The following is a 57671-nucleotide window of genomic DNA, read 5'->3' on the forward strand; positions in this document are numbered from 1 at the left end:
AACGTTTAGGCAGGACACTATGGAAAAAATGGTCAGGCTATCATCGGCGAAGTTTGGTTGAAACTAAGATGCATTGCATCAAATTATTAGGAGATAAACTCAGTGCAAGGAGTTTTGATAGCCAAGTGAATGAGATCCATGCACGTGTAGCAGTCCTTAACAGATTTACGGAATTAGGTCGACCACTTACCCAAGTTACGCCTTAAATTTGGCTCAATTAGGGGCGCTTTGCATTTCAAATCTTTGTGCAACAAAGCCGAGCATGTGCTGTTTGTGATAAATTGAGATTATGTTGAGTGAGTTCTCTAATAATTCTAAGTTGTTGAAAGTTCATAATTTGGATATAGAATATAAAAATAAGAGCAAATATATAAATAAATGCTCTTTTAGATGATCAATGATTAACGCATTGTGACGAATTCTTCAGCAGAAGTCGGATGAATTGCTAAAGTGTTATCGAAGTCTTTTTTAGTTGCTCCCATTTTTAAAGCAACAGCAAAGCCTTGCAGAATTTCATCCATACCGTATCCAATACCATGAATTCCGACCACTTTCTCATCAGTTCCTACACAAATTAATTTCATTTTTGTGAGTTGTCGATGTTCTGTTATCGCTGTATACATGGATGTAAAGGAAGAACTATAAATTTTGATGGCATCTTTACCAAATTTTTCTATGGCTTGATCTTCGGTTAATCCAACTGTTCCAATAGGTGGGTGACTAAACACCACAGTCGGAATATTTTCATAATCTAAATGTTCATTTGGCTTATTGTTAAATAAACGTTCAGACAGTCTTCGACCCGCTGCCACAGCAACAGGTGTTAACTCGACTTTACCTGTAATATCACCCACTGCATAAATGCCAGACTGTGTTGTATTTTGATATGCATCAACATGAATAAAGCGATTCTCGTTCAATTGAACTTGAGTCTTATTAAGATTGATCGCTTCAGTTGCAGGTTTTCTACCAATTGCCCAAATCAAGCAATCTACACTATGTTCTGTACCATCTTCTAGGTGTAATACAAGTGAGTTATCTTGAACTTTAGTCACTTTGTTAATCTGACTATGAGTATGCACGTTAATATTTTCACTGCGCATATTCTCTAATAGTGTTTTACCAAGGAAATGATCTAATCCACGCAAAGGCTGATGTTTACGAATAAATAATTGTACATTCGAACCCAATGCATTAAGAACACCTGCCAATTCCACAGCAATATAGCCAGAACCAACAATAGCAGTCCGCTTCGGTAAGTGTTCTAATCCGAAGAAACCATTGGAATCAATACCATATTCAGCACCTTCAATTTCAGGTTTGAATGCTTGAGTCCCCGTAGCAATTAAAATATGGTCAGCTGTGTACGTTTTACCATTTACTTCAATTGTTTGAGCATCTAAAAATTTTGCAAAACCTCGAATGACATCAACATTATTTTTAGCTAGTCCTGTGTCATACGATGTATGTATTCGGCTGATATAGGCTTGTCTGTTTTCAACTAATTTCTTCCAGTTAAAGGATTTCAATTCTGTATTAAAGCCATAGTCAGGACCATATTTATGAATCGCATCGGCAATTTGAGCTGAATACCACATCACTTTTTTAGGAACACATCCTACGTTGACACAGGTTCCACCAATATCACCCATTTCTATCAGTGCACATTTCTTACCATACATGGCAGCACGATTGACTGATGCAATACCGCCACTGCCTCCGCCAATCGCAATATAATCATAGTGTTTAGACATAAATGAAATTCCTGTTTTTTAGATTTAAAAAGTTAATGATATACGCTGAATTATCAGGAGACTTTCCCTTGGGAGATTCTAGGCAGCCAACTTATAAAAGTCTTCGGCCATTTGATTTGGTGTCTTAAAACCCAAACCCTTTTGAATTCTTCGATGATTATAAAATAATTCAATGTATTTTATAATATCTGCTTTGGCTTCTTCTCTGGTTTGATAGTTGTAATGATGCACTAACTCATTTTTCAGTATTCCCCAAAAGCTTTCAATCGGTGCATTATCGTAACAGTCTCCGCGCTTGCTCATTGAACCTTGAAAACCATATTGCTCAAGTATATTTCGATATTCATGGCTGCAATATTGACTTCCTCTGTCTGAATGCACAATCAGTTCTTTGGTTGGTTTTTGATTGTGAATAGCCATATTTAGCGCATTACAAACAAGCTGTGCTGTCATGCGCTCATTTAAGCTATAGCCAACCACTTGTTTCGTGTAAAGGTCTTTTACCGCTGCTAAGTACAGCCATCCTTCAACAGTCCATATGTACGTAATATCACTTGACCATGCTTGATTTGGTCTAGTCATTGAGAATTGTTGCTCCAGCAGGTTTTCATAGATCGCTCGATTATGGTCACTATTCGTAGTCCTTTTAAAACGCTTGTGTCGCTTACAATACAGGTGGTTCAGCGCTTTTATCTGACGTACAGCGTACATACTCATTTTTATGCCCTGAGCTTGTAAGTATTTGGTTAATCGAATATAACCATAGCTCTGCCTTGTCTCCTCATGGGCTATTTTCACCAATATCGTCTGTTGATTTCGTTGAATCGTTCTTTTGCTCACGCCTCTCTTGAGCCAATCATAAAAACATGAAACTGAAACATGAAGTAATCGAGCCATTAAGGTAATTGGAAAAGAATATCTTTTTTGTTTCATATAGGCGTACCTTACTGACTTTCTTTGGCAAAGTACGCTGCTGCCTTTTTTAAAAATTCACGTTCCATTTCAGCTATTTTGAGCTGTTGTTTGAGTTTTTTATTTTCTTCGAGTAGAGCGTTTAGATCAGGTGAATACTGTTTTGTACCTGCTAAAGTTCCAGCCTTTGCTTTGGTATTCCAATTTGAAAGAGTTTGCATTGAAATGCTAAGTTGTCTAGCTGTTTCCGAGACATTGCCTTGATTGGCTTCAATTAATTTGATGGCTTCAGCTTTAAATTCTGTGGTGTAAGTCTTGTGTTTCTTGCTCATGGTAAACTCCTGATGAGTGTGTTTAGTTTACCAAGTTAAAACCTCCTGTTTTTTCAGCACACATCACTCAAGGAGCTGCGCCTGCACGGCATGGCCACGGCCTGGGCGGAGTTGACTGCGCAGGGTGAGTCGAACACAGCCTCGTCCAAGTGGCTGCTCGAACACCTGCTGGAACAAGAGCACACAGATCGCGCCATGCGCTCGGTGAGCCACCAGATGAACATGGCCAAGCTGCCGATGCACCGCGACCTGGCCGGCTTCGACTTCAGCGCCTCCAGCGCAGACGCTCGTTTGATCAGCGAACTGGCCAGTCTGGCCTTTACCGACACCGCGCAGAACGTGGTGCTGATCGGTGGGCCTGGCACCGGTAAAACCCACCTGGCCACTGCGCTGGCCGTGTCCGGCATCACCCGGCACGGCAAGCGCGTGCGCTTCTACTCCACGGTCGATCTGGTCAATCTGCTGGAGCGCGAAAAGCACGACGGCAAAGCCGGGCGGATCGCCCAAGCTCTGCTGCGCATGGATCTGGTCATCCTCGACGAACTGGGTTATCTGCCCTTCAGCCAGGCCGGCGGTGCGTTGCTGTTTCACCTGCTATCCAAGCTGTACGAACACACCAGCGTGGTGATCACCACCAACCTGAGCTTCGCCGAATGGTCGAGCGTGTTCGGCGACGCCAAGATGACCACCGCCCTGCTGGATCGGCTGACCCACCACTGCCACATCGTCGAAACCGGTAACGAGTCCTATCGCCTGCAACACAGTAGCTTGGCGGCCCAGGCCAAGATCAAATCACGGGAGCGAAAGCGTAAGGGCGGCCAGGAACCGGAGGACGATGAGCCGTTCTGATTTCATGGCGACGACGGCCTGCTACATGGCTGCGTGTGGCAGGTCTTAAACAACTGAACTGGGCTAGCGAAGGAGTGGGGGCAACAGCAGCTGCGCTGGTAGACTTATCCACAGTTGCTGGTAACAAAATCAGCAATCCGCCCTGGGTCAAATTTCAATCGGCAGGGTGGGTCAATTTTCCATCAGCGCCAACACACTAAGCAACCATCAGAAAATTTTGACTGTACGCCAAAAAATTCGCATCTACCAGCATCTAAACAGGCGTTGTTGATTATCATAAAACACTGACACTGTATTATATAATCGTGCTTTTGTGTTATTTTTTTAATATTTACTGATTACGTACTTGCTTAACCACTCAGTTGCGCTAGAATTAATAGACGCGAAATTTAAATCTCTAATTTTCCAACACTTAGTAAAACCTCGTTTGCCATCCCACTACCATTGTAGGAGCAAATCAGGAGACATAAAAAATTAGCGGTAGCGTGCCTGGCCCTCTAGATAAGTATTGGAGACTGTAATGAAGTTTGAAAAGTCACAGACAGCAATCGACCACCTGACTCCCGAGCAACACCGAATTACCCAGGAGGCGGGCACCGAAAGGCCCTTCACGGGCGAGTACAACGACAACAAGGAGCCTGGCATCTACGTCGACATAGTGTCGGGAGAGCCACTGTTCGCTTCGACGGACAAGTTCGATTCGGGTACTGGCTGGCCCAGCTTCACCAAGCCGATCGTTTCGGCAAACGTGAACGAGGTGCGGGACAGCGCACACGGCATGGTCCGGACGGAGGTCAGGTCAGTACACGCAGACAGTCATCTCGGCCATGTGTTCCCCGATGGTCCTTCCGACCGCGGCGGTCTGCGGTACTGCATCAACTCAGCGTCCCTTCGCTTCATCCCGCGCGACGAGATGGAGTCCGAGGGATACGGTGAATATCTCGATCAAGTAGAGGAGGCTTAACATGCATCAGCGCGCTGTTCTCGCAGGAGGATGTTTCTGGGGCATGCAGGATCTGATCCGCAAGCGGCCCGGCATCATCTCGACCCGTGTGGGTTACACGGGCGGCGATATTCCGAACGCCACGTATCGTAATCACGGCACGCATGCCGAGGGGATCGAGATTGTCTTCGACCCGACAGTGACGAGCTACCGGAACATCCTGGAATTCTTCTTCCAGATCCACGATCCGACGACGCTGAACCGCCAGGGCAATGATCGTGGGCTCTCCTACCGGTCGGGCATCTATTATGTCGACGAGGAGCAGAAGCGCGTCGCCGAGGATACGATCGCCGATGTGGATGCCTCGGGGCTGTGGGATGGCAAAGTGGTGACCGAGGTCCAGCCGGTCGGCGAGTTCTGGGAGGCCGAGCCCGATCACCAGGATTATCTGGAGAAGCGCCCGGGCGGCTACACCTGCCACTTCGTCCGTCCCGGCTGGGTGCTTCCGAAGCGCCAAAAGGTTGACGACGTACAGCCAGCGGCCGGGACCGCGGCGGAATAGGCTTCACTGCCGTTGCCACTGCGCCGGTCCGGTCCGCAATCTTCGTGACCGCGTCGTTCAGCGACGCGGTCATCGAACCCTACTTCAGAGTGACGGCTCGTTCCAGTCAGTCGCCATCGCAACACCAGGATCGCAGATTTATGCCAGACCTCTCGTCCTTTCCGATCACGCAGCGCTGGCCGGCATCTCATCCCGATCGCCTGCAACTCTACGCAGCCCCTACGCCCAATGGCGTCAAGGTCTCGATCATGCTTGAGGAGACTGGCCTGGCGTACGAGCCCCACCTGATCGACATCTCGAACAACGAGTCGAAGGATCCGGCGTTCGTGTCGCTGAACCCGAACGGACGCATACCGGCGATCATCGATCCGGCTGGCCCTGACGGTAGACCCATCGCCTTATGGGAATCCGGTGCGATCCTCCTCTATCTGGCCGACAAGACGGGTCAGTTCATCTCCACCGAACCAGGCCAGCGTTACGAGACCCTAGCGTGGGTGTTCTTTCAGATGTCGGCCATCGGGCCGATGTTCGGACAGCTAGGCTTTTTCCTGCGATTTGCCGGCAAGGACTATGAGGACAAGCGACCTCGGCAGCGCTTTGTTGATGAATCCAGGCGTCTTCTCGGGGTCCTGGATCACCGGCTGGAGGGCCGCGAATGGATTGTCGATGATTACTCGATCGCGGACATTGCGACGTTTGGCTGGGTGAATGCGCTGGTCGAATTCTACGCAGCGGGCGACATCCTCGGCCTAAGCAGCTATTCGAACGTGCAGGCATGGCTCGAACGCGGGCTGGCGCGACCGGCTGTACAGCGTGGCCTGCGAATTCCTGCGAGGCCTGCATGACCATTATCGCCGCATATTATTACAACGAAGGTAAGCGAGTCCGTGAAATCAGGCTCGATGAGCACGTCGAACTAAACGAGAATCGCTCGGGCTTCTGCTGGATCGCGCTTAGCGAGCCCACCGCAGACGAACTCAGCGCGATCCAGACGACGTATAACCTCCATCCTTTGGCGATCGACAACGCCATGCACCCGCTGTGCCCGCCCAAGCTCGAGGTCTACAACGATGAGTTGTACGTCGTCGCCCAGACCGCCGAGCTGGTCGGCGACCGGATCAGCTACGGCAAGATGGCGATCTTCACCGGTCACAATCACCTTATCACCGTGCGGCACGGCAATGCCGGAGCGCTGGGCAAACTTCGGGAGCAACTCGAGGCATCGCCGACGCAGTTCGGCAAGGGTGTCGACTATGTGCTGCACGCGATCTTGCACCGAGTGGTCGACCAGTATCTGCCCATCTTCGAAATGATCGAGGACGACGTCCTGGCGATGGAGCGACGGTCGCTGCACGATTTCCTCGGGCCAGAAGAGGTGGCGCGAATCTTCGAACTAAGGTCCGAACTCACGCGGTTCCAGCGCACGCTCGGGGCTATGGCCGAGCTGGTGCGAAAGCTCGTTCGCGGCCACTTTCCCTGCATCAGCGCCGAAATGACACCATATTTCCACGACGTCGCGGACCATGTCCACCGCGTGCAGTCCATGGTCGACGGCCTCCTGCTTGTCCTGTCCACGGTCTTCGAGGCCAGCAGCCTTCTGGAAGCGCAAAGGATCGGTGTGGTCACTCGCCAGCTCGCGGCCTGGGCGGCGATCTTGACGGTCCCGACGGCGATCGCCGGAATATATGGCATGAACTTCAAGCACATGCCGGAACTGGACACGCCATATGGCTACTTCGTCGTGCTCGGAGTGATAGCGGTGTTCTGCCTTCTCCTGTTCATGCGCTTCAAGAAGGCCAAGTGGCTATGAGTAACGCACTTCGCGAGCTTCTCCGTCCGCCGAGTCACAGCGCGCTTTGTGCGCGAGCGTGTCCAATCCAGTTCAAGATGAAGGTGCTTCCATGACCTCCCAGGTGACCGACGTTCTAGAAGCAGTCCAGTCATTCATCGCCAACGGCTATGACCGCGAATACCGCGTCAAGGACGGCAATCTCGTCGATCTCGAACTAGGGTCAACCCTCGATGCATGCAGCATTCGCGTCGATGCGGCGTTGCGCCTCGAGAGCGGGGACGACGGCGAAGATGCCTCCAACATCTACGCGATCACCGATCCGGCGACAGAGCATAAAGGCCTGTTGATCGACGTGTTCGATGAAATCTGCTACCGCGACCCAGTTCAAGAGTCGGGACCTCAATGTAGAAGAAGTTGACTAACGAGCATTCGCGTCATCCGATCAAGCAAGCTGGAGACATTTATGAAAGCCATTGGTTACAAGGTTCCGGGACCCATCGCCGCGGATGCCGCGCTGGTCGACATCAATCTGCCTCGGCCTGTCGCTGCAGGATACGATATCCTGGTTGAGGTGAAGGCCGTCTCGGTCAACCCGGTCGACTACAAGGTCCGCAACAGCACGCCGCCGGCAGATGGCGATTGGAAGGTGCTGGGATGGGATGCCGCCGGGATTGTGCGCGAGGTCGGCCCCGACGTCACGCAGTTCGAGTTAGGCGACGAGGTCTATTATGCCGGATCGATCACACGGCCCGGTACCAATGCGGAGTTCCATCTCGTCGACGCCCGGATTGTCGGTCACAAACCTGCGTCGCTCTCCTGGGCGGAAGCGGCGGCGCTGCCGCTGACGACGTTGACGGCCTGGGAGGCGATGTTCGACCGCCTGGACGTGGCGAAGCCCGTACCCGGTGCGGCGGAGGCGATCCTCATCATCGGTGGCGCGGGCGGGGTTGGGTCGATCGCCGTCCAGATCGCGCGACAGCGCACGGACCTCACCGTCATCGCCACAGCCTCTCGACCGGAAACCCAAGAGTGGGTAAGAGGGCTTGGTGCTCACCACGTCATCGACCATTCTCGTCCGCTCGCGCCACAGATCGCCGAACTCGGCATCGGTGCTCCCGCTTTCGTCTTTTCGACCACACATACCGAGCAACATGTCGCCGACATCGCCGAACTGATCGCCCCACAAGGACGGTTCGGACTGATCGACGATCCCAAGGCATTCGATATCATGGTTTTCAAGCGCAAGGCGGTGTCGATCCACCACGAGCTGATGTTCACGCGGTCGATCTACGGCACGCCCGACATGAATGAGCAGGGCGAGATTCTGGATGCGATGGCAGCGCTGGTTGACGACGGCAAAATCCGCACGACGCTGACCCGGCGACTGTCGCCGATCAATGCCGCCAATCTGAAGACGGTGCATGCACTGATCGAAAGTGGCGCGGCTAAAGGCAAGATCGTCCTCGAAGGCTTCTAACGACCGCGATCGCCAAACATCTTGTCCAACCTCAAAAAGCCGAACGGGTTATGCCCCAGCGATGAGAATCCCATGACCAAATCTATTGCCACCGCCTCGATCAACCGCGAAACCGCAGTCGCCCTCATCGACGCGGCGCTCGCTGCGGCCCGTGCCATCGGCATCCCGGCTGCCGTCGCCGTCGTCGACGCCACCGGTAACCTGCGCGCGTTCGAGCGCACCGACGATGCGCCGTTCCTTACCGTCGATGTTGCCATCGACAAGGCCTGGAGTTCCGCCTCGTTTGGGTTCCCGACCCATGTCTGGAACGACTATGTGACCAACGATCCAAAAGTGGCGCCGCTAGCCTATCGCCCTCGGATGGTCGCTGTCGGCGGCGGTTATCCGATTCTGGAGGATGGGAAGTTGATCGGCGGCATAGGCATCTCCGGAGGCAACTATCAGCAGGATCAGGATGCGTGCGTCGAGGCACTCATGAAAATCGGGTTCCAGTTGCCAGCCTGACGACTGTGAGGCCATCACCGGTGGTAATGGCCAACAGATCCAACCTTTGAGAGGCCTAATGATGGAAGCGTTCGTCGTCTTTACGCGGGAAGAAACCAGCGACCCACATGCACTCGCAACCTATTCTGCAGGCGTCGGACCATCGTTCGATGGTCACAACGTTACCTTTCTCGCCGCTTATGGCGCGATCCAGCATTTGGAGGGGCCGCCCATCGAAGGGGCCGTAATCTTGCGTTTCCCGACGATGCAGGCCGCTCGCGACTGGTATGACAGTCCCGCCTACCAAACCATCGCTGCTCAACGCTTTGCCGGTTCCCGTTACCGCGCCTTTATCATTGAAGGGCGGCGGTGACATACCGACAGAAGCACTTCGGCGCTGACCACGAGGTATCGGCGTGTGAACTCGCATCTTGGGAATCTGTGGGGGGGACCAAGACAGCGGCGCTAGGGGCTCATATCGTCGATCGGATCAGAGAGTTGCTCGGCGAGAATGGGTTATCTATTGCCGAGCTGACGGAGCGGAGCCGCCCTCTCCCAACGGATTGATTCAATCGTTGACGCTCCTCCTATCCGGATCCGGGTTTTCGCACGCTGATCAACAGAGTTACAGCGCGCAACGCCTGTAGTGGGCATCAGGGGATGGGTGGCAATCAGGATGATTGCCCACCTTCCAACGATTAACCTTGCTCAAGTTGCTTCACTAGTCGCTCCGCGTCGAGATGGAAGTCCGAGAAAACAATGCTACCGCCAGCGTCGATAACCGTAAACCACGGAGTTCCTCGTGTGCGGTAGTCTTCCATGAAGGTTGGAAACGGCGAGCCGGTCGGTTGCTCGTCGTGACCGAAAACGATAGGAAGCTCATACTTGAGCTGGTTCACGCGCAACTTCTCGAAGGTATTCTCATGCGTTCCTTCGAAGACGGTCTGGATCACTGCGAACCCCACGTCTTTTGAGCTCAACGCTGCATGCAACTTTTGTAGCGTCGGAAACCCATGCAAATGGCAACCTTGGCACCAATGCTGTAAGGCAAACAAGATTTTCGGGCCGGGCCCGATATCTGACAGTTTGAACGGCGCGATACTTTCCCCATCTTTGCCAATCCATTTTTGCACCCGCAGCTCAGGCGCTTGTCGTTCGATCTCGTTCATCTGATCCTCCAACCCCGATACAGAAGCTTAGTGGATGATCGCGCGTCGCGACGGTGCGCGAACGTCCGACCTTATTTTCCCTATTTCCTGAAGCCAGAATAGATCAGATCGACATTTCGTCCTTAATATACTCAAGCTGCCGGCGAGCGCGAACTGGGCAACCATGCGCTGGTGAGCCTTGAGCTTTGCACGCTGCCCATCCGTTTGAGAGCGAACCTGCAACTTCCGCTCCGCATACCGCAGATCAGCGTACGCAGCCTTGGGGTTATCTACCCTATAGCCATTGGGTATTGGGAATCATGCTGGCCTGACGCTATGTTCGATACGCGATTTTTTACGATGATAGAGCATCTGTATCTGATTTTTAGTCGATTGGCTTATTCGGCGGATGTGCGGGCAAATGCTTTACGCAGAGTACTGAAATGAAGGCCGGCTTCGGTCTGCCGTATCGAGCAAGAGGGGTCACTATGGTCACCAGAGGTTTCACCGGTCGCGGTTCAGGCGACCAGTCCGATCGGATTCCGCCAGGTCAGCATCTGGTGGAGGATTTCCCTGTTCTGTCGGCCGGCCCTACGCCGAGGGTAGAGCCCTCCGACTGGAAATTCACAGTCAAAATTGGTCCGAAGCCCGTCAAAACGTGGAATTGGGGCGAATTCAACACTCTACCAAAGACCCAGGTGACAAAGGATATTCACTGCGTCACCTCTTGGTCCAAACTGGATACCGTTTGGGAGGGTGTACTCATTGAAGACATCCTTGCAGATGCAGAGCTTGATCGGCCTACCGATTTCGTCTTGGCGCACTGCTACGATAATTATTCGACAAACGTCCCTCTGACGGATCTGCTTTCCGGGAAAGCGATGGTCGCCCTCAGTTATGCGGGCAAGCCACTTTCCCGCGATCATGGGGGGCCGGCGCGTCTTCTAGTGCCGCACCTTTACTTCTGGAAATCCGCCAAATGGGTGAATGCGCTGCAATTCACGACGCGTGACGAGGCCGGCTTTTGGGAGCTGCACGGCTATCACATCTACGGCGATCCGTGGCGCGAACAACGATACACCCATGACTGAAAACGAAGCGCAAGTCCGTTCGTGGCAATCATGCGTGATCGACGACATCATCCAGCAAACACCGAGTATCAAGAGCTTCTTCCTTCGGTTGAGCAAGCCGTTCGCGCACACCGCAGGTCAGCACGTCGATATCCGGCTGACCGCGCCCGACGGCTACAGTGCAATGCGCAGCTACTCGATCGCGTCATCGGCAGTTTCGACCCCGATCGTCGAGATAGCTATCGAGCGCATGCCGGATGCCGAAGTTTCGCCGTTTTTTCACGACATCGCGGCGATTGGTGACGAAATCGAAGTTCGCGGTCCGCTCGGTGGCCATTTCCTTTGGCCTGAGCCTGCCATAGATCCGGTTCTGTTGATCGGGGGAGGCTCCGGCCTCGTGCCGTTGATGGCAATGATCCGGCAGCGCCGCGCATTGGCCCAAGCCGTTCCGACAGCGTTGCTCCTGTCCGCACGAACCGCCGAGGACGTTCTCTTCTCAGAAGAACTTCATTGCATCGAAATCAGCGATCCGGCGTTCGTCCTGGCGCTCGCGATTACGCGCGAGAAACCGGTTCGCGCATCGGACTTTGCGCGACGGATCGACGGCATGATGGTCCAAGAAATTCTAACCAGGCTTCAGGGAAAGCCGACGCAAGTGTTCGTCTGCGGGTCTAACGGATTCGTCAACATCGCAACCGATAGCGCGCTGCTGGCGGGCTTGGACGCCTCCATCATCAAGACGGAGCGCTACGGGGGCTAGCGGCGCGAGCTATCTCACGTCGCGCCGATCGTAGACGTGCGCCCTGGGAAGCTTTGGCGATCAACGTGAACCGTTTTGCCGAACACAGTCTTCGTACCCCCCGGCCTCTAGAACGCCTTCGCTCGCGATACCTGGCTCGACATCAAGCTCAATTTGAAAGTTCCTGCACTATCCGTCGTCCTGATATGCTCGACCAGCATGATGGGCGATTCGAGCGGGACCGCTTCCGTCCCAATCGAGGCTCGGTTACCTTAGAGCATCGGCTCGGCGCTACAGGAGGCGCGTGCGGCCTCTGCCTGGCGGTGAAAGCACTTTGGGCCATGTCGCCTGGATAGCGGCCAATCGTCAGCATCTGCTCCGATGTCGGCCAAGGTGCAGTCGCCATCTTTGAACGCCGCGAATTGGAGATCAACGCCATGACAGCGATCCGCGTGCAACTGCCGGAGATGCAATATGACAACTGATGTATTGCTGTACACCACGAATTGGTGCCCGTTCTGCCGCCGAGCGAAGGCGCTCCTCAAGGAAAAGGGCGTGCGATGGAAGGAGCTCGATATTGAGGCGGATCCGGCTCACCGGCAGGCCATGGCGGAAGCGTCGGGGCGAAGCTCCGTGCCGCAGATCTTCATCAATGGCACCCTTATCGGTGGCTCCGATGAGCTATTCGCGCTCGATGTCAGAGGCGAGCTCGACAAACTTCTCGGGCGCAACCCGCCTGCCACCTGAGGAGGTGCGGCTTGGGGCAGCCAGCCCGCGAGCCTTCGCCGGTTGATGAATACAAAAGGAGAGTCCGTTGGTCTCAGCCATCTGGAAAGACACTACTATCGCCACAAGCGACGAAACAGTCATCGTCGAGGGAAATCACTACTTCCCACCGTCAGGAGTCGACCTGAGCCTGCTTGAGATGAGCCCGCACACATCTGTCTGTCCGATCAAAGGCGCCGCGCGCTTCTTTCATGTTCGCGCGGGTGACGCGCTCAACGTGAACGCCGCTTGGACCTATCCCGCCCCCACTCCGGATGCCGAGGGTATCCGGGATTACATCGCTTTCTGGAAAGGCGTGGACGTTGCCTAGCAGACTGGACGGACGACTTCGCTGATAGCCATGCGGGCGCCGACATCTCAATTATCCTGCCCACCCCGGGCCTCGTCGGCTGCAGGAATCTGCCCGGCACCTTAGCGCGACCCGGCACTGGCGGTCTCGCACCCGCCGCGCCTCTGTTCTATCAATAAGGATGGATGACATGGAGCATTCCGAGTTCGATGCCGCTTTCGCGAAGCTTGCGGAGGGATACAGAGAAGGGACTTATGAAGGCCGGCGTTTCAGCTTGATCGTCCGGCGATCTGGGGACGGACGTCGCAACAGTCTGTTCGCCAGGGAGTTGGACGGGACTGACATTGTCAGCTTCAACCTCTTCCGCGTTACATCAGATAGGACATTGTTGAAGCCGTGCGAAATGTCCGCCGAAAAGGTCGTAGCGTTCGTGCTGGAGTTCCGACCGGACACCTGACGGGCAGAAGAAGATCCCGGCCAACCGGCGCGCCTGCGACGGCCGGCTATCTAAGGCTGCGCAAGCCTATAGCCGCAGCTCATTGCACTTCGTCTGGCGAGGAATTCAACATCGATACGTCGCCATCCGCGGGGATATCGGTACAGGCGCCCGTGTAAGCCAGATTGAGAAATCCTAAGCGATGACTAACACCAATGACGCCACCCTTCCGACACATTCTATTCTTGAGGAATGCACAGCGATGGCTGTCGTCAACGCTCTGAAGATTATTCTGAAGAACAGCTACGCGATCTACCTTAAGACAAAAAATGCCACTCGGGCGCATCCCGCCCCTACTTCAGGGACTTTCACTTGCTTCTCGCTCTGTCACTCACAGCATCGGCACGCCCATGACGCATGGTATCCAGGCCTCATAATTTTCCCATATAACCTTCTTGTCTTTTGCGCACCCAGAAAGACTCGAGGCTTTAACTGGACAGATGAGCCCTCGAGGGTAGTGTTCACCTGATTGGCTTTCTCATATCTGATGTTGATTCGCACAGTGTGCCAACCAGGTGATAGTTTCAAAAAACCTGCGCTTCAGAGCGAATTAGACGATCTTCGATAAGAGCGATCCGCCTCAAAATCCAAAACATCTAACATTGTCCTAGAGCCATATTTGTACCTAGTACTATGGCGCTCCCATTAACACATTTGATGATGCACAGAAAACTTAGCTCATGATAGCTTTCAGCTAACAGCTATTCGGAAGCCCGAAAGGATTCAACCGTTTAAGCGTGAACCGTCGATTATAAATACTTTCGTAAGTTAGCTTTAAAGGACGCTTTTAGTCCTTGTAAATACGCATTACGACTCCACAGCTACCAAATCCATACGGCGCCAGCAACCATTAAAACACCCGACACTACTAAAACAATAGTAGAGGCGCGATTGCTGCCTTTCAAAGTATGACCAACACCCACATCCATAACTAGGTGTCGAATTCCGGCTACGAGATGATAAATAAATGAAGAGTATACCAACCAGAAACTAACTTTGCCGAAAGGTGAAGAAAAAATCTCCTTGACTTCATTAAAACCCTTTTCTGACTCCAACGATTTGCTCAGCATATACAGTATCAGTCCCAGAAAAATAAAGAGCATAATTCCTGAAATCCGGTGCAGAATCGATGTAAGCGCCGTGAGAGGAAGCTGAATGGTTCGAATATCAAGATTAACCGGCCGCTTTTTATTCATTTTGACTCCAGTCAACAATTCTAGTGGGGGATTTCAGTTTTCGATCTCATTCATCATAGCAGCTGTAACAAAAATAAAGAAGCATGGACGACTCTCAATGAGTTTATTTCGCTATGGTTTAGACTATGTTCAAATGGCGATTCAGCGTTTAATTGGTTTTGGGAAAAAAGAAGAGTTTAAGGAAATTTTGGCAATTTTAAGAAGGCAGAAGCCTGATAGGATAAGGGTTCTGTGAAATTTGTCGTGTACAGAGCTCTTTTTTATATAGACTACCTTCCAGCGATAGAATTTCTATTTTTCTGACCAAATCAAACCAGACGCTATTATCTGAGTTTTGATAACAATCACTAATAATTTTTACTAGTGCGAGTGGACCATCACTTCTGATGAGTACAACATCACCTACTCTTATCTCCTTTTGAAATTTTTGAGGTTGACCTCCGTCATTAGGCCATTGATCTCCTAAACCAATAACCCCTTTTTCTTTAAGGATTTTTTTTACTTCATTACGGTTAACAGCTTCTCTATCACCAGGGTGAAGCTGCATATGCCAAAAGTTCATTATATTTTCCAATATTCAATATTTATTCTTAAACCGATTTATTCTGCTGACTCACAAACACATCATAAACAATATGTGCAAACTGCCTCATCTTGGCAGGATCGCTGAGTAACTGATTGGTTTGCTCTGTATTGGCTTCATGGCTATCTAGTACGGCATCATAAAGCGCCGTATCAAACTCACCCAGCATCGCTTGTTCACGTGTGTTGTTACGAATCTGTTTTTCAATACGTGTATTCTCAGACATCTTATCTACTACGGTATGCACATAGTTGATCATGTCCTTATCGGTCAGGTTATCCGTCACAAACAAGTCATTCACACGATTCAAAATGACAGACAAGAAATCCTCTTTCTTCTCTTTTGCCTTCGCCGTCCCAATATCATTGCCCGGCTCAATCTTGTGCTCTGTGCTATTAGCTTGTAGCTGAATATCCTGCTGACGCAGCTTCGATAGACGGTAATGGGTCATAGTCACATTACTTAAATCAACCTCATCATCTTGCATGGCTTGCTCACGCAGTAATGGTCTTAAATTACGTGCGAACAAACTCAGCTTTTCAAGGTCCTTGTCATCAAAGGCAACGATCTGAGAAATAAACTCATAGAAACGTGTAAAACTGCCCAAATCCTTTTTAAAGATTTCTAAGACTTCACGTTCTTTCTTGGCTTCAGCAAACTCTTTTTCTGCATTGGCAATCAATACAGGCTCATTGGTACGCTGAGTAATCTCTAGACGCTGTTTAGTGACCTCATAGTCCACTACGGCGCTGTTATAACGAAGTTGCCAACGTTGCATGGCAGGCTTACAGATATTCGCCACGGCGGCAGGTGATTTATTCTTGGCATAGAAAGCCTCAACAAACTGCTCGACTTCACTTGTGGTAAATATCCCTGCCAATTTCAGCTTTTCAGATAAGTCATACACTTGATCTGGGTTGGATACATCCGCCAGTTCAGCCGTTTGATAATACGGTTGGAAAGCATCTAAGATATCTTGTGGCTCGTTAAAGAAATCTAAAACAAACGTGCCTGACTCCGCCTTAGCAGGATAAGTACGGTTTAAGCGTGATAGCGTTTGTACGCACTCTACACCACCAAGCTTTTTATCCACGTACATGGCACACAATTTCGGTTGGTCAAAGCCCGTCTGATACTTATTCGCCACAATCATTACTTGGTAATCATCACTGTCAAAGGCTTTACGCATTTCACGCCCTTTGAGGTTTGGATTCATATTGCTTTCAGTGAACTTCTGACCAATCAAATGGCTGCTATCGGTGTCATTCTCGTTAAACTCAACTTCACCCGAAAATGCCACCATTGCTTGGATATTGGTGTACTTCTGTTCTGCCACGTATTTATCAAAGGCTTGCTTATAACGCACCGCTTCTTTACGTGAACTAGTGACGACCATAGCCTTAGCTTGACCACCGAGTAAGCCCATGACATTGGCTTTAAAGTGCTCAATGATAATGCGTACCTTTTGCGAGATATTATGATCGTGCAAGCGTACCCATTGATTCAGCTTGATTTTGGCTTTCTTGGCATCGACAGTATCGTCTTTTTCTTCGATCTTCTGTTTGAGCTTATAAATCACTTTATAGTTGGTGTAGTTTTTCAGTACATCCAAAATAAAGCCTTCTTCAATCGCCTGACGCATCGAATAAACATGATAGGCTTCAGGCTTATTGGTCTTGGATGCTGGCATGCTTGGATCAGGTAAACGACCAAACAATTGCAAGGTTTTATCTTTCGGCGTTGCTGTAAAGGCATAGAAGCTTAAATTTTCACTGCCCTTACGTGATGCCATCACCGCATCTAGAATATCCTCAGAAGAGAGTTCTTCATCGTCCTGACGCTCTTCAAACATCAAGGTTTCTTTCAATTGACGTGCGGTAGAACCACTTTGCGATGAATGCGCTTCATCAGCAATCACAGCATATTTACGCTGTTTCAGATTCGCGCTGTTTTCAATCGCACGCAGTACAAATGGGAAAGTCTGAATGGTGACAATAATAATCGGCTGCGCCATTTCCAAGGCTTTTGCCAATTTCTCTGATTTTGAGCCTTCACCTTCTTTATTGTTAATCCGACCAACCACACCATCAGCATGTTCAAACTGGTAAATCGTATCTTGAAGCTGTGCATCTAAGATGGTGCGATCCGTCACCACAATCACCGAATCAAACATCTTTTTATTGTTGTGATCGTATAAGGTCGAAAGCTGATGCGCCGTCCATGCAATCGAGTTGGATTTACCCGAACCTGCACTATGTTGAATCAGGTATTTTTGTCCTGTGCCTTCCTCTACGGCGGCATCAATCAGTTTGGTGACCACATCCCACTGATGATAACGAGGGAAGATTAAAGCTTCTTTCTTAAATTTCTTGCCTTCCCAATCTTCTTTTTCATCAATTTGTAGATGGATAAAGTTGCCAATGATATTAAGTAAATGGTCAGGGCTTAAAACTTCATTCCACAGATATTGAGTGGCGTATTGATTGACATCATCAGGTACATCATTGCCTGCACCTTGTTCCTTTGTGCCTTTGTTAAATGGTAGGAAGTAAGTACTGTCACCCTGCAAATGCGTGGTCATATAGACTTCAAACTGACTCACGGCAAAATGTACCAATGCACCACGCTTAAAGGTCAGCAAGGGTTCAGGTTTATTGGTTTCAGGGTCTTTGGCTAATCGAGTTTTACGGTATTGGCTCATTGCCTGTTGTACCGCTTGCTTAAACTCTGACTTAAGCTCCATAGTGACCACAGGAAAGCCATTAATAAACAGCACTAAGTCAATCCGCCATTTTTTGGCTTGTTTGCCTGTGCTCTCGAGTTCTTGTTTATTGGCATATGGGCTATAGACCAATTCAGGCACTAAGCGGAAAATGTTCTTTTTGTAGTTGTCATTCAGTTCAGGGTTTAAACCATGTTCGGGTTTAAATTGGCAAAATGAAAAACGTGTACCACGGGTACGCAGTCCATGACGGAGTACACCTAATGTCCCAAAACGGCGTGAGTCGGCATCGGTGGCATTGATGTCGGCTTTTTTGAGTTGAGCTAAGACAGCATCTAAAAAATGTCGTTCGGTGTCATTGGGGAAAATACCCTTAAACTTGTTCCACTGCGCCTCTTGGGTACTTTGCACAAACTGTAAGAGGTCGGCTTCATATAAGGCATGTTCACGGTGATAGTCTTTGCCTGAACCGAGTTTCCAACCCTGCGTCTGCATTTGGGCAATGATGTCTTGTTGGAAGATGGTTTCTAACGTTACATCCGTTCTCATATTTTCCCTATTCCCCTAAACCTTAAATTCTCTTAATCTTTAAACTATCTATTTAATCTATTTGCCAAATTGGATAGCTTTGCCAATCGGTAGGAAAGCCCATCCATGTTTTTGAAATATTTGGATGCGTCTTCAGTAGCTCAATCAATCGTTTACGCCATGTATGCTGTGGCGCGATCTTATCCATAAAGTGCAATAAAAACAACAAGCTATTATAGATTTTACGGTCTGCTGAAATGATTGGATCAAAGTTGCATTGCTGTGCTAAGCCAAAAGGCTTATTACGCGGTTTAGCAATGGTTTTGGTAAACTTACGATTCCACAAACGTGAATGATGCGCACAGGTATTTCTTAAATAGACAAAGTGCTGTAACAGTCCTTCAAACTGTTTTTCGTCACACTCGAAATGCTGTGAAATTTCGGCACGGGTTTTCTTCGGTGCAAGTAATTGATACCACTTGGACAGTTGTCCAAAGCTCATCACTTCACAGGTTGCCCAAATTGGCGGTAATTCTGGTTCATTATAGGTACGTTTATAGTGTTCAATAAACACTTCATCGGCACGATTGATCTCAGTTGTTAATGACTCGAATAAGCGTTGCCATTGATATGGCGGTTTAAAGTATTGTCCATCTAAATAGGCATGACAGCCATGACGATGCGCCAATTCATAAGCAAAGCGTGTCCGTACCGCAACTTCTAGGCGTTCTATGGCATCTAATATCAGTAGGCGTAATTCACGGTCAAAGATATACAGTTCTAAGACTTGTTCAAACTGGGTATTGGGTTTAAAGCAATGTGGTGAATGGCTTTCTTCAAAAGGTAGCCAATATGCACCTAAGCGATAATAATTAATTTGTTGTAAGTAAAATTGTGCCTGTTGTTCATCCTGAAACTGCATACCACGGGCTTTGAGCAGTTCAATTTGTTCGGCAAAGGTTTTGGCAGGTTTATTAAATGTTTTCATGCTATGCCCCTGCTTTTATATTTTAAGGGCTTTAGAAACAAGTAACCCGACAGTTTGAGGAGCAATTTCGTGCCTAGCCTTGTCGGGTGTTGTTGAGCGTATAGTGCGATATATTGCGCCGTATTGCAATGACTTTTTGTAGCCATGATCGTTACAATGGGTTGCAGGCACTTTACGCTCAGATCCGTCATACTGCTAAATCCTGTTGTGGATTTTGCCAATTCCGAACGTCAATCTTACCTGTCACCGCAGATGAAATTAGAGCTGTACGGCGTTCTTGCATCAATTGAATAGCTGATTCAGATTTGTTCATTAATAACTCACTTTTTATTAAATACTGATTTAAGTATTCGGTAATCGTGAATTGTTCTTTCAAAGGTGGTAAACAGAATTCAAAATTATTTAAAAACTCAGATGGAACTCGTTTTAAACCACCTGCACCAGTCATTGAACCTACACCCAACTCCATAAATTGATCTTCTTGTAAACGGTAATATAAAAATTGAGAATCAACTTTACTATTTGATCTCAATACATATATTTCAGAAGATCCAAAACCTATGCCATTTTTCAAACCACTAGCAATGACCATATTTTTATTTTCAAAACATGGGGTCACCTTAGCTAAAAGTAAATCGCCATCTCTAAAATATGTATAACCACCTATCACTTCAGAAATAGGCTTCTCTTCATCTTTAATCAAACTATCAAGTTTCAATTTTTCCATTGGAACAAAAGTACAAAGCCTATTATCAGTATTCAACAATTCACTTTTTTTAGGCGTCAGTTCTGCGACATATTTAATTTTAGTAGTTTCCCAATGCTCAGGTACTTGCCCTAACCATTCCACACCTGAATCTTTCATCGCAACATCAGGATTTAAACCTTTGGTCACCGCATGACTAATCACTGCTTGGCGTTTTTCTTTTAACAGTTCAATCAGCTTTTTTTGCTTTTCAATCAAGCTATCAATTTTTGCAGTTTCATGGTCGAGGAAATTAGCGATTTGGATTTGTTCACTTTTTGATGGCAACCAAATATCTGATGCTCTTAAAATTGCCTGAGTGATACTAAAAACTTTAACGCCTTTTACTGCTAATTGAATTTGTGATCTAAACTCTTTCGAATCGAATAAATAGGCATAGAAACGGCTTGAAGTAGGATCTTTAGGCTTAGCAATAATTGTATGGTAGCCCGCAAAAACCTGCTCATTATTTACAAGATGAGTAAAGTTTCCTGAACCTTTTAAATCTTCAGAAGTATCTGCAAATACAAAATCACCTTTGTTTAACAGTGCATTATCTGAAGTTTTAAGATAGCTTACATTGACGCATTTTAAGTCATGTTTTAGGGGATCAACTTCAAAACCAAATTTAGAATGGACTTCCCCATAACTTACACATGGAATGCCTTCATCTTCTAAATTTTCTTTAGTAATGGTTAAACCTTTATTGAAGTCAAATAAATATCTTAATTTATTTAAATGCCAATTCGCTGGAATACTTCCCAACCAATCTATACCTGAATCTTTATATTCAGCATATTTCTGATACTTTGCCATTGCATTCACCATTACGAATGCACCTCTTGAAGCAACGCCATAATCTCACTGCTCACCGCATCTAAATCCGCATCAATCTGGGCTAAATCTCGTGGCGGTTCATACACATAAAAATGACGGTTAAACGGAATTTCATAACCCACAATACCGATTTCGGCATCTTGCGTATCACGCTTATCGGCATTGATCCACGCATCCGCGACATGCGGTTGTACTTCACGCTTAAAGTAAGACTCAATTAAATCAGTCGTGCTAACATTTGGATTTAAAGCAATATTTTCCGCATCACGCAAATCACCATCTTGCACAAACTCAACCACTTTGCCGCCATACTCAAACTGACCATATAAAGGATTGGCTTTCGTCTTTAAGACTTTATTGATGACAGGTTCAGCATCAGCATTTTTCCAAGTAATGGCATCTAAGAACTGCTTTTTCTCTTTGGTTTCTAGCTTCACAGACGCATCTTTTAAGGCTGTTTTCAGCACATCATCAAAGGCATTAAAGTCGTCAAACTGCGCCGTGCCAATCTTGGCTTGTAAGGCTTGGGCTTTGGTGAGTAAAGCACGTTGTTCTAACCACAATTTTGGCTCTAACAGCGTTTTAATGTCTTTTTCTTTGAGTTCGCTAAATTCGGCTTTAATCAGCGCACGGATTTCCGTTTCATATTCGGTTAATTCGCCGTAGCTGTCAGCTGTCCATGTGTCTGCATATTGGCTATACAAAGTCTGCATCACCGCATTAAATGGCTTAGGCGCAAAACATAGGCTTTCGATGCGTTCATCGGTCAGTTGTGCTGATAAACGCAACGGACGCTCAATGGTCACACGGCGGTAGCCAAATTCATAACTGTTAAAAATCTTACTGGCAAAGGTTTTGCTCGTTTCTGTTTTTGGACTTGCTGATTGACGACCACGGTTCGATTTTACATCAAGAGGTTTATCCAGTTCACGTGCGTCCATCACTTCAAACGCACCAAAACTTTGGGTAATCATTTTAATGTCGTCTTCGCTCATTTCGTTACGCTTCGAGCCAAGCGATTTACGCATTTTGCTATACAGGTTACTGCCATCAATCAGTTGAACCTTGCCTTTACGCTCGGCATCTTTTTTATTGGTCAATAGCCATACATAAGTGGCAATGCCCGTGTTATAGAACATATCGGTTGGTAGAGCGACAATCGCCTCTAACAAATCTGCCTCTAAGATATAACGACGGATTTCACTTTCACCACTGCCTGCACTGCCTGTAAAGAGTGGTGAACCATTGAGAATAATCCCGATACGACTACCTTGACCATTATCGCCTTGATCACGCATTTTGCTAATGAGGTGCATGAGGAACAATAACGAACCATCCGATACACGTGGTAAACCTGCACCAAAACGACCATCAAAGCCTTTTTGCTCATACTCAGATTTAATGACGTCTTCAATCTTTTTCCAATCCACACCAAATGGCGGATTGGATAGCATGTAGTCAAATTTATCTGTGCTCAGTTGGTCATTCGACAGTGTATTACCCAGCTTAATGTTCTGTACGTCCTGACCTTTAATCAGCATGTCGGCTTTACAGATGGCGTATGACTCTGGGTTTAACTCTTGACCAAAGACACGGATCACCGCATCAGGATTATGCTCACGGACATATTCTGTACCCGACGATAAAAAGCCACCCGTACCCGCCGTTGGATCGTACACCGTACGGATAATGCCTTCTTGGTTTAATAGGTCATCATCTTCACCAAAGACCAAGCCCGTAGTTAAACGCACGATATCACGTGGGGTAAAGTGTTCGCCTGCGGTTTCATTCGAGCTTTCTGCAAATCGGCGGATTAACTCTTCAAAGACCAAACCCATTTCATGATTCGATACAGCTTTATAACTGAGGTCAGTCGTTCCAAATTTTTGCACGACTTTATAAAGCAGGTTGGCATCGTCGAGTAAGCCAATGAACTCATCAAACTTAAAGTGCTCAAAAATCTCACGGGCATCTTTAGAGAAGCTTTGGATATAACTGCTGAGGTTGGCACGAATATCTTTTTGCCCAAGGCTTGCTAAATCAAGTTCAGAAGTATTAAAAAACTTCTGTTCTGATGCTGCCTTAAGAATCATCTTTTCTTTGGCTTCTTCAGGCAGTGGCATTGTTTTTACTTTTTCATAAGCTGCCAACACATCAGCTTTATTTGGGGCTAATACACACTCTAAACGGCGTAATAGCGTAAATGGCAGGATCACACGACCGTATTGAGATTGTTTGAAATCACCACGTAGCAAATCGGCTACTGTCCAAATAAAGGCTGCTACTTGTGAAAAATTATTGTTTGTCATGCGCAAAAATACCGCTCGCCCTAAGGCTTTAAAAATTTGAAATCTATACGGTTGATTGTGCCTGATTTACAACGTAATTTGCTAGCGATAGACTGTACAAAAGAATATTAATTCGTATGCCTATGGGTTTTTTAAGTATTATTGAAAATAAAGAAATTTACAGTTTTATACTGAATGATGAGCAATGGGACAGACTCAAAAATAAACATAAAACTTTAAATATACATATGCCCTGCTGTAAGACTCCTGCCATACCCAAAAAGAGCAAACTCGGTACACAGTATTTTGCCCATCACCCCTCTAGTACGTGTAGTGTTCATACTGGCGAAAGCCGTGAGCATCAGTTCTGTAAATATCTCATCTTAAAATACTTGCATGAAAATGGATGGACTGTAACACCTGAATATCGTGGGCAAACTCCCTCGGGTGAAACATGGATTGCAGACATTTATGCCGAAAAAAATAAGGCAAAAATTGCCATTGAGATTCAGTGGTCACCTCAAAGCATTGAAGAACCCAAGCGCCGTCAAGAAAAGTATATTGCTTCGGGTATTCGTACCGTCTGGTTTATGCGTACAACGCCAAAGAATAAATGGAATGTTTTAGATTATCAGAGCTATGAACTGCCTGTATTTTGTATTTGGCTCAATCGAGAGCATCATCAACTCATCACAAGTGGCGCATTTTACAATTGGGATGAATCTGATTTAGTTGAAATTGAGTTTATAAATTTTTTTAAAGCTCTGATGTCTGGCAATGTGCAATACTCATTAAAACCCAATGCCGCTCGATCACTTCAATTTGCAATGAATACAATCCAATGTTGGAAGTGTAAAAAACCCACCAATACCATTATGGAAGTGAATTACTTTATACCGCACGCAAACGGATTTACCAAAATATACCGTCTAGATATTGAAGATCTTTCACACGAACATATCGAGATTATTAATCACCCCAACCTCATCACGTCCTATCAATATGGGCTGATAAAAAAACGTTTTAGTAAGACACGAGGTGAAGCCTATCTATCTAACGGATGTGTTCATTGTGATGCTTTACAGGGCGCATTTTTTGCGCATCATGAGTATGACTCTCAAAATATGAAATACAGTCATTTTATCGACGTTAAAATTGATCCTGACAGCAAAATTGATGGGCTTTGGTTTTACCTGGAATAATGTGTTATCTCCAAAACTCTACACTGTTAATCTAGAGTGCTACTCGACATTTTAAGTAAGATTTCAAGTGCAGGTAATTTATCTGTAGTCCCTGTCATGCCAGGTGAAGTATTCAAATACTGTTTAAGCGGTTCTAATAATTTTTTATCAGCTAAATCTTCAATGTTTATAGGAAGGTTAGGCAACATTAAACTTCTCTTAGCTATAATTCTTTTCTTCATCCCCTTAAATTGTAGAGGGATCACCGTATCCATTGTTTCAACTATAAAACAATCTACCAATCTATATAGTTTTGGAGACTTATTTCCCACTCCCTCAATGACCCACACAATATCCCCAGCATGAGGGTTACCATTTGCATTTGTATATAAAACCGACTCTGGTAGTGCTCGATAACTCATTTTTGTCTTATTAACGTTATGGTATCCAATCCAATGTTTTGTCATATACAGCATCTCATCCAAAATAATTTCATAATCATACTGCTATATTAAATATAGAAAAATACAATTCACCTAGAAACCTGTCACATTCACATTAAATAGAATCAATCACTTACAAACAAAATCCCGTACATACCCTTTTTTTTCACCCGCTCTGAGTCACTCAAATTCATCAAAAACCACCCACATTTATAACCACTTTCTTGATCTTTTGAAAACAATTAAAAGTTTTTTGCACTCCGTGATCTAAGTTAAAACATCAGGAGGGCGAATAAATGAAGCCTACAAAAAAAGTAAATACTCAACTAGCCAGTAAAAGACCGTTTCACACAAAGGAGGTTATGATCCGTCCTCACCCGCCTCTGTTCAAAATTTACCAATGCTATGCCCAGATTTTAAATGCCTCGCAACTGCCAACACACTTTCAGCATGACCTAAACCTAGTGTCTACTACTAAGCTTACTCAAGCTGAGTTATTCGCAACAGATAACTTTCTGCTTGTTTATATGGCACAACAACAAAATATTCGAGTTAAAGCCCATCCCATTCTAGAAGCTGATATAGACCTCGTTCAGGTTCAATATCAACTCAGCACCTCACTCTTTAAGTTAATGACTGAGCTTAAGATCAATCCACAGGTTCTTAACCCCGATAGGCTACTTCAAAACTTAAATCAGTCGCTATCGAAACAAGCAATTTACGATGTGAATCAAAAACTTTATGACAAGCCGAGATGCAGTGTTTCTCTAAACCTGCTCGCTAAGCTGATCGACTGTAGCCGTAATCAACTGCTTTATCGCCAAAAACAAATCAACGGCGCTCATGATCTACGAATTCAAGCACTCAAAAATAAATGTAAAGCACTCACGAGCGCACAACCATGTGCATCGCAATTTTGGAATTTAACCCATGAAAATTGAAAACATCATTGAACGAATGCTAGATCATGAATGGTTTGATCAGAGCTATCAGAATGCTATCGCACAGCACTTAAGACCAGCTGTCTCAATCCCTGAGCTAAAATCCTTATTCAATACAACTATCAGCTTCGATGCAGACTCTCAGTTTGAGCTCCCAACAAAACTGCCTCGACCCTCAAGTGTTTCTAAACATCCAATCTGTGCCTATCTCTATTCAGTAGATCAGCATGAATATGCTGTCATACAACGATGGGCTGTGAATAATTTACATGCAGCCTGTATTCTTAAATCTATCCCTAATAAGGGCGAAAAAGACCATCAAAACACGATTATTAAAGTTCTTGATAGATTTCGATTAGCGAACGAAGCTTATGCCGTATCACGACAAGGACAACAGCTGAGTAAGTATCAACAGGAATATTTATGGTTATGGAACCAACTACCTAGCCATGAAATTCCATTAGCGCAATTCGTAAAGAATTTACGAGAATTAGAAAACGACTTTAAGCTCAATCGTTTTCAATATCTATTACTGCTTGATATACGGCGATTCTATGAGTATGTCTTAGCACTTAAACCTAAAAAAAATTACTCAGCACCACCTAAGCACATCGATGATCCACATTATCTTGATGAGCACAGTGCAATTTTATACTGTCCATACGACATGCCCCAGAAACAGCATCCAACTCTGTTTTATGAGGAACTACAGGATGAACAGCCAAATCAGCAATACTCACTCAATACAGCGCAGGTATCGCCGTTAGCAAGCCAATCGAGTTATTTGCAACATCAAGTAAGTAAACTGACACAACAACACATCATTAGGCAGCAACATAATTTTAGCTGTAGTAAGCATTATCCAGACTTCAATAGCTTAAGTTTATTGGTAGAGCATTGCCATCAAGTGTATTTGACTCATCCAGAAAAAAATAAAGCGTATCTTTTTATCTTACTCAGTTTCCTGAGTGGTGTTCCTGTTGAACAATGGCTGAAGCTACAGACAAATCAGCGCCGTGTTCTAAATAATCGACAGAAGATCATTTTAGAAAATGATCAATATTTTCTACGTTCCAAGTTCACGCTATTTGAGAATGCTGACTTTGAATATAAAAATCAATTACTCAATCAAGTGACCTATTTCGATTTACCACTCATTAAAGAATTAGTAGACGGTCTAAAACAGGCTCCTATTGTGAGCAAAGAGCAAGTCAATCAAGCATTAAAAAAATGCCGTGAAGAACTGTTCATTCCATCGTTATCAACTAAGAAAATAAGTGTCTTACTACATCATTGTATTTATAGACATACCAATAACGAGCAACTCGCTGACATTCTGACTGGCATAGATGCCAATCGATCGGTGTCTATTTCATATTGCTCATATCCGGTATACCGCCTGCAACAGAATTACCAAAGCACGGTAGAACAGTTATCTTGTGATTTAGCAAAAAAAATTCATATTACTTCCGATCCCAAGCTTAGATTTGGTAGTTGTAAAGCTCCCAAGCCTGCCACAGTAACGGCTATATTTGCCTATTTACAACATCAGATCATTCAAGCCCGACACAATAGCAAAATGCTGGAGATGTTCAATCACTACAACATTTGGCTTTGGCATATTTTATTGCTATTCACTGCCGCTCGACCTGTAATTGGATTCCCAGGGTTCTTACGAAACTTCGATTTAAAACAGCAATGGCTTTGGGTCTCGGATAAAGAAATTCACTCAAGAATAGATGATGGTCGCTTAATCCCGTTATGTGATTTTGCAGTTCAAGAAGTCCGTCAATTTATTGGCTATTTAAGAGAATTCCAACAACTGCATCCAGAACATCAATCACACATTCAAGAGATTTTAAGCAGTAAAAAGCCTCTGTTGAGTGTTTATCAACATGGCGAATGGCAAGAGCTTAGCCCCCATCTTATAAGCTCATTTACTCATGTGATGCAGCTCAACCACGCAAATTGGCTTAGGCATACAGCTCGTGCATATCTCACCGAAAAAGCAGATGAAAATTTAATTTTAGCCACGTTTGGACATGAACAAAATCAACAAGAAATGGGGCAAAAATTCTCAAGCCTGTCTCTTCAACAATATAGAACCATCGCAACTCATCTCAATGAAATGCAAAATTTTTACAGTATTGATGGAATGTATGAATATGCCTAAACAAACAAAGTATGCACATGAACGCCGTGCTAACAACAGAGACCAAAAGCGAATTAAAGAGCGTATACAAATTCAAGCGATCATCGATGAGTTTCTGTCGTTCGAGCAATTACAGCAAGCACAGCGGTCAGGAAGTATAGTCACGCTCTTTGAGCAAGTTAGCCAACACTTGGATCAACATCAATATAGTTTTGCTCTAAAAAAGACGTTTTATCAGCAGTTCCGTAAACGTATTATTCAATACAATCACACAAATGATGCAGACTTACCACTACCTACTCAACATCTCGTCTCTATTCAACGCACGCCATTGTTTTTCAATGAGACTTGGCTAGAACAATCTAAATCCATCTCACTGATCAAAGAAAAACTTTTAAGATACTGGTATACGACAGATGACTTTACTGCCGATGAAAGCATTGGAAATATACTGATCTGCGCAATTCTGTATGGTGGGATATCAAGCCTTTCTAGCTTAGAGGCGTTATTACATCATCTAAAACAACAATATCCCATTTATCAGATCTCAAAAATACAATTACCACTGATCTTTCTAGAACCTCAGTCATCACATTATGGTGATTTATATGACCCTAAACAGCCTTTAAAAAAATCTAGAAATTTTGTGCCCGACCGGTTAACACTGCTATGGGTTGCGAGACTTAAAACACAAAAAATTGATATCCAATCTGATTGTTACACGTATATCAATTGTATTTTTAAAGCACTAGCACTTCCGTTAAGCCCAAAGCAATTTAATCAACTCTTACAAACCTCAAGTCACTCATGGATGCAGCTAGACAAGGTTGATTTAAGTCCTGCGCTAAGTCTTTGCTTATCAGAAGAGATTGAGACTTGTGGTTTAAGTCTAAGTGCGTTTAAACGTTATCTCACGCCTCATTTAGCTATTTTCGATTCACAACAAGCGCTAAAACCCCTGCCTAAAATATTAAATTCGGCAGAAAAAGAAGAACAATCCTGCAAAGATCATTCTCTAGATTCATTGATTGGATTGCATAAACAAATTTTAAAATTTTTTAGAAATAGTGATCAGATCACAGTGGAGCTACGAAACTTCTTACTGAACCAGCAGGACCATCTTCCAGAAAATGCGAAGCGGCTCGGACTTTGGTTATATAGCTTGTTTCATCCTGCCGTAGATGATATCGAATCGATCTGTAAGCTTTATCAACTCGATCAAAATAAGTATTTACGCTATGTCGCTCAACAGCAAAAAATTCGTCATAGCTCAATATATAGCTACTACACAAAACTTGCTGAAACATGGTTGCTACACAGTAATGATTTTATAGAAGAACCTGATCTCAACGATCATTTAAAAACGATTTATAGCCGTATGTTAACTGGGGTAGGCAAATCTAGATCACAAAAATTCGATCTCCTAAAACGATTCCATCAATTCCAACAGATGCTATTTAATGCTGAATCGTTCCCTTTGAGCGGTGCGGGACTACGTGTTCATTCACCCAAAGCTGAAATTATCTCAGGAAAAACTTTTCAATATCTACTCAGCCAGCTTAGTCAATATAAACATTCCAGCTACACCGCACATGATTTAGAAATGCTGAGTATCGTATATACGATAGCTTTTCGTACGGGCATGCGCATTAATGAAATCCTCGGTATGCGAATCAAGGATGTGGAAGGTGTCAAAGCGAGTTCAATTTGGATACGTCCATATCGTGCGAAGCATCAACAGCATTTTCTTAAAACGGATAGTGCTGAGCGTAATCTCAACGTTCAAATTTTACTAAGCGAAGAAGAACATCTTAAATTTCAGCAATACTGCAAGGCACGCCGTAGCGCTTATTCATCCAATGACTACCTATTTACTCTTTGGAATAGTGCGGGACGTATCAAACCCTACTTGGTCACCACGCCTTTTCAAAAGTTACTTGATGCTATTTTGCCAAATCATTGCTATAGCTTTCACTCGCTGCGACATAGTGCGACGAACAATTTAGCCATGATTTTGACCATGGACTATGAGTCTGTAAGCATCTTCACTGACTATTCACATGAGCATTACAACTTGATTCGTAGTCAGCTCTTACGTTCTAGCACATCTCAAAATTCTTGGTATCTACTTGCGCATTTATTAGGTCACATAGACCCAACTGAAACATTTAGGAGCTATCTACACCTTGCTTACCTAATGGCCGGTTATCAGTTAAGAAAATTTGACCCATGTTTGGATCGAACTGTTATTCAGAAGATCTGTCCGGTCTTAAAGGTGCCAAAACAGCATCAAATAGCGCTGAGTTATTACGATGAACAAATAGCACAAACATTAAAAGTTAAATCTATAACAATGCCTGATGAATACATCAACACATCTAAGATCAAAGCTGATGTAGTCCAAGCAGAGGACAACAATTTCATTTATGGAACCAGTAAATCTAGTTATCCATTCCCTCTGATCTGCAAGATCCTCAAAAAATTAGATCAAGCATACACACCGCAACTGCTTTCACAACAATATGATTTTCCAATTGAGACTCTAATGCTTTGGCAACGGAATATAATCAGGCTCAAACAACTCAAAAATCGTAAAAATCGTGCGCGTTTCATCATTGATGTAGATAAATCAGAGCGCATACTTCCGCACATTGAAACAGCTGAAGAAAAATATGTCTTAGAGTATTTTTTTAAACAGCTCAATGAATTAAGACGTGATGATGCAAATATCTTAGATGCGATACATATTTTTGAGACGAAAGCGAATATTTCACACGCTGGATTAATCTTTAATAGTGCTGATTTAAGACTAGCTAAGCGATTTTTGAGAGGGATTTATTGTTTAGTTCCAGAAAAATATTGGCAGATTGCAATATCTTCTGAAATCTCTGAGGAAAAGCTGATGGAACGACTGCCCTTTAAACTTCAATCTTGCGGTATCAACAGCAGTTTAAGTAATTCATTTAAAATTGAGCTGATATCTCAAAAAAATGCTAAATCACTCGGTATCTTTCGCTATTGCCTCCTGCTTTTACTGCTTCTATGTCCGCCGTTGCAACCAGATCATAGTTGATCTGGTTGATAGTCTGAAAACTCATAAAAGTCATGTAGCAGTTGGGCATAAATATCTGAAAAATTAATCAATTTCTCTGGTTGCAAACCATAGTGTTCAAAGTAGCGATCATCAATAAAGTATGCCACAGCAATATGAGTATTTAGATAAGTAGATACGCCAAGCTGTCGACAAAAATCGGGATTATATTGTAGTTGTAACGCCGTATTAATTATAATCTTTGACGCTACAATTTTAGCGACGTTTCTAATATTCATATGCCGAATACTTGGATGCATCGATGTCAAACTTCGACTCGAAGAATAATCCATCATGACTGTTTGACCTTCTATATCTAATTTTTTATCAAGTAATCATTTAGAGACTTCTCGTTACTCTGGTTAGCCTCTAAACTATGTCTATATTTATATAAAAACGTGACTAAAACGTCAAGTTTTTATTGTCTACTTGAAGGTATTTATGGCATTTGAATTAGACTCGAATAATTTTAAAATTCGATTGAAAGAAGTTAGAAAGACACGAAAGCTAACACAGCAAGAGTTAGCTGCAAAAACAGGAATACCAGTCACTTCAATCGCTCATTTTGAGTCGGGCTCGCGTAAACCCTCACTAGAAAACTTTTATAAGCTTATTGTCGTGCTCAATGTATCAGCAGATTACATACTGGGACGCAGTGAAAAAATGAGTGCTTGCGGCATCGATCCCATTATGAATACCCTACAAAAATTACCTGAGATAGAGCGCAGGATGATTGAAAAATTCATCGCTTCTTTAGAGAATGACCAAATAAAATCTGAAGACTAACTAAATATGTAGTCCCAACAAAAATTCTAGATATTAGACTTCTTGCGTTAGTCAAATTTTAAGCAGCCGAAAGCTATATTTTATGAGGTTTTAGCCAATTCAAAAATTAGATAAAACCATACTTTCGCAAGAGGTCTATTAAAAAACCACCTAAAAGTGGTTTTTTTAAGGAGCACAATAGCTTCGTCCTCATCAAATATTTTATTAAAATTAAATCATAGTTTTATGTAAGGCCCCCTTTATCATTTGTCCTAACGTTCCCATATAAGCCACTTTATTTTTTACACCTAGAAGACCTATTATCTTTCTGCATTACATACCAATTTAATACCTCAGCATAATCAAAGTAGTTATGTGCTTTCTCACCATTTGACAGTTTAAATGGTCTTGGAAAATCGGGATTCTTTGTGATCAAAAAGTTTAGTCCTGTCCTCGATAAGCCTAATTTTTTTGCGACATCGTTAAACTTTAAAGCGAACGGTTGAATTACATGAATCTCAGTTGATTGCGGCGTATTACTTTCCAACATAATATTTTTTCAAAAAAAGAAAAAAGCATATCAGACTAAAAAAAATATTTTTCCATCCGTCTCGATTCACTCAATTCAACTCAAAAATCAGAATGAAATTCACCTATATACCACTCATAAATCTCATCAACATCAAAATACATCACTGCTTGTCGCGTATTCCGATCTCGCATAGGTTTTGGAAAATTTGGAAGGGCTTTTTGAAATTTGATCAGTTGCTGACGATTGATCTGTAAAATCTTGCACAATAAGCTACCAGAACAACGCCACACATTTTCTGAGCGAAGTTTTATTAAAATAGGACTTATTTGATGATTAGATTTAACTTCATTTTTCATGATTTTATTACATTTGCTAAAACTAATTAATCTACACTCATTTGAAAAATGACATCTCTAACCATCCTATTTCGCAAAAAAAAGCCGAAAATAAAATTTCGGCTTTTCAAACTAAAACAAAAACACGCTAATCAAATATTCTTACTCCACAAATCGAATCTAGATGATCAGCCCAGAATTGCATAACATCCACCCTTTCTCTTAAATGCGTACCTTTATCATATGCACCTTTCACACCTGCTTTTTGATGAGACAATGCTGATTCAATCACTTGTTCTTTATCACTAAATTTATCATTCAAAAAAGTACTTGCAATGTGGCGAAATCCATGCGGATCTTGCTTCTCACCATATCCCATTCGTTTTAATGCAGAATTGAAGGTCGCATCAGATATAAAGACTGCATTTGAGTTACTTCGCGAGGGAAACAAATATTCATTGCCATCCCTCGAAATCTCTTTTAATCGAAGCAATAATTTAATAGCTTGCTTCGGTAACGGGATCGCATGAGCTATTCTTCTTTTCATCAGATCAGCAGGTCTAAGCCATACTCCTGTTTCAAAGTTAAATTGATCCCAACGTGCAGCTCTTAATTCACCTGGCCGAGGAAATAGTACCAAGAGTAATTCAAGTCCAATACTAGTGACTTCAGAGCGATAATTACGAATCGCATTAACAAGATCGGGAAGTTCATCCATTGAGACATGTTTCATTGAACCCGAAGTATGATTTGCTAGCCCTTTTCTCACTCTTGCGAGGGGGTTATAGCTAATTAAATTATCATCAATGGCATAATCATAAGCATTACGACAATATGAAATTAATTTTTCAAGCCGATTGAATATTCCTTCATTAAATTGTTTTTCTCTAAAAAAGTCTTTCCATTCAGATGCTGAAATTTCTTTAAACAGGCGATGACCAAACACTGGCAATATATGCTTTTCTATCGACTGATATTCTTTTTTATAGGTTTTATCAGTCCATACACCACGCTTCGTATTCATCCATTTAATCAGTAAGTTACCAAACAATAGGTTCTCTTGTTGTTTAGCTTCCAATAGTTTCTCATTTTTGGTTTTTAAATTAAGCTCACCATTTTGATATTTAATAGCTAATGAGCGTGCTTCTTTGACTGAGATTACAGGGTAACTTCCTAACCCAAGCCATGTCCACTTACCAATTGAGCTTTTAAATCTCAACTGCCAAGATTTTTTACCTGTAACACCAACTTTTAAATACAGACCGGCAATATCCGAAACTCTGTACTCAGATTCTTTTGCTTTTAAGGCAGCATATTGTGTATCTGTAAGTAATTTAGATTTAGCCATAAAATTTTGATTTTCCTAGATTAAACTAGGCTCCTGTATCCTGAGTTCTATTTTTTATACAGGATACAAGTCAGGATACAAATAGGGTGTTTTTATACGAGTACACCTGAGTATTCTTAAGACATTAAAAAACCCTTAACTCTTTTAGAATTAAGGGTTTAAGTATATATTTTACTATATAAATACATGAATTTGGTGGGCCCAGACAGACTTGAACTGTCGACCAACGGATTATGAGTCCGCTGCTCTAACCAACTGAGCTATAGGCCCTATATGCTGAAAACCTTATTTATCAATAGGTTTAGGCGACAAGAATACTAGCTAAGATTTTTTTAAAAGACAAGCCTTTTTATGCCCACTTGCACACTTCATCATCAATTATAAATTAGAAAAAATAGACACTTTGGAAATTCCTCATACTTTAGAAGGCTCTCATAGTCATTCAGAAGGAAAATTTCCATTTCTTTACAAAACAGAGCTGCTATCAAAATATATTTAAAAATTAACTCTCAACTATGCTTTTATACTTTTTATATATAATTATTTACATACTTTGAATGGCTGAATTAATTTTTATATTCGGATCAATTCAGCTATGAAATTAATTAAAAGCTTAAGCTTCGTGCTCCAAATTCTCTTTTTTGCGCATATCCAGATAAATTTCGATCAAAGACCATACAACAATGAGTGCAAAAATGAACAATGAGAGCACCAAAGCCGTTAAATAAGTCATTCTTTATCCTCTCTAGCAAACATGATTGGAAGTGTCTTAAAGCCGAAACATATCCCTGGACTTCGACAAAAGTCTAATAACTATTTTTTGTACTGAACAGCCATTTTTTAGCATTTTTAAGAGTATTTTTATCTATTATAAGACGTTTAACTAATTAAAATTAATTTTGTTATTGTTTTTAGATCTTAATTAGCCGTTACTCTATATATTTATTCACTTGCTTTTTGAATGTATTTAAGGCTTTTAAATTAATTCAACTTGACGAAATATAAGAACAAGCACAAATTATGTTTTTTTTCACACACTCCATCCCCTATGTTTAAGAAATTCATTGGCGAATCTGCGTTTAAACTTGCAGGTTGGCAATATCACGTTGAACCAAATGTGCTTGAAGACAAGCAAGTGATTGTGGGCTTTGAGCATACTTCAATGATGGATGCCGTGCTTTCTCTGGCCTTATTTCAGATATACGACATCAAAATTCATACTTTGATTAAAAAAGAATTATTTAAAGGTCCATTTAAGCCATTATTAGAAAACATTGGCGGTATTCCGGTAGATCGTAAATCGAGCAAGGATATTGTGACCCAGATGGTTGAACTTTTTCAGAGCAATGAAAAATTCAATCTGGTGATTGCACCTGAAGCGACTCGCGCCAAAAATGGTGAAGCGCGTCGACCAATTCGTACCGGTTTTTGGCATATTGCCAAAGCAGCAAATGTGCCGATTGTACTCATGTATGCCAACTCTAAAACCAAACAGGGTGGCATTTTCGGAAAAATTTATCCAACAGACCTTGAACATGACCTGGCTTTAATGAAACAGCTTTATAAAGACAATGTCGGTCTGGATATCGTGATTCCTGAAAAAAAATAATATATGTCCATGAGATGTTATGCATGACCTAACATCTCATTTCTTCTTCTCCTTCTATCCTCTTTTCCACAATAAACATTTTTTATTTTTAAACTAAATTATTACCTTTAATCCCCGAATAAATTTCTCAGTGCGTCTATTTTTTTTGTCATTATCGTTAAATCTAAAAACCAGGCTCTTTTTTTAAAAAAAGCCCTTATGGTAGAATTTGCCCAATTCGATAGGCATACAGCCAATCTACAAGGAGCATATTTCGCATGGCGGGTCATTCCAAGTGGGCCAATATTAAGCATCGTAAAGCAAAACAAGATGCTAGCCGCGGTAAACTTTTTACCAAATATATTCGTGAATTAACTACTGCTGCAAAACTCGGCGGACCAGATGCGGGTAGCAACCCACGTTTACGTGCTGTTGTCGAAAAAGCATTGTCTGTAAACATGACACGTGATGTGATCAACCGTGCGATTCAACGTGGTGCAGGCGGCGAAGATAACGACGATCTTAAAGAAGTAACTTATGAAGGTTATGGCGTAGGTGGTGTTGCCGTAATTGTAGAAACAATGACAGACAACCTGAACCGCACTGTACCTGACGTACGTCACTGCTTCTCTAAAACTGATGGTAACTTAGGGACCAATGGTTCAGTTGCATTCCTGTTCACCAAACGTGGTGAGATTACTTTTGAAGATGTGTCTTTAGAAGATCAAATCATGGAGGTCGCTCTTGAAGCTGGTGCTGAAGACATCGAAGTTAATGAAGATGAAATCCTGGTCGTTACTACACCAGAAAGCTTCGGTACAGTTCAGGATGCTTTAGCTGCTGCAGGGTTAAAATCTGATAATGCTGAAGTTGTGATGAGCCCTTCTACCAAAGCTGAAATCACGGATATAGATCAAGCGAAAAAAATCATGAAAATGATTGATATGCTTGAAGATCTGGACGATGTTCAAAACGTTTATACCAACGTTGAATTCTCTGAAGAAGTATTAGCTCAGCTAGACGCTTAATCTTCAGGAAAACAAAAACGCACCTTTGGGTGCGTTTTTTATTTTGATCTATCTTATGGAATCATTTTGTAGGTGATTTCAATCAATTTACTTGCTTATTCGGGGACAAATATTTAGATAGTGCTATTCCTTCAATTAAACTTTATTGAGTAAGCCACTACAGTTAAAAACATTATATTCCTTGATCACGAAGCTGGAATGCAGTGCGACCACATGTTCAATCTTGCCGATTTTGTTAAGCAGGATCTCACTGTAGTTTTCCATATCACGTGCGACTACTTCGACAATAAAATCTGCCGATTGTCCTGTTACCAGAAAGGCATTAATCACTTCAGGAATACTTTCCAGCTCACCCAGAAATTTGGCAAAAGTGTCACTATCATGTTTGCTTAAGGAAACCTGCAAAAGTACATGCAGACTGAAACCAAGCTTTTGATAATTAATTTCCCGTTTTAGACCACTAATAATATTATGGTCAATCAACTGTTTAATACGGCGGTGAACCGAGCTGACCGAAAGATTCACCCGTTCAGAGAGTTCATTCAAATTGACATCTTCATGGGTCAAAATTTCAAGAATGTGCTTATCAAAACGATCTAATTCCATCTTTAATCTCTTGCCACTTTATTAAAATACATCATTATTTTACGCATAGTATTGATATTTTTTTCATAAATTACCAGATATTTGCAAAAAAATACCAGATGATGATCTAGAGGAAATTTAAGTCATTTCGATAGCCATTCATCGCATAAAATATATTTTAGATAAACGCAAATATCTAATAAACCATTATTATTTATCATAAATTAATCTATTTAAAGCTTTATTCAGGCAAATAATACTATTTTCAAAACGTGATTATTCATGCTTAGATTTACACTTGTATAGAAATTGAATAAAAATTAGGCGTTTTTATTTACAACGCAAAATAATCAAAACAAGACAAAAACGCAAGGAACGGTTATGGCTTTCAGTATTTTTAGTTCAATTAAAAGTAAACTCAGCCCGGTGCTCACGACAGAAACGCAAAACAAGAGTTTACCTAGCGGTTTATTAGGTGGCAGTCTTTCTGGCATTATGGTTCTATCACGGGTTCTACTCCCGCTACTCCTTCCCTAGACTCCCTCTTAAATAGCTTACTTTCAGGTAAGAGTTTAAGTTCAAGCTCCCTGACTGATTTAATTACTCAATTTACCGGTTCGAATGCTACAAAACTTGATATTAACAGTTTAATTAGCAAACTCACTCAAGCCAACGGTGGCAGTTTTGATCTGGGTTCGATCAGTAATCTGCTGGGTAGTTTAATGGGTAACAATACATCAAATTTAGATTTAAATGCCGTGATTAAATTAGTCAGTGGGTTAATTGGTGGCAGTTCCGGTAATTTAGATCTCAGTAAAATTGCTGACCTGGCTGGCAACCTTCTGCAAGGCGGTGACATTGATATCGGTCAGATCGCTCAGCTTGTCGGTGGTTTAATCGGTGGTTCTGGCGGTCTTGAAGATGTTGATATTGGCGCAATTGCAGGACTAGTCGGCAATCTGATTGGCGGGAATGGCGATATTGATATCGCGCAGATCGCTCAACTCGTTGGCGGTCTAATTGGTAGTTCTGGCGGTCTTGAAGGTGTTGATATCGGCGCAATTGCAGGACTAGTCGGCAATCTGATTGGCGGGAATGGTGATATTGATATCGCGCAGATCACTCAGCTTGTCGGTGGCTTAATTGGTGGTTCAGGTGGTCTTGGTGACTTCGACCTAGGTGCGATTACCGATATTATTTCTGGCTTCAGCAATAATGGCGGTAACTTCGACCTTTCACAATTGACCAATTTACTTGGTGGTCTCGTGAGTGCAAATGATAGCTCTGATCTGAGTGGCTTACTGGGTGGTTTAGGCGACCTAGGCAATGGTTTAGATTCAAATGCATTTGAAGGCTTACTTGATGGAAGTCTAGGCGACTTAGGTTCGAGCATTATTCCAGAATTAGGTGATCTTATTTCAGGTGGTAGCTCAGTTGATAACAATATCAGTATTACTGAAATTATTCCGACCATCAAAGAAACAATTTCCAATATCTCGAGCGGTAGTTCATTACCGAAGTTTGACTTTAGCTCACTTTTCAGTGGCTTTAATAAACAGAGTGATATTGATCTCACAAACCCTTGGGGCTAAGTATCCAATAAAAAAACGCGCTTTAAGCGCGTTTTTTATTTCACTATTTAACTTATACACCGCGCCAATCAATACGAGCATTACGTTCATGACGATAGATGTTTCTAATATATTGGCCTAAAGGCAATTCCGAGAGATAGGTCTGATAATCCCGATATTCATCTGACATTGATTCAAAACTATCACGCTCCCACGGCGTACCGGAAATTGCCAACAAAGGTGCCAACATTGAACAGACTGCAATATCAGCCAGACTAAAACGTGATCCCGCAAAATAAGCTCCCTTATTCTCGATCAGTGTCTGGTTCAGCTGTTCAACTGTCTCTTTAATATATTCGCGGGACTGAGCAAGTGTATCTTCAGTAAGTGCATAACCTTTGCTGAGAAGAGTTTTAAGCAAAGGCTTGGAAAATTTTTCGAACTGACGCAGATATCCCTTTTCACCGATCAGGATCTCTATCGATTCATGATCATGGGATAAAGCCTGGGCCAGCATCCAGCGACGGATATGACGTCCCAGTTCCTGAGTCATTTCATCAATCTCCAGCACTTTTTGACGTAAGCGCCCTTCTACTGGTAATAAACGATGCTCAGGATAATGTTCATCCAGATATAAGGCGATCTGGGTTGAATCTGCAATCCATTGTTCCTTGTCACGCAAAATTGGCAGACGGTTCTGTCCGGTTTTAAGACGAGCAAAGGCACGATGCGCACCTGGCATGAGGTTTTGTGCGACATAATCCAGTTCTTTATGATCAAGCATCCAACGTGCTTTTTCACAAAAATGTGATAAAGGAAACTGGTATAAGGTGCGCATAAAATCTCCATGTTGATTATTAAATTTGGTCGCATTAAAACCATCTATTTCAGTTGGATACTTTAGACACCCTCAATTAGAAATACAATGTGCTTTTAATTCAAAATTAAGATGTTGCTTATTCAACTTCACAATGTTTATTTTTATACAATTTTTTGTCTTGTTTATATTTAAAGCAGATATGTCTTTTTAAAATCCATACTTATAGATTGAAAAACAAATTAAATCCTGTTGTTTTTTAACTATTTACTATATTCAAAATTGATAAAAACCTAGCAATTTTTGTCCTAAATAGGTTTTTTCATAAGCTTTGCGAAAGCAATTACTTAATCTCATAAAGCTTAGCCTGTAACGTTTTGATATCGATTTAGGATGTCATTATGTCTCGTTTAACTTTTGAAAAAGTTCATGTTATTGAAAATGATCACGATGCAATTAATGCTGCCTACCATGTTGCAGACTTTGCTCTGGAAGGCCGAAATCAGCGTGATCAGCAACGTGTACTCCCTCTTGCTGAAATTGACCTGTTCAGCCAAAGGGGTCTGGGCGGTATTCGTATTCCAAAACAGTACGGCGGTGCCTTCGTTTCCAATAAAACCCTGGCACATGTATTCCGTATTGTGAATAAAGCTGACTCGAGTGTCGGACAAATCCCTCAGAACCAGATCGCATTACTCAACATGATCCAGATCATGGGTACAGAACAACAAAAAAAGTTTCTTTATAGTGAAATTTTAAAGGGTAAACGTCTGGCCAATGGCGGTCCGGAACGTCATACCAAAGATACTAAAACTCTGGCGACCACGCTTACAATCGAAAATGGTCGCTATTTTGTCGATGGCGAAAAATTCTATTCAACTGGTAGCAGCTTCGCGCACTGGCTGGCAATTAAAGCGATTCATCCTGAAGGGCATGTGGTGCTCATTATTGTCGACCGGACTGCTGACGGTGTTGAAGTGATTGATAACTGGAATGGTTTTGGTCAACGCACCACCTCTAGCGGTACCCTTAAACTGCAACATGTCGAAGTCGATCCACTACTGATTTTTGATGAGCATCTGTTAGGGAATCAACCAAGTTACCGTGGTGCCTATTCTCAACTGATGCAGGTGGCAATTGATGTCGGGATTGCTGAGGCGGCTTTTGCCGATACACTGACAGCCATACATAAGGCTCGTCCGGTTGTGGATGCACAAGTCGAAAAAGCCAGCTTTGAGCATTACACCCTGCAGGAGGTAGGCAAGTCATCTGTGTTATTAGATGCCGCGATTTTACTGCTGGATGAAGCTGCTGAATATCTGGATGAACTGGATCAACTGGAAGCAGTGACCGATGAGCAGGCAGCCAAAGCCTCAATTCTGGTGGCTGAAGCCAAGGTCTATGCCAATGATGCAGCCTTAAATATTTCGGAAAAATTACTGGAATTGGGCGGCAGCCGCTCTAGCCTGAGTCAGCACAATCTGGATCAGCATTGGCGCAATGCCCGGGTACATACCCTGCATGACCCGATCCGCTGGAAGCTGCATGCACTCGGGGATTATTACCTGAATCATAAACTCCCTGCCCGCCACGCCTGGATTTAAGGAGATTTGCCATGACTTCATTTCAAAACATTATTCCATTTCAATCCGAGCAGCTGGCGCAAGCTCATATCATCCAGTCTGATAAGGAAGCCTTAGAAATTGCCCGTAATCTAGCAGATCAATTCAAAGCGGGTGCGGTACAGCGTGATGCTGAACGTATTCTGCCGTTCGAGGAAATCGAAGCTTATAGTCAGTCTGGACTCTGGGCAATTACCGTACCGAAACAATATGGCGGCGCAGAAGTGTCTAGCTATACCGTAGCACAAATCATTGCCCTGATGAGCGGTGTAGATGGCTCAATTGGCCAGATTCCACAAAACCATTTCTATGGTCTGGAAATCCTACGCAATAACGGCACGGAGGAACAAAAACAGAAACTCTATACCGAAGTCCTAAAAGGTGCCCGTTTCGGCAATGCGCTGGCTGAGTTCAAGACCAAGACTGCTGCACAGCGCCAGACTGCCATCCGCAAAGCAGAGCAAGGTTATGTCATTAACGGCGAAAAATTCTATTGCACCGGCAGCCTGTTTGCGCACCGCATTCCAACCCTCGTGGTAGATGAACATGAGCAGCAATTTCTGGCTTTTGTGCCACGTGACAGCGAAGGTCTCACCTTGATTGATGACTGGAGTGGTTTTGGTCAGCGTACCACTGGCAGTGGCACAGTGAAATTCGACAATGTTCCAGTGCTTGAAGAAGATGTCGTACGTTTTGATACTGCCTACTCTCGTCCCACCATTTCCGGTCCTTTCGCACAATTGCTGCATGCTTCTATTGAAACTGGCATTGCCCGTGCCGCCTTTGAAGAAACCTTAAACCGCGTGCGTCAGGCACGTCCGTGGATTGATTCTGGTGTGGACCAAGCCACAGATGATCCACTGACCAAATTTGAACTCGGCCGCGTAGTTGCTGATGTACGTGCCTCTGAAGTTTTACTCAAACAGGCTGCGTACGCTGTCGATTCTGCCAAAGCTGATCCGACTGAAGCTAGTGTTGCCAAAGCCTCACTGGATGCGGCCAAAGTACGGGCGCATAGTACCGAAACTGCATTAAAAGCATCTTCTAAACTCATTGAACTGGCTGGCAGCCGTGGTAGCCAGCGTGAAGATGGTCTGGACCGCTTCTGGCGCAATGCCCGTGTGCATACCCTGCATGATGCCTCACGCTGGAAATATTATTTCATTGCCAATTATTTGCTGAATGGTGTTCTACCTCCACGCCGGGGGACATTGTAATGACAAATATTATGGACAGCTCGAAAGCGAAGAAAATCCTGCTCAATGCCTTTGATATGAACTGTGTAGGTCATATCAATCATGGCCTTTGGACTCATCCACGGGATGAATCGCATCGCTTTAATGAATTGAGCTACTGGACCGATCTGGCAAAAACGTTAGAACAAGGATTGTTTGATGGCCTGTTTATGGCCGACATCACCGGGGTTTATGATGTCTATCAAAATGGCATTGATCTGACTCTAAGAGAATCGATTCAATTACCGAGTCATGATCCAAGCACTCTCGTGTCTGCCATGGCAGCCGTGACCCAGCATCTTGGGTTTGGCGTTACAGTCAATCTCAGCTATGAATCGCCTTATCAGTTCGCCCGTCGCTTCGCCAGTCTGGATCATCTGACCCATGGCCGTATCGGCTGGAATATGGTCACTGGTTATCTGGACAGTGCCCAGCGCCTGATCGGTGAAAATGGTCTGAAAGACCATGATCGACGCTACGAGCAGGCCGAAGAATTTTTACAGTTGTGCTACAAGTTCTGGGAAGGTTCCTGGGAAGATGATGCCATGCTGAAAGACAAACAGCAGCGGATCTTTACCGATCCAGCCAAAGTGCATCAGGTTAATCATCAAGGTCAGTTCTACCGCAGTCAGGGCGTATTTCAGGTTTCCCCTTCTGTTCAACGTACTCCGGTACTGTTCCAGGCTGGTGCTTCACCACGTGGTATGGCCTTTGCCACCCAGCATGCGGAAGGCATGTTTATTGGTGGTGATCATCCGGACAAAATCAAGAAACAGGTGGATCAGATCCGTCGCCAAGCCACTGAACAAGGACGTGATCCTGAAGCGATTAAGATTTTCGTTGGTATTACTGTGGTAACCGCAGAAACGGATGAAATAGCGCAGCAAAAGCTGGAAGAATATCGCGCTTATGCCAGTCCTGAAGCTGGTCTTGCACATTTCTCCAGTTCAGTCGGAATTGACCTGTCCACATTTGCCGATGATGAGCCAATTCCTTACCAGCAAACCAACAGCATTGCTTCAGTCAATAACAAGTTTAAAGAACAACAGCTTACACCAACTGATCTGAAAGCACAGCATGTACTGGGTGGGCGTTATCCACTGATCGTGGGCAGTGGTGCGACGGTGGCAGAAAAACTGATTCAGCTGGTCGATGAAACCGGGATAGATGGCTTCAACCTGACCCGTACGGTGGCTCCAGAATCGCATTTGGATTTTATCCGTTTTGTTATTCCTGAATTACAGCAGCGCGGACGCTATAAAACTGAATATAAACAAGGTAGTTTCAGACACAAGCTATTCCAGCAAGGAGATCGCTTATCCAGCGCTCATCCAGTGCAGCAATTTCGATGTCAAAGCTCCGCCTCAACAGCGAACATAAACCTAAAGCAAAAACAATCAGCATAAATTTATTTTGAGGTGCAACATGGCACAAACCGCTAAAACAAAATTCACCATTATTGGGGTGATTATTGCCGTCGTCATTATCGGACTGGGGGTATGGAACCAACAAAAAAAATCTGGTTCGGATGAACTGGTCATTGGTATCAGTCCGTCTTTTGCCAAACCTTTACAGGTCGCAGCAGAAGAAGCCAAACAGCAAGGTGTCAATGTCAAACTAGTCGAGTTCTCCGACTGGAATACGCCAAATATCACCCTGAATCATGGCGATATTGATGCCAATTTCTTCCAGCATCAGCCGTTTTTGGATAATGCCAAGAAAGAAACCGACTTTAAGATCAAAGCCTTTGCTAAAGGTGCAGCCACTCATGTTGGCCTTTATTCCAAAAAAATAAAAAGCCTGGATGAGCTAAAAGACGGCGCGAAAGTTGTGGTGCCAAACGATCCAGTCAACCAAGGTCGTGCCCTACTGTTATTGCAACAGGCAAAACTGGTAACACTCAAAGATTCAAATAACCACTTATCTAGCCTGAAAGATATTGCAGCCAATCCAAAAAACCTGCAGTTTGTTGAAGTTGAAGGTCCACAAACTGCACGTGCCATTGATGATGTTGATCTGGCATTTGGTTACCCACATTACTTACGTCTAGCAAAAACAGCTGATCCAGAACAAGCGTTGTTATTTGACTCTAACAAAGACAACCGTTACGCGATCCTATTTGCGGTACGTGAGGACTATCAGGACAAAAATGACAAGCTGAAAAAATTTGTTGAAATCTATCAGAACTCACCTCGCGTGAAGGAAGCATTAGATGCTGACTTCGGTGCGAAACTCTGGTTCCCAGGCTGGAAATAAGGAGAATACTATGGTGAGTTTTGGTTCTCAGGTGGCGTTTTCCGTCCCGCATATCAAAATCCGCAACCTGAATAAATATTATGAAGTTCAAGGTAAATCAGTTCATGCATTGAAAAACATTAACTTGGATATTCCTGAAAGCAAGATTTTCGGAATTATCGGCAAAAGTGGCGCGGGAAAATCCTCGCTACTACGTACTTTGAATGGTCTGGAACAGATCAGTGAAGGTCATATCCATATCCATCAACAAGATCTGGCTGGACTCTCACACGCTGAACTGATTCAACTGCGCCAGCGTATTGGCATGATCTTCCAGCATTTTAATTTGATGTCTGCAAAAACCGTCTGGGAAAATGTCGCTCTGCCGCTCAAAGTTGCAAACTATAAAAAGTCAGACATCGATGCACGCGTCAATGAAGTACTGCAACTGGTCGGTTTAAGCGAAAAGGCGCAGAGCTATCCTTCTCAACTCTCTGGTGGACAAAAACAGCGTGTCGGCATTGCCCGCGCGCTGGTACACCATCCGGAGATTCTACTCTGTGATGAAGCCACTTCTGCACTGGATCCGGAAAGTACCTCAGTGGTACTGTCTTTACTGAAAGAAATCAACCAGAAACTTGGCATCACCATTGTCCTCATTACCCATGAAATGCAAGTCATTCGTGAAATTTGTGATCAGGTCGTGGTAATTGAAAAAGGTGAAGTTGTTGAAGCCGGTGAAGTTTGGTCTGTCTTTTCTAATCCACAGCAGCAGATTACCCAGGAACTGCTGAATCTGGAACAGCTGGAACTGCCATTTTCGATCAGTCCTGAAGTGACAACAGATACCACGCATAGCATTATCAAACTGCGCTATGCCTCTAGTGTTCAGTATTCCCCAGATTTGAAAATGATTTTTGAACAGTTCGAGCATCCGGTGCACCTCTATCAGAGCCATATCGACAGCATCCAGAACCATCTGGTGGGTAGCTTAATTGTCGCGGTTGCCGATCTGAATCTGGATACCGACTTACTTCAGCAAAAACTAAAACAACACATTGCACAAATTGAGGTGATTGGCTATGCACGACCAACTCATTGATTTATTACTAACAGGAACTACCGATACCCTCATCATGGTTGGTGTATCAGCGATCGTTGCCTTTTTAATTGGTTTACCGATGGCAGTAGTACTGGTCAGTACATCTGAACACGGGATCTATCCATCTAAACCCATTAATCAGGCTTTGGGTTGGGTTGTAAATATCACCCGTTCTGTGCCTTTCCTGATTCTGATGGTCGCGCTGATTCCAATTACCCGCTGGATTGTCGGCACCAGTTATGGGGTCTGGGCCGCAGTTGTGCCTTTAACCTTGGCAGCTACCCCTTTCTTTGCGCGGATTGCTGAAGTCAGTTTACGTGAAGTGGATCAGGGACTGATCGAAGCTGCACAAGCCATTGGCTGTAACCGTAAGCAGATCATCTGGCATGTGTTATTGCCTGAAGCTTTACCAGGAATTGTGGCTGGCTTTACCGTAACCTTAGTCACTATGATCAATTCATCAGCCATTGCCGGTGCGATTGGTGCCGGCGGTTTAGGTGATATTGCATACCGTTATGGTTATCAGCGTTTTGATATGCAGATCATGCTGGCCGTGATTGTAGTACTGGTTATTCTGGTAATGCTGATTCAGACCGCTGGTGACACCCTGTCCAATCAGCTCGACAAACGCAAAATTTAAAAACCTCTCTTTTCATAAGTTTTCAACAAAGCCCTCAGCCATGACCTGACTTTGTCATGGCTTTCATGTAAAATCACTGGCAATTTTTATATAACGCTTTGTGAGTTATTTCATGGGTTTTAATTGTGGTATTGTAGGCCTGCCTAACGTTGGTAAATCTACGCTTTTCAATGCATTAACCAAAGCTGCAATTGCTGCGGAAAACTTCCCATTCTGTACCATTGAACCAAACACCGGTATCGTGCCTGTGCCAGATCCACGCCTGGACAAACTTGCTGAAATCGTAAAACCACAACGCGTGATCCCGACAACTATGGAATTCGTGGACATCGCGGGCCTTGTCGCTGGTGCATCTAAAGGTGAAGGTCTAGGTAACCAGTTCCTGGCAAACATCCGTGAAACTGATGCAATTGCTCACGTGGTCCGTTGTTTCGAAGATGAAAACGTGATTCACGTAAACGGCAAAATTGATCCGCTTGATGACATCGCAACCATTAATACTGAGCTTGCTCTAGCCGATCTTGAAACTGTGACTAAAGCAGTGACTCGTTTAGCGAAATCTGCAAAAGGTGGCGATAAAGAAGCGATTGCGACTAAAGCAGTTCTAGATAAAATTCTTCCTCTTTTAGATGAAGGCAAACCTGCTCGTGCTGCAACCTTAGATGATGACGAACGTAAACTGGTACGTGGTTTTGGTCTGTTAACGCTTAAACCAACCATGTATATCGCCAACGTGGCTGAAGACGGTTTTGAAAATAACCCGCATTTAGATGCTGTACGTGAACTGGCTGCTGCTGAAAATGCAATCGTGGTTCCACTTTGTAACCAGATCGAAGCAGAAATTTCATTACTTGAAGATGAAGACCGTGCTGAATTCCTGGAAGCTATGGGCATGGAAGAACCAGGTCTGAACGTGGTGATTCGTGCAGGTTATTCATTGCTTGGTCTACAAACTTACTTTACTGCTGGCGTACAGGAAGTTCGTGCCTGGACAGTAAAAGTGGGTGCGACTGCTCCTCAAGCTGCGGGTGTAATCCACACTGACTTCGAAAAAGGCTTTATCCGTGCTGAATGTATTGCTTACGATGACTTCGTACAGTACAACGGCGAAGCTGGCGCCAAAGAAGCAGGTAAATGGCGTCTGGAAGGTAAAACTTATATCGTTCAGGACGGCGATGTTCTGCACTTCCGCTTCAACGTATAAGTTGAAGATAAAAATGCCCCGATAATTCGGGGCATTTTTTATGTATTTTAAAAAGGATTAATCAGCTGCTATTTCCGCATATGAGGTGTCTTGTTCCATTAGCAAGCGTTGCTTACGTGCTTCAAGTAACATTTTTGCTTCTAGTTCCTTGCGAAAGCCGAACAGGAAAATTAATTCCGCAAGAACAAATAAAGGTCCGATCGCCAGGCCAATCAGATCATCCATAAATGCCGGTTTTTTCTTTTCGTAGAAATGACCTACAAACTGGAATGCCCATCCAATGGCAAAAATTCCAACGCTGCTACTCAGCCAGGTTCCAGTATCCCACTGTGCCACATTATAGGCATAAGGATAAACAAACATAAAAATGAAGGCCATGATCAATGCAAAAAATACATCAATAGTTAAATAATAAAGAATTGAAACAATGAGAAGTCCCAAGGCGAGAGTCACCTCAAAGCCGGACATCATCAGTGATACACGTGCAGTAAGACAAATAATGGAAAAAACAATTAATGGGACCCCAATAAAATGTGTCATGACATTCTTACGGTCTAAATGATAAGCTGCATACTGGCTTAATAGTCGTTCTACTCTGGTCATATTATTCTTCCTTGACTGGCCATAGAATTTGACTATAGCGCAACAATAAAAGATAAGTTGTCAGCTGGACGACAACTCATAAAACTTGGAGCAATAAAGCGAGTGGAAGAAAAATATCTTGTTGAATTAGAAAAAAATTCTTGGTTCTCAAAATTACCTTCTCATTTCCAGAACGTCCTGCTGAAACATGCAGTTACCTTATCCGTCGATAAAGACCAGGCCGTATTTTATTCAGGTGATGTGTTTGATGGAATTTATGCTGTATTAGAAGGTGCAATTGGTTTAGGTTCTATCAATATTGAGGGTAAAGAGGCAGTTTCTGCAATTGTAGAACCCATTGTCTGGTTTGGTGAAATCTCATTGGTGGATGAGCAGCCGCGTTCTCATCACGCCATCGCCTGCAAGAAATCCCTGCTCTTGCATATTCCCGCGCAATTTATTTATAAGCTGGTGGCTGAACAACCTGCATTCTGGTTTCACATCTCCCAGCTCATGAGCCAGAAATTACGTTATGTGTTTCTGGAATTATTTTCTATTCAGACCCAAACCATGCAACAACGCCTAGCGCAGCGTTTACTGTTTATTTTGCAAGGCTATGGCAATCACCTGGTCATTAAAAACCGTACCATTCAGTTGTCGCAAGAACAATTGTCACAAATGCTGATGTGTTCCCGCCAGACTATTAATCAGGAACTGCAACAGCTGGAAAAAATGAATATCCTGAAAATTGCCTTTAAACAGATTGAAATTCTGGATGTGCAACGACTACATCAATTGACTGGCGTTCCACTTCACTGATTCCGAACTAAGAAAATCAAAAAGGCTGAGCGTATGACTCAGCCTTAAGTTGACACAAACAAAATATCGATCAGCTGGCAACACCCACCTGTTTCGGATCAGTATTGCCCAGTTGTGGATGAGCAATTGCACTTTCACACTGTTTTTTGTCACGTTCATAATCGGCTTGCTTCTGTGCCAGACTATTCCCATCTTCAAGTGTGGTTCGTGCCCAGATTTCCAGACTGGTTAAAGCCTTACGACATAATGCATATTTTCCTTCAGTCACGGAATCAGTCATTTTCACATTAATGCGCCAATCCGTGCTCAACTTGCGCGCAGGCTGACGAACGCGTTTTTCAATTTGATCAATCTGCTTGTTGTAGACCAGCGGATCTACTTCATTCATAAATGTCCAAGCTTCATGGGCATAAGTGGTCGCATCATTGCTCAGTTTCGGGGCTGGCTTAATTTCCGGTGCTTGATTGCCTGAACCCTCATTTCCGCATGCCTGTAATAACAATGCTGTGCTGACTAAAGCAACACTCAGTATATAACGTGTCTTGAACATGAACATTATCAGGCTCGCCATCTTAAACAATTCGGCACTATGCTATTAAATTCACGTACAATACTCAATTACCATTTGACCCCTTGTTCAACTCTCCCTCCAAGGTGTGCTGTGTCCGAACTGAATCAACACGCTGTAAAACCTGCCAGTTTTTGGCAAGGTGCCAAAGACAGCCAGGCGATTATTTTTACCTATTTGCCCGTTTCTTTTGCCTTTGGGGTTTCTGCGACCCAGTTTGGCTTTACCGCATGGGAAGCATTATTCCTGTCCTGCTCTATGTATGCAGGTGCCAGTCAATTCCTAGTTGTTGCACTCTTAGGGAGTGGCACTTCCATCTGGATGACTGCATTAACTGTGATTGCTCTGGATATCCGTCATCTACTTTATGGCCCTGCGCTACAGAATTTGATTCAGGATCGGCTCAATTTGAAAAAAACCGCAGTCTGGGCTTGGGGACTCACCGATGAGGTATTTGCCTCTGGCATGATCAAACTGTCGCAACGGCGTCAGGAATGGTCTGAATCCTGGATGTTGGGGTTGAGTTTATTCAGCTGGCTGTCCTGGGCAACAGGTTCTTTTCTCGGTGGCTTATTTGCAGATCAGGTCAGCAACTTACCGCAATTTTTACAGGCCGCTTTAGACTTCCTGTTACCTGCGCTATTCCTAAGCTTCCTGCTGGCAGCCTTTGAGAAGAAACATACTTTTGTTGTCGCTGTGACGATTGTCGTATCAGCCATAGCCTGCTACATGATCGACCTGTCTGCTGCAATCTTTATTGGCATCAGTTCCGGTATTCTGGCAGGCCTGTTCAAGCACTATGTACTCAAACGTCCCGATCCTGAGCATATGGGAGAAGAACTATGAATTTAGAAATTATTCTGGTTGGTATTCTGGTCGGGATTGCCAATTTCGCTTCCCGTTTCGGACCTTTTTTTGTGATTCAGAAATCGCAGCAAGGTTCACAAAAGCGTGGTGCGCTGTGGTTGAAAATTGCCTTAGGTGCGATTGGAATTTCTGCAATTAGCTCAATGTTGGTCGTGGCGACACTACCGCCTTTGCTGGAAACTCCCGATAAAAGTGTGGCGATGCTGGCCGGTTTTATTGTATTAACAGTGCTGTATTTCAAGTTTAAACGCATTGTGATGGCCACTTTGACGGCTGCCCTCACCTATGGCCTGATTTATACTTACCTGCCGATTCATTTTTAAAGATTAAATCAATGAATATAAGAGGCTTATGCTACGTTCCGGTATAAGCCTCTTTTAATGATAATAAGAAAATTGGCATGTTTGAGCCAAAACAGATTATTAAAGGAAGATCTTTATTCATCAGCGCTGGGGTGAAGCATTACACTATTCTCGAAACTGTTTTCCTGCCGGATTTCGAATACTTTACTCAGTCTTTTCTATTGACTTTGTTCTTCCCTTTGCTGCTCCCCATCTCTCTTGGAACCCAACCAAATCATGCAACTCCTACCTTGGCTGGATTTAAGTCCGGGCCAGCTTCTGAAAATGAAAAAACTCAATCCGCAAAATCATATTTATTATTTAGATCCTCAAATCGATCCAGTGGAAGTATCTTTCTGATTTCTTAATCTAAATTTTGCGAACTTTATAAATAAAATTGTTGGTCAATATCACAATTTTGTATGAAACTTGGCTTATCTCCGCAGAGAGTTCTGCTATGCTAAAAGCCCATAAAATCAAGCATGGATGATTTACATGAGCGTGACGATTGGTACCCCACTACAGGCTTCTGCCTTCAAGGTCTTATTACTGGGTTCAGGTGAACTGGGCAAGGAAGTGGTGATTTCCCTGCAACGGTTAGGTGTCGAGGTTCACGCTGCTGACCGCTATGACCATGCACCTGCCATGCAAGTTGCCCATCAGTCGCATACCCTGAATATGGCTGATCCAGCAGAACTTAGACAGCTGATTGATCAGGTGAAACCAAATCTGATTGTCCCGGAAATTGAAGCGATTGCCACCCAGGTGCTGGTTGAAATTGAAGAGCAGAATATCGCAACGGTAATTCCATCCGCGAAAGCAGTGAATCTGACCATGAACCGTGAAGGCATCCGTCGTCTGGCCGCTGAAGAACTGGGCCTGCCAACATCTGCTTACCGTTTTGCTGATACTTTAGAATCTTTCCGTGCCGCTTGTGATGATATTGGTTATCCAAACTTTGTGAAGCCTGTGATGTCCTCTTCAGGAAAAGGGCAATCTCGCGTAAAAAGCTTCGATGAAGTTGATGCTGCCTGGGAATATGCGCAAACGGGTGGTCGTGTAAATCAAGGTACCGTCATTGTTGAGTCACAGATTGATTTTGATTTTGAAATCACCCTGCTCACTGTTCGTGCCAAAAATCCGAGAACAGGTGAAATCGAAACCTCTTATTGCGACCCGATTGGTCACCGTCAGGATTCTGGGGACTATGTTGAAAGCTGGCAACCTCAGCCAATGACACCTGCTGCATTGGAAGAAGCCAAGCGAATTGCCAATAAAGTAACCGTTGCGCTCGGTGGTTGCGGTATTTTTGGGGTAGAACTCTTTGTCAAAGGCGACAAAGTATGGTTTAGTGAAGTGTCACCACGTCCACACGACACCGGCTTAGTCACTTTAGCTTCCCAGTTCCAAAGTGAATTTGAGTTGCATGCGCGTGCGATCCTGGGCCTTCCGGTAAATACCACTCGTCATAGCGTTGCAGCCAGTGCTGTGATTTACGCCGGTGTAGATGATCAGAATCTTTCTTATTCTGGTCTGGATCTTGCTTTAGCAGATGGCAATACAGACTTGCGCCTGTTTGGCAAGCCTGAAGGCTTCAAACGACGTCGTATGGGTGTAGCAACTGCACGTGCTGAAACAACAGATCAGGCACGTGAGCTTGCGCAACAGGTGGCTCAACAAGTCAGTGTCAACCAAAACTAAGCTGAAAAACGAAACGGACGACTGTTCATGATCAATACCCTGCCATTGCTGAATTACACCAAAAGTAACCATGACATTAAAGCCATTAACGAATGGCGCAGTGATGTCGAGCACCAGCTGCAGGAATGTTTTGAAAATGGTGAGTCGATCCGTGACATTATTCTGACCCGATCAAATCTGATTGATGAAGCGCTACAGTTCCTGTGGAAGCATGCTGAACTCGATCAGACTGATCTGGGGCTATTTGCTGTCGGTGGCTACGGTCGCCGCGAAATGCTGCCCTATTCTGATGTCGATATCATGATCCTGTCAGAAGATGAAATTACGTCTGAACAGGAACAGTTGATTTCGACCTTTATTTCATCCTTATGGGATGTCGGCAATTTCAAGCCAGGTATTAGCGTCCGCACCATTAGTGAATGTGTCAATCAGGCCAGCAGTGACCTAACTGTAGCCACGACCCTGATTGAGTCCCGTCTGATCACCGGTAATGAAAGCCTAGCCAAATGGCCACGTCGTATCGTGTCTCAATCTTGGACCGACAAGACCTTTTTTGATGCCAAAATGGAAGAGCAGCATAAACGCTATGCTCAACATAACAATACCGAAAGTAATCTCGAACCGGACATTAAAAATGCCCCGGGTGGTATTCGGGATATTAACCAGATCGGCTGGATTGCTAAACGCCATTTCCGCGTAAACCGTATTTATGATCTGGTACATCTTGGTTTTATTTCAGAATTTGAACTGGCCGTTTTAGAAGAAGCCGAAAGCTTCCTCTGGGAAATCCGTCATCATCTGCATCGCATTACCAAACGCGATGAAAACCGCCTGTTATTCGACTATCAGCGTGATATCGCCGCGAAGTTCGGCTATGTACGTGAAGAAGGCCAGCCGCAGAACTATCCGATCGAACAGTTTATGAAGCGCTATTACCGCAATGCACAGCAGGTATCGACGCTGAATGAAATGCTGTTGGCTTATTTCAATGAATCGGTAATTACCCCGCGCCTGCCAAACTATGAGCGTAATATCGAAGAAATTAACCAGAACTTTAAACTGGTTGATGGCAAACTTGCGGTACAGCACCATAAAACTTTCTCGGAAAATCCAAGCGCAATTCTGGAAATCTTTTATCTTCTGGCAAACCGTCCAGAGATTGAAGGCATCCGTGCCCGTACTTTGCGTCTTTTAACGCTCGCAGCAAAACGGATTGATCAGGATTATCGCAATAATCCTGTTCATCAAGCGCTGTTCATGGCGATTATCCGTTCACCATATCGTTTATATGAAACCTTGGTAGCAATGAAACGCTACGGCGTATTAGGGAATTATATTCCGGCCTTTGGCCAGATTATGGGGCTGATGCAGTATGACCTGTTCCATATCTATACTGTAGATGCGCATACCCTACTGCTATTACGCAACCTGAACCGCTTTAAGGAACCGGAATTCGCCAAGGAATTTCCGGTAGTCAGTTCGGTGTTCCAGCGTCTGGCCCGTCGTGACATCGTCTATCTGGCTGCCCTGTTCCATGACATTGCCAAAGGTCGTGGTGGTGACCATAGCGAACTCGGTGCCACAGATGCGATTGCATTCTGCCGCACGCATGGCTTTACCGAACGTGAATGCAATCTGGTTGCATGGCTGATTCAAAATCACCTAATTATGTCTGTGACTTCACAGAAAAAAGATATTTCTGATCCGGATGTGGTCCGTGAATTTGCAGAAAAAATGGGTGATATGGAGCACCTGGACTATCTGTACACCCTGACTGTTGCCGACATTAATGCCACCAATCCAAAACTGTGGAATACCTGGCGTGCGTCTTTAATGCGTCAGCTATATACGCATGCGCGTGATGTAATCCGTTCTGGTCTGGGTCGTCCGGTGGATTATCAGATGCTGATTGAAGACACCAAGTTTGCTGCCAGCGAACTACTGGTACAGGACTTCTCTTTATATGATGTAGAAACCATCTGGCAGGAACTCGGTGATGACTACTTCCTGAAAGAATCGCCAGATGAAATCGCCTGGCATACCCGTGCTATTTTACAGCATGGTGATAATTCTGAACCGCTGGTGCTGATGCGCCCGCATCGTAAATATGCGCAAGATGCAGTGCAGATCTTTATTTATACGCAAGATAAACCAAATCTGTTTGCCACCACAGTGGCCGTTCTGGACCGCATGGACCTGGATGTACAGGATGCAAGAATTATCACAGCAACCAAGGCGTTCAGCCTAGACACGTATGTCGTGCTTGACCGTTTCGGTACGCTGCTTACCGATCCGGAACGCGAGCTGAAAGTGATTGATGCACTTAAAGATGCTTTAAGTCATTCCGATAAATACCCAGGCCTGATGCAGCGCCGTATTCCACGTCAGCTCCGTCATTTTGATATTGAAAATACGGTAGATATCAGCCTGAACCCTGTTTTGAACCAGAATATGGTGGAAATTGCCACGCTCGACCAACCGGGTCTACTTGCCAAAGTAGGCGGATTATTTATGATGCGTGGTCTGGATATCCATTCTGCTAAAATTGCCACACTTGGCGAACGTGCCGAAGACATTTTCTTTGTCACCAAAAAAGATGGCATGCCGTTGAACCCTGAAGAATCTTCTGAATTTGCCTCTGCGTTAAAAGCAGCGCTGGATGAAGCCTCTAATCAGGTCAACAGTCAACACTCACATTAAAACGCGGTAACTCATTCATGAACTCTAGCTTGTCTTTATTGCATCCTTATCCATTTGAAAAGTTGAATAAGCTTTTTGCGGATATTAAGCCTGCGAATATGCCACTCATTCCCCTATCGATTGGTGAACCAAAGCATCCAGCTCCTGAGTTCGTGAAACAGGCCATTATTGATAATTTTCAGCATCTTTCGACTTATCCAAACTCGAAAGGTTTACCTGAACTGCGTACCAGTATCGCCAACTGGCTGACTCGCCGTTTTAAACTAAATAGCATTAGCGCAGACAGCAATATCTTGCCAGTATCGGGTACCCGTGAAGCAATCTTCTCTTTTGTACAGGCCCTGATTAATCGTGAAGATGCACCTTATGTGGTGATGCCAAATCCTTTTTATCAGATTTATGAAGGTGCAACGCTACTTGCAGGTGCAAAACCGTACTTTATCAACTGCACTGAGGAAAATAATTATCTTGGTGATTTTGATACAGTGCCTGCTGAAGTCTGGGAAAAAACCGCACTCCTATTTGTCTGCACACCGGGTAACCCGACAGGTGCAATCCTGTCCAAAGAACAGTTTAAAAAGCTAATTGCACTTTCTGATAAATATGATTTTGTAATTGCTTCAGATGAATGCTACTCAGAGTTATGGTTTGATGAAGCCCCTGTGAGTTTACTGGAAGTCTGTGCAGAAATCGGACGTGATGACTACAAAAACTGCGTAGTATTCCATTCGCTCTCTAAACGCTCGAATCTTCCAGGCATGCGTTCAGGCTTTGTTGCGGGTGATGCGGATTTGCTTAAACCTTATCTGCAATATCGTACTTACCACGGTGCAGCGATGCCGGTTCAACATCAGCTGGCTTCAATTGCTGCCTGGGATGATGAAGCACATGTTGAAGAAAACCGCGTACAGTACCGTGCCAAGTTTGATCTGTTCCAGAAAGAGCTTGGTCACTTGTTGCCACTAAAAAAACCGGATGCGGGTTTCTACTACTGGTTGAAAGTAGACAATGACGAAGAATTTGCCAAACGCTTAATGGAACAGGCGCATATCAAAGTACTTCCTGGTCGCTACCTGTCTCGTGATACTGAGCAAGGCAATCCAGGTGAAAACCATGTACGTCTGGCACTGGTGGCTGATCTGGCACAATGTGAACAAGTCATTGAGCGCTTAAAAGCCATTCTTTAACCAAAAATTTTTAATAAAAAATCCACTATATTTATAGTGGATTTTTTATTTCAATTTTATGTTCCAGACTATACACCAGATTGTGGTCTACACCCTTAATCGGCTCCAGCTTGGCAGCCAGCACCGCTTCTTTAAATTTAGCATCGACAACTCTCAAGCCAGAACTCTGAATGATCTCAACGTCGGTAATCCGCCCTGTATTGGCGATGACCGTCATTTGCACGATTACTGTCTTGGCACGTTGCAATTCTGCATCATTAAATCTCAGATACGGTGCTTTTAGCCAGCTGACTTCATAGCCCTGCTTCGCCAGCAAATGTGGCGGAACAGCATCTTTGACAGTAGGCGGCTGATAAGCTGGAACAGGCTGCTTCAGCCTTTTTAGTAATTGCCGGGTTTTTTCATCCTGTGCATAAGCAGGAGCTAAAAACAGCCCGATATATGCGCTAAATAGCAGGCTCTGAACGAGGATTCTGGATAGCATGGAATGGCTTGAAGAGAGTAAAGGCGGCCAATAACCGCCCTGAATAAGCGCCTTACAGCGCTTTTTCGATCTCAGCTTCCAGGTCTTCAGGCTTGGTGGTTGGCGCAAAACGGTTCAGTACCTTGCCATCACGCCCAATCAGGAACTTGGTAAAGTTCCATTTAATACCATTACCCAGAATCCCTTTAGAATTATTGGTCAGATAACGGAAAATTGCATGTGCTTCAGGACCTTTGACATCGATCTTGGAGAACATCGGAAATGTCACCCCATAGTTCTTCTGGCAATATGCACCAATTTGCTCATTACTGCCCGGATCCTGTCCGCCAAACTGGTTACAGGGAAAGCCTAAAACTTCCAGGCCACGATCTTTATATTTCTCGTAAAGTTTTTCTAGGCCGGCGAACTGCGGTGTGAAACCGCACTTACTTGCGGTATTCACAATTAACAGTACCTTTCCTTCATAGTCTGCAAATTGTTTGGTTTTT

54 protein-coding genes, 1 tRNA gene and 3 pseudogenes (1 of these 58 running past the window's edge) are annotated in these 57671 nt (G+C 44.1%); 38 read left to right on the forward strand and 20 right to left on the reverse strand.

Features of this window, described 5'->3' with window-relative positions; translation table 11 throughout:
• A pseudogene (locus C3420_RS05540) lies at positions 1-206 on the forward strand (IS5/IS1182 family transposase); the annotation flags it as partial.
• Positions 207-401: 195 nt separating this feature from the next.
• Here C3420_RS05540 and gorA read toward each other — a convergent pair.
• Together gorA and C3420_RS05555 are read right to left on the reverse strand one after the other, a co-directional pair.
• Complete coding sequence (gene gorA / locus C3420_RS05545) at positions 402-1754, reverse strand: glutathione-disulfide reductase (RefSeq protein ID WP_103799859.1); 1353 nt, start codon at positions 1752-1754, stop codon at positions 402-404.
• A gap of 78 nt (positions 1755-1832) precedes the next feature.
• Positions 1833-2998 (reverse strand): IS3-like element ISAba22 family transposase gene (locus C3420_RS05555; protein ID WP_085944217.1). Its coding sequence is split into 2 segments (ribosomal slippage): positions 1833-2740 and positions 2740-2998, totalling 1167 coding nucleotides; the frame shifts between segments, so codons are not numbered across the junction.
• A 90-nt stretch (positions 2999-3088) separates the two neighbouring features.
• Here C3420_RS05555 and istB point away from each other — a divergent pair.
• From istB to C3420_RS05600, 9 genes are all read left to right on the forward strand, one after another.
• A complete protein-coding gene (istB, locus tag C3420_RS05560) occupies positions 3089-3847 on the forward strand; it encodes an IS21-like element ISPst3 family helper ATPase IstB (protein ID WP_074964445.1) in 759 nt (252 codons plus the stop codon).
• A gap of 520 nt (positions 3848-4367) precedes the next feature.
• A complete protein-coding gene (msrB, locus tag C3420_RS05565) occupies positions 4368-4811 on the forward strand; it encodes a peptide-methionine (R)-S-oxide reductase MsrB (RefSeq protein WP_003464965.1) in 444 nt (147 codons plus the stop codon).
• A 1-nt stretch (position 4812) separates the two neighbouring features.
• Positions 4813-5352, forward strand: coding sequence for a peptide-methionine (S)-S-oxide reductase MsrA (gene msrA / locus C3420_RS05570; protein ID WP_003464967.1), 540 nt, complete (start codon positions 4813-4815; stop codon positions 5350-5352).
• Positions 5353-5492: 140 nt separating this feature from the next.
• Positions 5493-6197, forward strand: coding sequence for a glutathione S-transferase N-terminal domain-containing protein (locus tag C3420_RS05575; protein ID WP_005006007.1), 705 nt, complete (start codon positions 5493-5495; stop codon positions 6195-6197).
• Entirely contained in the window at positions 6194-7162 is a 969-nt protein-coding gene (locus tag C3420_RS05580; protein WP_002118270.1) for a magnesium and cobalt transport protein CorA, read from the forward strand. The genes C3420_RS05575 and C3420_RS05580 overlap by 4 nt, the downstream gene beginning before the upstream one ends.
• Positions 7163-7253: 91 nt before the next feature.
• Positions 7254-7562 carry a hypothetical protein gene (locus tag C3420_RS05585; protein WP_005006003.1) on the forward strand — a complete coding sequence of 103 codons (309 nt, stop codon included), beginning with the start codon at positions 7254-7256 and terminating at the stop codon, positions 7560-7562.
• Between the two features lie 45 nt (positions 7563-7607).
• A complete protein-coding gene (locus tag C3420_RS05590; RefSeq protein WP_002118279.1) occupies positions 7608-8621 on the forward strand; it encodes a zinc-binding alcohol dehydrogenase family protein in 1014 nt (337 codons plus the stop codon).
• A 72-nt stretch (positions 8622-8693) separates the two neighbouring features.
• Positions 8694-9125: a GlcG/HbpS family heme-binding protein gene (locus tag C3420_RS05595; RefSeq protein ID WP_005006001.1), complete on the forward strand. Its 432-nt coding sequence runs from the start codon at positions 8694-8696 to the stop codon at positions 9123-9125.
• A 58-nt stretch (positions 9126-9183) separates the two neighbouring features.
• A complete protein-coding gene (locus tag C3420_RS05600) occupies positions 9184-9477 on the forward strand; it encodes a DUF1330 domain-containing protein (protein WP_103799860.1) in 294 nt (97 codons plus the stop codon).
• A 325-nt stretch (positions 9478-9802) separates the two neighbouring features.
• Here C3420_RS05600 and C3420_RS05610 read toward each other — a convergent pair whose 3' ends face one another.
• Positions 9803-10273 carry a TlpA family protein disulfide reductase gene (locus C3420_RS05610; protein WP_103799861.1) on the reverse strand — a complete coding sequence of 157 codons (471 nt, stop codon included), beginning with the start codon at positions 10271-10273 and terminating at the stop codon, positions 9803-9805.
• A 185-nt stretch (positions 10274-10458) separates the two neighbouring features.
• Here C3420_RS05610 and C3420_RS17775 point away from each other — a divergent pair, with 185 nt between their 5' ends.
• The 5 genes from C3420_RS17775 to C3420_RS05630 all read left to right on the forward strand — a co-directional run bounded on the left by C3420_RS17775 (position 10459) and on the right by C3420_RS05630 (position 13157).
• Complete coding sequence (locus tag C3420_RS17775; RefSeq protein WP_256380712.1) at positions 10459-10584, forward strand: hypothetical protein; 126 nt, start codon at positions 10459-10461, stop codon at positions 10582-10584.
• 156 nt (positions 10585-10740) lie between these two features.
• Positions 10741-11343: a sulfite oxidase-like oxidoreductase gene (locus C3420_RS05615; RefSeq protein WP_003464980.1), complete on the forward strand. Its 603-nt coding sequence runs from the start codon at positions 10741-10743 to the stop codon at positions 11341-11343.
• Positions 11336-12082: a ferredoxin reductase gene (locus C3420_RS05620; RefSeq protein ID WP_002118292.1), complete on the forward strand. Its 747-nt coding sequence runs from the start codon at positions 11336-11338 to the stop codon at positions 12080-12082. Before C3420_RS05615 ends, C3420_RS05620 begins: the two co-directional genes overlap by 8 nt.
• Before the next feature lie 453 nt (positions 12083-12535).
• Positions 12536-12808 carry a glutaredoxin 3 gene (grxC, locus tag C3420_RS05625; protein WP_005005995.1) on the forward strand — a complete coding sequence of 91 codons (273 nt, stop codon included), beginning with the start codon at positions 12536-12538 and terminating at the stop codon, positions 12806-12808.
• A 67-nt stretch (positions 12809-12875) separates the two neighbouring features.
• Positions 12876-13157, forward strand: a complete 282-nt coding sequence (locus C3420_RS05630) for a DUF427 domain-containing protein (protein WP_003464986.1) — start codon at positions 12876-12878, stop codon at positions 13155-13157.
• 1296 nt (positions 13158-14453) lie between these two features.
• Here C3420_RS05630 and sdhC read toward each other — a convergent pair.
• A complete protein-coding gene (gene sdhC / locus C3420_RS05645; RefSeq protein WP_005005993.1) occupies positions 14454-14828 on the reverse strand; it encodes a succinate dehydrogenase, cytochrome b556 subunit in 375 nt (124 codons plus the stop codon).
• 70 nt (positions 14829-14898) lie between these two features.
• On the opposite strand from sdhC, the pseudogene C3420_RS05650 reads away from it, so the two are divergent.
• A pseudogene (locus C3420_RS05650) lies at positions 14899-15063 on the forward strand (IS4 family transposase); the annotation flags it as partial.
• Here the strand turns inward: C3420_RS05650 and C3420_RS05655 are convergent.
• The 5 genes from C3420_RS05655 to C3420_RS05675 all read right to left on the reverse strand — a co-directional run bounded on the left by C3420_RS05655 (position 15025) and on the right by C3420_RS05675 (position 23540).
• Positions 15025-15390, reverse strand: a complete 366-nt coding sequence (locus C3420_RS05655) for a hypothetical protein (RefSeq protein WP_103799862.1) — start codon at positions 15388-15390, stop codon at positions 15025-15027. The pseudogene C3420_RS05650 and the gene C3420_RS05655 sit on opposite strands and share 39 nt — an antisense overlap.
• Before the next feature lie 28 nt (positions 15391-15418).
• Positions 15419-18682, reverse strand: a complete 3264-nt coding sequence (locus C3420_RS05660; protein ID WP_103799863.1) for a type I restriction endonuclease subunit R — start codon at positions 18680-18682, stop codon at positions 15419-15421.
• Between the two features lie 52 nt (positions 18683-18734).
• Positions 18735-19649, reverse strand: coding sequence for an Abi family protein (locus tag C3420_RS05665; RefSeq protein ID WP_103799864.1), 915 nt, complete (start codon positions 19647-19649; stop codon positions 18735-18737).
• A 187-nt stretch (positions 19650-19836) separates the two neighbouring features.
• Positions 19837-21210, reverse strand: a complete 1374-nt coding sequence (locus tag C3420_RS05670; protein ID WP_103799918.1) for a restriction endonuclease subunit S — start codon at positions 21208-21210, stop codon at positions 19837-19839.
• An 11-nt stretch (positions 21211-21221) separates the two neighbouring features.
• Positions 21222-23540 (reverse strand): type I restriction-modification system subunit M, encoded by a 2319-nt coding sequence (locus C3420_RS05675; RefSeq protein ID WP_103799865.1) that lies wholly within the window; start codon positions 23538-23540, stop codon positions 21222-21224.
• Positions 23541-23656: 116 nt separating this feature from the next.
• On the opposite strand from C3420_RS05675, the gene C3420_RS05680 reads away from it, so the two are divergent.
• Positions 23657-24721, forward strand: coding sequence for a competence protein CoiA (locus tag C3420_RS05680; RefSeq protein WP_103799866.1), 1065 nt, complete (start codon positions 23657-23659; stop codon positions 24719-24721).
• Between the two features lie 26 nt (positions 24722-24747).
• On the opposite strand, the gene C3420_RS05685 is transcribed toward C3420_RS05680, so the two are convergent.
• Entirely contained in the window at positions 24748-25167 is a 420-nt protein-coding gene (locus C3420_RS05685) for a hypothetical protein (RefSeq protein ID WP_144583712.1), read from the reverse strand.
• Positions 25168-25439: 272 nt separating this feature from the next.
• On the opposite strand from C3420_RS05685, the gene C3420_RS05690 reads away from it, so the two are divergent.
• From C3420_RS05690 to C3420_RS05700, 3 genes are read left to right on the forward strand one after another with little or no spacing between them, the layout of a single operon-like run.
• Positions 25440-26084: a hypothetical protein gene (locus tag C3420_RS05690; protein WP_103799868.1), complete on the forward strand. Its 645-nt coding sequence runs from the start codon at positions 25440-25442 to the stop codon at positions 26082-26084.
• Positions 26074-28257 carry a hypothetical protein gene (locus C3420_RS05695; RefSeq protein WP_103799869.1) on the forward strand — a complete coding sequence of 728 codons (2184 nt, stop codon included), beginning with the start codon at positions 26074-26076 and terminating at the stop codon, positions 28255-28257. The genes C3420_RS05690 and C3420_RS05695 overlap by 11 nt, the downstream gene beginning before the upstream one ends.
• Positions 28250-31309: a tyrosine-type recombinase/integrase gene (locus tag C3420_RS05700; protein WP_103799870.1), complete on the forward strand. Its 3060-nt coding sequence runs from the start codon at positions 28250-28252 to the stop codon at positions 31307-31309. Before C3420_RS05695 ends, C3420_RS05700 begins: the two co-directional genes overlap by 8 nt.
• On the opposite strand, the gene C3420_RS05705 is transcribed toward C3420_RS05700, so the two are convergent.
• Positions 31300-31623: a hypothetical protein gene (locus C3420_RS05705; RefSeq protein ID WP_103799871.1), complete on the reverse strand. Its 324-nt coding sequence runs from the start codon at positions 31621-31623 to the stop codon at positions 31300-31302. The genes C3420_RS05700 and C3420_RS05705 overlap by 10 nt on opposite strands.
• Positions 31624-31768: 145 nt before the next feature.
• Here C3420_RS05705 and C3420_RS05710 point away from each other — a divergent pair, with 145 nt between their 5' ends.
• The gene (locus C3420_RS05710) at positions 31769-32113 is read left to right on the forward strand and encodes a helix-turn-helix domain-containing protein (RefSeq protein WP_103799872.1); all 345 of its coding nucleotides are present in this window, start codon (positions 31769-31771) and stop codon (positions 32111-32113) included.
• A gap of 609 nt (positions 32114-32722) precedes the next feature.
• Here the strand turns inward: C3420_RS05710 and C3420_RS05720 are convergent.
• From C3420_RS05720 to C3420_RS05730, 3 genes are all read right to left on the reverse strand, one after another.
• Positions 32723-32980 carry a hypothetical protein gene (locus C3420_RS05720; RefSeq protein ID WP_103799874.1) on the reverse strand — a complete coding sequence of 86 codons (258 nt, stop codon included), beginning with the start codon at positions 32978-32980 and terminating at the stop codon, positions 32723-32725.
• A gap of 127 nt (positions 32981-33107) precedes the next feature.
• On the reverse strand, positions 33108-34307 hold the full coding sequence (locus tag C3420_RS05725; protein WP_103799875.1) for a tyrosine-type recombinase/integrase: 1200 nt from the start codon (positions 34305-34307) through the stop codon (positions 33108-33110).
• Positions 34308-34500: 193 nt separating this feature from the next.
• Positions 34501-34577: transfer RNA gene (locus C3420_RS05730), tRNA-Ile, on the reverse strand.
• Positions 34578-35355: 778 nt separating this feature from the next.
• Between C3420_RS05730 and C3420_RS05735 the strand changes: the two genes are divergently transcribed.
• Both C3420_RS05735 and C3420_RS05740 read left to right on the forward strand, forming a co-directional pair.
• Positions 35356-35916 carry a 1-acyl-sn-glycerol-3-phosphate acyltransferase gene (locus tag C3420_RS05735; RefSeq protein ID WP_076753770.1) on the forward strand — a complete coding sequence of 187 codons (561 nt, stop codon included), beginning with the start codon at positions 35356-35358 and terminating at the stop codon, positions 35914-35916.
• A 257-nt stretch (positions 35917-36173) separates the two neighbouring features.
• Complete coding sequence (locus tag C3420_RS05740; RefSeq protein ID WP_071320679.1) at positions 36174-36923, forward strand: YebC/PmpR family DNA-binding transcriptional regulator; 750 nt, start codon at positions 36174-36176, stop codon at positions 36921-36923.
• A gap of 135 nt (positions 36924-37058) precedes the next feature.
• On the opposite strand, the gene C3420_RS05745 is transcribed toward C3420_RS05740, so the two are convergent.
• On the reverse strand, positions 37059-37529 hold the full coding sequence (locus C3420_RS05745) for an Lrp/AsnC family transcriptional regulator (protein WP_004815486.1): 471 nt from the start codon (positions 37527-37529) through the stop codon (positions 37059-37061).
• A 360-nt stretch (positions 37530-37889) separates the two neighbouring features.
• On the opposite strand from C3420_RS05745, the pseudogene C3420_RS05750 reads away from it, so the two are divergent.
• Positions 37890-39100, forward strand: a pseudogene (locus C3420_RS05750) (hypothetical protein).
• Between the two features lie 52 nt (positions 39101-39152).
• Here C3420_RS05750 and C3420_RS05755 read toward each other — a convergent pair.
• Positions 39153-39917, reverse strand: coding sequence for a glutathione S-transferase family protein (locus tag C3420_RS05755; RefSeq protein WP_103799876.1), 765 nt, complete (start codon positions 39915-39917; stop codon positions 39153-39155).
• Between the two features lie 380 nt (positions 39918-40297).
• Between C3420_RS05755 and C3420_RS05760 the strand changes: the two genes are divergently transcribed.
• The 7 genes from C3420_RS05760 (at position 40298) to ychF (ending at position 47934) form a co-directional block, all read left to right on the forward strand.
• Positions 40298-41500 (forward strand): SfnB family sulfur acquisition oxidoreductase, encoded by a 1203-nt coding sequence (locus C3420_RS05760; protein ID WP_103799877.1) that lies wholly within the window; start codon positions 40298-40300, stop codon positions 41498-41500.
• Positions 41501-41511: 11 nt separating this feature from the next.
• Positions 41512-42735, forward strand: a complete 1224-nt coding sequence (locus tag C3420_RS05765) for an SfnB family sulfur acquisition oxidoreductase (protein ID WP_103799878.1) — start codon at positions 41512-41514, stop codon at positions 42733-42735.
• An 11-nt stretch (positions 42736-42746) separates the two neighbouring features.
• Positions 42747-44159 carry an LLM class flavin-dependent oxidoreductase gene (locus C3420_RS05770; protein ID WP_171294444.1) on the forward strand — a complete coding sequence of 471 codons (1413 nt, stop codon included), beginning with the start codon at positions 42747-42749 and terminating at the stop codon, positions 44157-44159.
• Between the two features lie 19 nt (positions 44160-44178).
• The gene (locus C3420_RS05775) at positions 44179-45009 is read left to right on the forward strand and encodes a MetQ/NlpA family ABC transporter substrate-binding protein (protein WP_103799880.1); all 831 of its coding nucleotides are present in this window, start codon (positions 44179-44181) and stop codon (positions 45007-45009) included.
• 10 nt (positions 45010-45019) lie between these two features.
• Positions 45020-46090, forward strand: coding sequence for a methionine ABC transporter ATP-binding protein (locus C3420_RS05780; RefSeq protein ID WP_103799881.1), 1071 nt, complete (start codon positions 45020-45022; stop codon positions 46088-46090).
• Positions 46071-46730: a methionine ABC transporter permease gene (locus C3420_RS05785; RefSeq protein ID WP_076753778.1), complete on the forward strand. Its 660-nt coding sequence runs from the start codon at positions 46071-46073 to the stop codon at positions 46728-46730. Before C3420_RS05780 ends, C3420_RS05785 begins: the two co-directional genes overlap by 20 nt.
• A gap of 112 nt (positions 46731-46842) precedes the next feature.
• A complete protein-coding gene (gene ychF / locus C3420_RS05790) occupies positions 46843-47934 on the forward strand; it encodes a redox-regulated ATPase YchF (RefSeq protein WP_005222625.1) in 1092 nt (363 codons plus the stop codon).
• A 57-nt stretch (positions 47935-47991) separates the two neighbouring features.
• Here ychF and C3420_RS05795 read toward each other — a convergent pair whose 3' ends face one another.
• Positions 47992-48537 carry a DUF962 domain-containing protein gene (locus C3420_RS05795; RefSeq protein WP_103799882.1) on the reverse strand — a complete coding sequence of 182 codons (546 nt, stop codon included), beginning with the start codon at positions 48535-48537 and terminating at the stop codon, positions 47992-47994.
• Positions 48538-48639: 102 nt separating this feature from the next.
• On the opposite strand from C3420_RS05795, the gene C3420_RS05800 reads away from it, so the two are divergent.
• The gene (locus C3420_RS05800) at positions 48640-49335 is read left to right on the forward strand and encodes a Crp/Fnr family transcriptional regulator (RefSeq protein ID WP_004815466.1); all 696 of its coding nucleotides are present in this window, start codon (positions 48640-48642) and stop codon (positions 49333-49335) included.
• Between the two features lie 70 nt (positions 49336-49405).
• Here C3420_RS05800 and C3420_RS05805 read toward each other — a convergent pair whose 3' ends face one another.
• The gene (locus tag C3420_RS05805; RefSeq protein WP_004892643.1) at positions 49406-49891 is read right to left on the reverse strand and encodes a hypothetical protein; all 486 of its coding nucleotides are present in this window, start codon (positions 49889-49891) and stop codon (positions 49406-49408) included.
• 105 nt (positions 49892-49996) lie between these two features.
• Between C3420_RS05805 and C3420_RS05810 the strand changes: the two genes are divergently transcribed.
• The 6 genes from C3420_RS05810 to dapC all read left to right on the forward strand — a co-directional run bounded on the left by C3420_RS05810 (position 49997) and on the right by dapC (position 56699).
• Positions 49997-50749, forward strand: a complete 753-nt coding sequence (locus C3420_RS05810; protein WP_103799883.1) for an AzlC family ABC transporter permease — start codon at positions 49997-49999, stop codon at positions 50747-50749.
• Positions 50746-51093, forward strand: coding sequence for an L-valine transporter subunit YgaH (ygaH, locus tag C3420_RS05815; protein WP_005222633.1), 348 nt, complete (start codon positions 50746-50748; stop codon positions 51091-51093). Before C3420_RS05810 ends, ygaH begins: the two co-directional genes overlap by 4 nt.
• 77 nt (positions 51094-51170) lie before the next feature.
• Positions 51171-51479: a hypothetical protein gene (locus C3420_RS17230; RefSeq protein ID WP_146048147.1), complete on the forward strand. Its 309-nt coding sequence runs from the start codon at positions 51171-51173 to the stop codon at positions 51477-51479.
• A gap of 118 nt (positions 51480-51597) precedes the next feature.
• Entirely contained in the window at positions 51598-52812 is a 1215-nt protein-coding gene (gene purT / locus C3420_RS05820) for a formate-dependent phosphoribosylglycinamide formyltransferase (protein WP_171249830.1), read from the forward strand.
• 27 nt (positions 52813-52839) lie between these two features.
• Positions 52840-55512, forward strand: coding sequence for a [protein-PII] uridylyltransferase (glnD, locus tag C3420_RS05825; RefSeq protein ID WP_103799884.1), 2673 nt, complete (start codon positions 52840-52842; stop codon positions 55510-55512).
• Between the two features lie 17 nt (positions 55513-55529).
• Complete coding sequence (gene dapC / locus C3420_RS05830) at positions 55530-56699, forward strand: succinyldiaminopimelate transaminase (RefSeq protein ID WP_103799885.1); 1170 nt, start codon at positions 55530-55532, stop codon at positions 56697-56699.
• A 31-nt stretch (positions 56700-56730) separates the two neighbouring features.
• On the opposite strand, the gene C3420_RS05835 is transcribed toward dapC, so the two are convergent.
• Positions 56731-57291 (reverse strand): energy transducer TonB family protein, encoded by a 561-nt coding sequence (locus tag C3420_RS05835; protein ID WP_228152937.1) that lies wholly within the window; start codon positions 57289-57291, stop codon positions 56731-56733.
• On the reverse strand, positions 57236-57671 hold the 3' portion of the coding sequence (locus tag C3420_RS05840) for a glutathione peroxidase (RefSeq protein WP_004815442.1). 41 nt of this gene lie beyond the right edge of the window; the window shows 436 of its 477 coding nt (coding positions 42-477); the start codon falls outside the window, past its right edge; the stop codon is at positions 57236-57238. Before C3420_RS05840 ends, C3420_RS05835 begins: the two co-directional genes overlap by 56 nt.

The organism is Acinetobacter sp. ACNIH3 (assembly GCF_002918965.1).
GTDB classification, from domain to species: domain Bacteria; phylum Pseudomonadota; class Gammaproteobacteria; order Pseudomonadales; family Moraxellaceae; genus Acinetobacter; species Acinetobacter schindleri.

What these genes read in the sequence shown, in the direction of transcription:
- gorA (WP_103799859.1), bottom strand. Translation starts at nt 1,754, where the DNA reads ATGTCTAAACACTATGATTATATTGCGATTGGCGGAGGCAGTGGCGGT.
- istB (WP_074964445.1), top strand. Translation starts at nt 3,089, where the DNA reads ATGGCCACGGCCTGGGCGGAGTTGACTGCGCAGGGTGAGTCGAACACA.
- msrB (WP_003464965.1), top strand. Translation starts at nt 4,368, where the DNA reads ATGAAGTTTGAAAAGTCACAGACAGCAATCGACCACCTGACTCCCGAG.
- msrA (WP_003464967.1), top strand. Translation starts at nt 4,813, where the DNA reads ATGCATCAGCGCGCTGTTCTCGCAGGAGGATGTTTCTGGGGCATGCAG.
- C3420_RS05575 (WP_005006007.1), top strand. Translation starts at nt 5,493, where the DNA reads ATGCCAGACCTCTCGTCCTTTCCGATCACGCAGCGCTGGCCGGCATCT.
- C3420_RS05580 (WP_002118270.1), top strand. Translation starts at nt 6,194, where the DNA reads ATGACCATTATCGCCGCATATTATTACAACGAAGGTAAGCGAGTCCGT.
- C3420_RS05585 (WP_005006003.1), top strand. Translation starts at nt 7,254, where the DNA reads ATGACCTCCCAGGTGACCGACGTTCTAGAAGCAGTCCAGTCATTCATC.
- C3420_RS05590 (WP_002118279.1), top strand. Translation starts at nt 7,608, where the DNA reads ATGAAAGCCATTGGTTACAAGGTTCCGGGACCCATCGCCGCGGATGCC.
- C3420_RS05595 (WP_005006001.1), top strand. Translation starts at nt 8,694, where the DNA reads ATGACCAAATCTATTGCCACCGCCTCGATCAACCGCGAAACCGCAGTC.
- C3420_RS05600 (WP_103799860.1), top strand. Translation starts at nt 9,184, where the DNA reads ATGATGGAAGCGTTCGTCGTCTTTACGCGGGAAGAAACCAGCGACCCA.
- C3420_RS05610 (WP_103799861.1), bottom strand. Translation starts at nt 10,273, where the DNA reads ATGAACGAGATCGAACGACAAGCGCCTGAGCTGCGGGTGCAAAAATGG.
- C3420_RS05615 (WP_003464980.1), top strand. Translation starts at nt 10,741, where the DNA reads ATGGTCACCAGAGGTTTCACCGGTCGCGGTTCAGGCGACCAGTCCGAT.
- C3420_RS05620 (WP_002118292.1), top strand. Translation starts at nt 11,336, where the DNA reads ATGACTGAAAACGAAGCGCAAGTCCGTTCGTGGCAATCATGCGTGATC.
- grxC (WP_005005995.1), top strand. Translation starts at nt 12,536, where the DNA reads ATGACAACTGATGTATTGCTGTACACCACGAATTGGTGCCCGTTCTGC.
- sdhC (WP_005005993.1), bottom strand. Translation starts at nt 14,828, where the DNA reads ATGAATAAAAAGCGGCCGGTTAATCTTGATATTCGAACCATTCAGCTT.
- C3420_RS05655 (WP_103799862.1), bottom strand. Translation starts at nt 15,390, where the DNA reads ATGAACTTTTGGCATATGCAGCTTCACCCTGGTGATAGAGAAGCTGTT.
- C3420_RS05660 (WP_103799863.1), bottom strand. Translation starts at nt 18,682, where the DNA reads ATGAGAACGGATGTAACGTTAGAAACCATCTTCCAACAAGACATCATT.
- C3420_RS05665 (WP_103799864.1), bottom strand. Translation starts at nt 19,649, where the DNA reads ATGAAAACATTTAATAAACCTGCCAAAACCTTTGCCGAACAAATTGAA.
- C3420_RS05670 (WP_103799918.1), bottom strand. Translation starts at nt 21,210, where the DNA reads ATGGCAAAGTATCAGAAATATGCTGAATATAAAGATTCAGGTATAGAT.
- C3420_RS05675 (WP_103799865.1), bottom strand. Translation starts at nt 23,540, where the DNA reads ATGACAAACAATAATTTTTCACAAGTAGCAGCCTTTATTTGGACAGTA.
- C3420_RS05680 (WP_103799866.1), top strand. Translation starts at nt 23,657, where the DNA reads ATGCCTATGGGTTTTTTAAGTATTATTGAAAATAAAGAAATTTACAGT.
- C3420_RS05685 (WP_144583712.1), bottom strand. Translation starts at nt 25,167, where the DNA reads ATGACAAAACATTGGATTGGATACCATAACGTTAATAAGACAAAAATG.
- C3420_RS05690 (WP_103799868.1), top strand. Translation starts at nt 25,440, where the DNA reads ATGAAGCCTACAAAAAAAGTAAATACTCAACTAGCCAGTAAAAGACCG.
- C3420_RS05695 (WP_103799869.1), top strand. Translation starts at nt 26,074, where the DNA reads ATGAAAATTGAAAACATCATTGAACGAATGCTAGATCATGAATGGTTT.
- C3420_RS05700 (WP_103799870.1), top strand. Translation starts at nt 28,250, where the DNA reads ATGCCTAAACAAACAAAGTATGCACATGAACGCCGTGCTAACAACAGA.
- C3420_RS05705 (WP_103799871.1), bottom strand. Translation starts at nt 31,623, where the DNA reads ATGATGGATTATTCTTCGAGTCGAAGTTTGACATCGATGCATCCAAGT.
- C3420_RS05710 (WP_103799872.1), top strand. Translation starts at nt 31,769, where the DNA reads ATGGCATTTGAATTAGACTCGAATAATTTTAAAATTCGATTGAAAGAA.
- C3420_RS05720 (WP_103799874.1), bottom strand. Translation starts at nt 32,980, where the DNA reads ATGAAAAATGAAGTTAAATCTAATCATCAAATAAGTCCTATTTTAATA.
- C3420_RS05725 (WP_103799875.1), bottom strand. Translation starts at nt 34,307, where the DNA reads ATGGCTAAATCTAAATTACTTACAGATACACAATATGCTGCCTTAAAA.
- C3420_RS05735 (WP_076753770.1), top strand. Translation starts at nt 35,356, where the DNA reads ATGTTTAAGAAATTCATTGGCGAATCTGCGTTTAAACTTGCAGGTTGG.
- C3420_RS05740 (WP_071320679.1), top strand. Translation starts at nt 36,174, where the DNA reads ATGGCGGGTCATTCCAAGTGGGCCAATATTAAGCATCGTAAAGCAAAA.
- C3420_RS05745 (WP_004815486.1), bottom strand. Translation starts at nt 37,529, where the DNA reads ATGGAATTAGATCGTTTTGATAAGCACATTCTTGAAATTTTGACCCAT.
- C3420_RS05755 (WP_103799876.1), bottom strand. Translation starts at nt 39,917, where the DNA reads ATGCGCACCTTATACCAGTTTCCTTTATCACATTTTTGTGAAAAAGCA.
- C3420_RS05760 (WP_103799877.1), top strand. Translation starts at nt 40,298, where the DNA reads ATGTCTCGTTTAACTTTTGAAAAAGTTCATGTTATTGAAAATGATCAC.
- C3420_RS05765 (WP_103799878.1), top strand. Translation starts at nt 41,512, where the DNA reads ATGACTTCATTTCAAAACATTATTCCATTTCAATCCGAGCAGCTGGCG.
- C3420_RS05770 (WP_171294444.1), top strand. Translation starts at nt 42,747, where the DNA reads ATGGACAGCTCGAAAGCGAAGAAAATCCTGCTCAATGCCTTTGATATG.
- C3420_RS05775 (WP_103799880.1), top strand. Translation starts at nt 44,179, where the DNA reads ATGGCACAAACCGCTAAAACAAAATTCACCATTATTGGGGTGATTATT.
- C3420_RS05780 (WP_103799881.1), top strand. Translation starts at nt 45,020, where the DNA reads ATGGTGAGTTTTGGTTCTCAGGTGGCGTTTTCCGTCCCGCATATCAAA.
- C3420_RS05785 (WP_076753778.1), top strand. Translation starts at nt 46,071, where the DNA reads ATGCACGACCAACTCATTGATTTATTACTAACAGGAACTACCGATACC.
- ychF (WP_005222625.1), top strand. Translation starts at nt 46,843, where the DNA reads ATGGGTTTTAATTGTGGTATTGTAGGCCTGCCTAACGTTGGTAAATCT.
- C3420_RS05795 (WP_103799882.1), bottom strand. Translation starts at nt 48,537, where the DNA reads ATGACCAGAGTAGAACGACTATTAAGCCAGTATGCAGCTTATCATTTA.
- C3420_RS05805 (WP_004892643.1), bottom strand. Translation starts at nt 49,891, where the DNA reads ATGTTCATGTTCAAGACACGTTATATACTGAGTGTTGCTTTAGTCAGC.
- ygaH (WP_005222633.1), top strand. Translation starts at nt 50,746, where the DNA reads ATGAATTTAGAAATTATTCTGGTTGGTATTCTGGTCGGGATTGCCAAT.
- C3420_RS17230 (WP_146048147.1), top strand. Translation starts at nt 51,171, where the DNA reads ATGTTTGAGCCAAAACAGATTATTAAAGGAAGATCTTTATTCATCAGC.
- purT (WP_171249830.1), top strand. Translation starts at nt 51,598, where the DNA reads ATGATTTACATGAGCGTGACGATTGGTACCCCACTACAGGCTTCTGCC.
- glnD (WP_103799884.1), top strand. Translation starts at nt 52,840, where the DNA reads ATGATCAATACCCTGCCATTGCTGAATTACACCAAAAGTAACCATGAC.
- dapC (WP_103799885.1), top strand. Translation starts at nt 55,530, where the DNA reads ATGAACTCTAGCTTGTCTTTATTGCATCCTTATCCATTTGAAAAGTTG.